The 46,170-nt window shown below is 61.5% G+C and carries 41 protein-coding genes; 19 read left to right on the top strand and 22 right to left on the bottom strand.

The window, feature by feature from the left end:
- From B7L09_RS20980 to B7L09_RS20960, 5 genes are all read left to right on the top strand, one after another.
- The coding region (locus B7L09_RS20980; RefSeq protein ID WP_141213490.1) for a GNAT family N-acetyltransferase at positions 1-270 on the top strand (270 nt) is incomplete at its 5' end.
- 238 nt (positions 271-508) lie between these two features.
- Entirely contained in the window at positions 509-1,165 is a 657-nt protein-coding gene (locus tag B7L09_RS20975; RefSeq protein ID WP_094470444.1) for a DedA family protein, read from the top strand.
- 6 nt (positions 1,166-1,171) lie between these two features.
- Entirely contained in the window at positions 1,172-1,984 is an 813-nt protein-coding gene (locus B7L09_RS20970; protein ID WP_094470443.1) for a M90 family metallopeptidase, read from the top strand.
- A 274-nt stretch (positions 1,985-2,258) separates the two neighbouring features.
- Positions 2,259-2,786 carry an inorganic diphosphatase gene (gene ppa / locus B7L09_RS20965; protein ID WP_094470442.1) on the top strand — a complete coding sequence of 176 codons (528 nt, stop codon included), beginning with the start codon at positions 2,259-2,261 and terminating at the stop codon, positions 2,784-2,786.
- 230 nt (positions 2,787-3,016) lie between these two features.
- On the top strand, positions 3,017-3,763 hold the full coding sequence (locus tag B7L09_RS20960) for a S24 family peptidase (protein ID WP_094470441.1): 747 nt from the start codon (positions 3,017-3,019) through the stop codon (positions 3,761-3,763).
- A gap of 399 nt (positions 3,764-4,162) precedes the next feature.
- Here B7L09_RS20960 and B7L09_RS20955 read toward each other — a convergent pair whose 3' ends face one another.
- From B7L09_RS20955 to B7L09_RS20930, 6 genes are read right to left on the bottom strand one after another with little or no spacing between them, the layout of a single operon-like run.
- Positions 4,163-4,978: a YfaP family protein gene (locus B7L09_RS20955; RefSeq protein ID WP_094470440.1), complete on the bottom strand. Its 816-nt coding sequence runs from the start codon at positions 4,976-4,978 to the stop codon at positions 4,163-4,165.
- A 3-nt stretch (positions 4,979-4,981) separates the two neighbouring features.
- Positions 4,982-6,601: a DUF2300 domain-containing protein gene (locus tag B7L09_RS20950; protein ID WP_094470439.1), complete on the bottom strand. Its 1,620-nt coding sequence runs from the start codon at positions 6,599-6,601 to the stop codon at positions 4,982-4,984.
- A gap of 1 nt (position 6,602) precedes the next feature.
- The gene (locus B7L09_RS20945) at positions 6,603-11,168 is read right to left on the bottom strand and encodes an alpha-2-macroglobulin family protein (protein WP_094470438.1); all 4,566 of its coding nucleotides are present in this window, start codon (positions 11,166-11,168) and stop codon (positions 6,603-6,605) included.
- Entirely contained in the window at positions 11,165-11,815 is a 651-nt protein-coding gene (locus B7L09_RS20940) for a DUF1175 domain-containing protein (protein WP_094470437.1), read from the bottom strand. The genes B7L09_RS20945 and B7L09_RS20940 overlap by 4 nt, the downstream gene beginning before the upstream one ends.
- Entirely contained in the window at positions 11,800-13,512 is a 1,713-nt protein-coding gene (locus B7L09_RS20935) for a DUF2138 domain-containing protein (protein ID WP_094470436.1), read from the bottom strand. Before B7L09_RS20935 ends, B7L09_RS20940 begins: the two co-directional genes overlap by 16 nt.
- 37 nt (positions 13,513-13,549) lie before the next feature.
- Entirely contained in the window at positions 13,550-14,341 is a 792-nt protein-coding gene (locus tag B7L09_RS20930) for a YfaP family protein (RefSeq protein ID WP_094470435.1), read from the bottom strand.
- A 504-nt stretch (positions 14,342-14,845) separates the two neighbouring features.
- Between B7L09_RS20930 and B7L09_RS20925 the strand changes: the two genes are divergently transcribed.
- The 4 genes from B7L09_RS20925 (at position 14,846) to B7L09_RS20910 (ending at position 20,014) form a co-directional block, all read left to right on the top strand.
- Positions 14,846-15,088, top strand: a complete 243-nt coding sequence (locus B7L09_RS20925; RefSeq protein WP_094470434.1) for an exodeoxyribonuclease VII small subunit — start codon at positions 14,846-14,848, stop codon at positions 15,086-15,088.
- Complete coding sequence (gene ispA, locus B7L09_RS20920; protein ID WP_094470433.1) at positions 15,085-15,987, top strand: (2E,6E)-farnesyl diphosphate synthase; 903 nt, start codon at positions 15,085-15,087, stop codon at positions 15,985-15,987. Before B7L09_RS20925 ends, ispA begins: the two co-directional genes overlap by 4 nt.
- A gap of 91 nt (positions 15,988-16,078) precedes the next feature.
- The gene (gene dxs, locus B7L09_RS20915; RefSeq protein WP_094470432.1) at positions 16,079-17,977 is read left to right on the top strand and encodes a 1-deoxy-D-xylulose-5-phosphate synthase; all 1,899 of its coding nucleotides are present in this window, start codon (positions 16,079-16,081) and stop codon (positions 17,975-17,977) included.
- A 153-nt stretch (positions 17,978-18,130) separates the two neighbouring features.
- Positions 18,131-20,014 carry a TonB-dependent receptor domain-containing protein gene (locus B7L09_RS20910; protein WP_094470431.1) on the top strand — a complete coding sequence of 628 codons (1,884 nt, stop codon included), beginning with the start codon at positions 18,131-18,133 and terminating at the stop codon, positions 20,012-20,014.
- A 108-nt stretch (positions 20,015-20,122) separates the two neighbouring features.
- Here B7L09_RS20910 and B7L09_RS20905 read toward each other — a convergent pair whose 3' ends face one another.
- The 12 genes from B7L09_RS20905 to nrdR form a co-directional block, all read right to left on the bottom strand.
- Positions 20,123-20,923: a cobalamin-binding protein gene (locus tag B7L09_RS20905; protein WP_094470430.1), complete on the bottom strand. Its 801-nt coding sequence runs from the start codon at positions 20,921-20,923 to the stop codon at positions 20,123-20,125.
- The gene (locus B7L09_RS20900) at positions 20,923-21,342 is read right to left on the bottom strand and encodes an MFS transporter (RefSeq protein WP_094470429.1); all 420 of its coding nucleotides are present in this window, start codon (positions 21,340-21,342) and stop codon (positions 20,923-20,925) included. The genes B7L09_RS20905 and B7L09_RS20900 overlap by 1 nt, the downstream gene beginning before the upstream one ends.
- On the bottom strand, positions 21,339-21,956 hold the full coding sequence (gene ribA / locus B7L09_RS20895) for a GTP cyclohydrolase II (protein WP_094470428.1): 618 nt from the start codon (positions 21,954-21,956) through the stop codon (positions 21,339-21,341). The genes B7L09_RS20900 and ribA overlap by 4 nt, the downstream gene beginning before the upstream one ends.
- A gap of 252 nt (positions 21,957-22,208) precedes the next feature.
- Complete coding sequence (locus B7L09_RS20890; protein ID WP_094470427.1) at positions 22,209-22,946, bottom strand: substrate-binding periplasmic protein; 738 nt, start codon at positions 22,944-22,946, stop codon at positions 22,209-22,211.
- A 22-nt stretch (positions 22,947-22,968) separates the two neighbouring features.
- Positions 22,969-23,472: a phosphatidylglycerophosphatase A family protein gene (locus tag B7L09_RS20885; protein WP_008033735.1), complete on the bottom strand. Its 504-nt coding sequence runs from the start codon at positions 23,470-23,472 to the stop codon at positions 22,969-22,971.
- Entirely contained in the window at positions 23,469-24,434 is a 966-nt protein-coding gene (thiL, locus tag B7L09_RS20880; RefSeq protein WP_094470426.1) for a thiamine-phosphate kinase, read from the bottom strand. Before thiL ends, B7L09_RS20885 begins: the two co-directional genes overlap by 4 nt.
- A gap of 21 nt (positions 24,435-24,455) precedes the next feature.
- The gene (nusB, locus tag B7L09_RS20875; RefSeq protein ID WP_094470425.1) at positions 24,456-24,956 is read right to left on the bottom strand and encodes a transcription antitermination factor NusB; all 501 of its coding nucleotides are present in this window, start codon (positions 24,954-24,956) and stop codon (positions 24,456-24,458) included.
- Positions 24,953-25,429, bottom strand: a complete 477-nt coding sequence (gene ribH / locus B7L09_RS20870; RefSeq protein WP_094470424.1) for a 6,7-dimethyl-8-ribityllumazine synthase — start codon at positions 25,427-25,429, stop codon at positions 24,953-24,955. The genes nusB and ribH overlap by 4 nt, the downstream gene beginning before the upstream one ends.
- Before the next feature lie 91 nt (positions 25,430-25,520).
- Complete coding sequence (ribBA, locus tag B7L09_RS20865; protein ID WP_094470423.1) at positions 25,521-26,612, bottom strand: bifunctional 3,4-dihydroxy-2-butanone-4-phosphate synthase/GTP cyclohydrolase II; 1,092 nt, start codon at positions 26,610-26,612, stop codon at positions 25,521-25,523.
- A 16-nt stretch (positions 26,613-26,628) separates the two neighbouring features.
- Positions 26,629-27,291, bottom strand: a complete 663-nt coding sequence (locus B7L09_RS20860) for a riboflavin synthase (RefSeq protein WP_094470422.1) — start codon at positions 27,289-27,291, stop codon at positions 26,629-26,631.
- Positions 27,292-27,337: 46 nt separating this feature from the next.
- The gene (gene ribD / locus B7L09_RS20855; protein WP_094470421.1) at positions 27,338-28,471 is read right to left on the bottom strand and encodes a bifunctional diaminohydroxyphosphoribosylaminopyrimidine deaminase/5-amino-6-(5-phosphoribosylamino)uracil reductase RibD; all 1,134 of its coding nucleotides are present in this window, start codon (positions 28,469-28,471) and stop codon (positions 27,338-27,340) included.
- Positions 28,468-28,932 (bottom strand): transcriptional regulator NrdR, encoded by a 465-nt coding sequence (nrdR, locus tag B7L09_RS20850; protein WP_057439031.1) that lies wholly within the window; start codon positions 28,930-28,932, stop codon positions 28,468-28,470. Before nrdR ends, ribD begins: the two co-directional genes overlap by 4 nt.
- Before the next feature lie 128 nt (positions 28,933-29,060).
- Between nrdR and B7L09_RS20845 the strand changes: the two genes are divergently transcribed.
- The 3 genes from B7L09_RS20845 (at position 29,061) to trxA (ending at position 31,229) form a co-directional block, all read left to right on the top strand.
- Entirely contained in the window at positions 29,061-29,525 is a 465-nt protein-coding gene (locus B7L09_RS20845; protein ID WP_094470446.1) for a YbaY family lipoprotein, read from the top strand.
- Complete coding sequence (locus tag B7L09_RS20840; protein ID WP_094470420.1) at positions 29,522-30,211, top strand: class I SAM-dependent methyltransferase; 690 nt, start codon at positions 29,522-29,524, stop codon at positions 30,209-30,211. The genes B7L09_RS20845 and B7L09_RS20840 overlap by 4 nt, the downstream gene beginning before the upstream one ends.
- 145 nt (positions 30,212-30,356) lie before the next feature.
- On the top strand, positions 30,357-31,229 hold the full coding sequence (gene trxA, locus B7L09_RS20835; protein WP_094470419.1) for a thioredoxin: 873 nt from the start codon (positions 30,357-30,359) through the stop codon (positions 31,227-31,229).
- A 14-nt stretch (positions 31,230-31,243) separates the two neighbouring features.
- On the opposite strand, the gene B7L09_RS20830 is transcribed toward trxA, so the two are convergent.
- Positions 31,244-31,585: a hypothetical protein gene (locus tag B7L09_RS20830; RefSeq protein ID WP_094470418.1), complete on the bottom strand. Its 342-nt coding sequence runs from the start codon at positions 31,583-31,585 to the stop codon at positions 31,244-31,246.
- A 134-nt stretch (positions 31,586-31,719) separates the two neighbouring features.
- Here B7L09_RS20830 and B7L09_RS20825 point away from each other — a divergent pair, with 134 nt between their 5' ends.
- From B7L09_RS20825 to B7L09_RS20805, 5 genes are all read left to right on the top strand, one after another.
- A complete protein-coding gene (locus B7L09_RS20825; protein WP_094470417.1) occupies positions 31,720-32,298 on the top strand; it encodes a DUF2796 domain-containing protein in 579 nt (192 codons plus the stop codon).
- Between the two features lie 166 nt (positions 32,299-32,464).
- Complete coding sequence (locus B7L09_RS20820; RefSeq protein ID WP_094470416.1) at positions 32,465-33,175, top strand: ABC transporter ATP-binding protein; 711 nt, start codon at positions 32,465-32,467, stop codon at positions 33,173-33,175.
- Between the two features lies 1 nt (position 33,176).
- Complete coding sequence (locus B7L09_RS20815; RefSeq protein ID WP_094470415.1) at positions 33,177-34,442, top strand: ABC transporter permease; 1,266 nt, start codon at positions 33,177-33,179, stop codon at positions 34,440-34,442.
- Between the two features lie 11 nt (positions 34,443-34,453).
- Complete coding sequence (locus B7L09_RS20810) at positions 34,454-34,966, top strand: DUF3299 domain-containing protein (protein ID WP_094470445.1); 513 nt, start codon at positions 34,454-34,456, stop codon at positions 34,964-34,966.
- Between the two features lie 222 nt (positions 34,967-35,188).
- A complete protein-coding gene (locus tag B7L09_RS20805; RefSeq protein ID WP_094470414.1) occupies positions 35,189-35,887 on the top strand; it encodes an OmpW/AlkL family protein in 699 nt (232 codons plus the stop codon).
- Between the two features lie 73 nt (positions 35,888-35,960).
- On the opposite strand, the gene B7L09_RS20800 is transcribed toward B7L09_RS20805, so the two are convergent.
- Complete coding sequence (locus B7L09_RS20800) at positions 35,961-36,890, bottom strand: UDP-N-acetylglucosamine epimerase PgnE (protein WP_094470413.1); 930 nt, start codon at positions 36,888-36,890, stop codon at positions 35,961-35,963.
- Positions 36,883-37,767 carry a sugar nucleotide-binding protein gene (locus tag B7L09_RS20795; protein WP_094470412.1) on the bottom strand — a complete coding sequence of 295 codons (885 nt, stop codon included), beginning with the start codon at positions 37,765-37,767 and terminating at the stop codon, positions 36,883-36,885. Before B7L09_RS20795 ends, B7L09_RS20800 begins: the two co-directional genes overlap by 8 nt.
- Before the next feature lie 307 nt (positions 37,768-38,074).
- Between B7L09_RS20795 and B7L09_RS20790 the strand changes: the two genes are divergently transcribed.
- On the top strand, positions 38,075-42,391 hold the full coding sequence (locus B7L09_RS20790; RefSeq protein WP_094470411.1) for a DEAD/DEAH box helicase: 4,317 nt from the start codon (positions 38,075-38,077) through the stop codon (positions 42,389-42,391).
- Between the two features lie 106 nt (positions 42,392-42,497).
- Here B7L09_RS20790 and B7L09_RS20785 read toward each other — a convergent pair whose 3' ends face one another.
- The gene (locus B7L09_RS20785) at positions 42,498-44,606 is read right to left on the bottom strand and encodes a mechanosensitive ion channel family protein (protein ID WP_094470410.1); all 2,109 of its coding nucleotides are present in this window, start codon (positions 44,604-44,606) and stop codon (positions 42,498-42,500) included.
- 359 nt (positions 44,607-44,965) lie between these two features.
- Between B7L09_RS20785 and B7L09_RS20780 the strand changes: the two genes are divergently transcribed.
- Positions 44,966-46,170, top strand: a 1,205-nt coding sequence (locus B7L09_RS20780; protein ID WP_141213489.1) for an MFS transporter, incomplete at its 3' end; no start/stop codon positions are given.

The raw sequence follows: 46,170 nt of genomic DNA, 5'->3' as shown, positions 1-46,170 counted from the left end.
TGCCAGCTGTACCCGAGCTTTTCGTCGCTGTCGCTGAAACGGGTATGGATCCTCAACGACATCTACGTGGCTGAAGACGCCCGCCGGCAGTTGGTGGCGGATAACTTGATGCGCACGGCGAAAAAAATGGCCAAGGAAACCCATGCGGTGCGGCTGCGGGTGTCGACCAGCAGTAACAATGAAGTGGCGCAGAAAACCTACGAATCCATCGGGTTCAAGGAAGACACCGAGTTCAAGAACTACGTGTTGCCGATCAGCGACGAGCTCTGATCCTGACGTCTGTGGGGAGGGAGCACGCTCCCTTCTCACTGAAAGGGTTATTTATTGTCACTCGACTTCCCGTCGCCTCATCGACATCCCCCGCTACAATCTCGACGCGCGCTTCACCAATCAGCCCGTATAATGCCGGCCTTTTCGGCTTGTAAGAAAAACTACACTCGTCTGTAGGCTTTCGCGAAGTCATCCGCACAGGCCTGCTGAGTCTGGCCGTCACCACAGGTGCCCCTCCATGGATTTCAACCCGATCGACCTTATCCTGCATCTCGANGTTTACCTCGATTTGCTGGTGAACAACTACGGGCCGTGGATCTACGCCATCCTGTTTCTGGTGATCTTCTGCGAAACCGGTCTGGTGGTGATGCCCTTCCTGCCGGGTGATTCCTTGCTGTTCATCGCCGGCGCTGTCGCAGCAGGCGGCGGCATGGACCCGATATTGCTGGGCGGCTTGCTGATGCTGGCGGCGATTCTCGGCGACAGCACCAACTACGTCATTGGTCGAACGGCCGGGGAACGCTTGTTCAGCAACCCGAACTCGAAAATCTTCCGCCGCGACTACCTGCAAAAAACCCACGACTTCTACGACAAGCACGGCGGCAAAACCGTGACCCTGGCGCGCTTCCTGCCGATCCTGCGCACCTTTGCGCCGTTCGTCGCCGGTATCGCCAAAATGCCCTACCCGCGCTTCTTCGGCTTCAGCGTGTTCGGCACCATCCTGTGGGTCGGCGGCCTGGTAACCCTGGGTTACTTCTTCGGCAACGTGCCGTTTATCAAGAAAAACCTCTCGCTGCTGGTGGTGTTCATCATCCTGCTGTCGCTGGTACCGATGATCATCGGCGTATTCCGCAGCCGCTTTGGCCGCGCCGCGTCCAAAACCCAATCGCACTGACTGGCGATGTGGTCCCTGAGCGCCTGGCGTCGCCGGCGCATCCTGGCCAGACACCCGATTGCCGACGACGTGTGGCAACGGGTGCGCCACCACCTGACCTTCCTCGACGGCATCAGCGCCGAGCAAGACCAGTGGCTGCGTGAAGCCTGCGTGGTGTTTCTCAGCGAAAAACACCTCACCGCCCTGCCCGGCGTCGACCTGCACCAGGAACAACGCCTGCTGCTCGCCGCCCAGGCGCAATTGCCGCTGATGAACCTCGGCGACCTCGATTGGTACCAGGGTTTCCACGAAATCGTGCTGTACCCCGACGACTTCCTCAGCCCGCAGCGCCATCGCGATGCCAGCGGCGTCGAGCACGAATGGGATGGCGAACACAGCGGCGAAGCCTGGCAACAGGGCCCGGTGATCCTCGCCTGGCCCGGCGTGTTGGCCAGCGGCCAGTGGGAAGGCTACAACCTGGTGATCCACGAGCTGGCGCACAAGCTCGATATGCTCAACGGCGACGCCAACGGCCTGCCACCGCTGCACCACGACATGCGGGTCAGCGAGTGGGCCAAGGTCATGCAGCACGCCTACGACGACCTCAATCGGCACCTTGACCGTAATCCAGACGCCGAAACAGCCATCGATCCGTATGCAGCAGAAAATCCCGCCGAATTCTTCGCCGTCACCAGCGAATACTTCTTCAGCGCCCCGGATTTGCTGCACGAGGCGTATCCACAGGTCTATGAGCAACTGAAGCTGTTTTACCGCCAGGACCCGCTGGCCCGGCTGCGGCAACTTCTGGCCGAGAACCCGGTCTATCAGGCACACGACTAAGGTCTCTACGACCCTTGGTCCGTAGCATCAACGGCGGAATATGCCTATAATCGCCGAAGGCGCCGCGACGAGTCATAGCTGGCTATGGCGAGGAGCGGCAACGCAGCATGACCGCAACGGACGCCGTCAAACGAGAACCCGGTCTATCAGGCACACGACTAAGGTCTCTACGACCCTTGGTCCGTAGCATCAACGGCGGAATATGCCTATAATCGCCGCCACTTTTTGGTCAATCCGGCCAAGTGTNCATGGCCAACTACGGGGGCAACGCCCAATGAGCTACAGCAAGATTCCGGCTGGCAAAGACCTGCCGAACGACATCTACGTCGCCATCGAAATTCCGGCCAACCACGCGCCGATCAAATACGAAATCGACAAAGACAGCGACTGCCTGTTCGTTGACCGTTTCATGGCCACCCCGATGTTCTACCCGGCCAACTACGGTTTCATCCCGAACACCCTGGCTGACGACGGTGATCCCCTCGACGTGCTGGTAGTAACCCCTTACCCGGTTACCCCAGGCTCGGTGATTCGCGCGCGCCCAGTCGGCATCCTGAACATGACCGACGACGGCGGCGGCGATGCCAAAGTTATCGCGGTACCCCACGACAAGCTGTCCCAGCTGTACGTGGACGTGAAGGAATACACTGACCTGCCACCCCTGCTGATTCAGCAGATCGAGCACTTCTTCGCGAACTACAAAGATCTCGAAAAAGGCAAATGGGTGAAGATCGAAGGCTGGGCCGGTGCAGATGCCGCTCGCGAAGCGATCACCAAGTCGGCTGCTGCCTACAAAGGCTGAGACGCCATTGGCCCCGCGCCTGTGACGACTTGAAAAAAACCCCGGTTGATCCGGGGTTTTTTGTGGGCGTCTATTAAGGGCCTTTTAAACGGGGCGTTTAGTTTCAGAACGCTACGTTTTTTCTTGTTTAATTTGTTCCAAATACGTCTTACATCCGGTCGTAAATTTCCCTCGAAATTTGAACGGTTCGTTTATTCAAAGCCCGGCCCAGCGGCCGTAGACTCGTGTTTATGAAAAAGAACACTAGCGGCCCACGGTTTAAAGCGCTCCTCGAAAAAGCGAAAATAACGACGACAGGATTTGCCGCTTTCTTCGACACGGAGCCGCAAAATATCCATAACTGGTACACCCGCGGTGTGCCCGCCTACCGCATGGAAGAGGTCTCCAGACTACTCTCGGTAAACAGCGACTGGCTCAAGACCGGCGAAGGCCCACAAGACTCCAAACATCTGCGCCTGCTCGACGAGTCCGGCAACACCTTCGACGCCCAGGCCATTCGCGGCGTCTACACGGTGGTCGAGCCGACCGATGTCGAACTGCCCCTCTACAAGGAAATCCCCATCACCCCGGGGTCCTGTAAAACCCACGTCGCCGAAGACCCCGGCCAATTCATCCGCCTGCCCAAAACCCACCTCGACTCCCTGGAAATCAAATACACGGATGTCTTCTGCGTGCACATGAGCGGCAACGGCATGGGCGAGCGCATTGAGGACGGCTCCACCCTCGCCATCGACCGAGGACTGACCAAGGTGATTGATGGGGAGATCTACGCCATCGAGCACGACGGGATGCTGCGAATCAAATACCTGCACCGGATGCCGGGCAATGCCCTGCGGCTGCGCAGTTACAACAAAGCAGAGCACCCGGATGAAATCTTCAATGCCGAGCAGATTGATAAGCAGAACATCAGGGTGCTGGGGTGGGTATTCTGGTGGTCGACCCTGAACAAACGGCGGCCGGCGGTGCCGTTTTTGTAACGCCCTGGCATTTTTACATCCCACAGGCATCCCACAATCCCTGTGGGAGCGGGCTTGCCCGCGAAAGCGATGGAACATTCACCCAAAAAATCGGATGGATTACCTGATCCCGAGCCCCCGATAGCTCTAAGGCGCACACCACACTGGGAATCCCCCAAGAAAATCAGTATGCTGCGCCCCACATTTGCGCATCACCCCGCCCCGCGGCTCTGATCGCACCGACACGGCAGATGATTTTCTCGCCGAGTCCCACAGCCGGACGCAAGATCCGGGTGTACGTTTTGAAGGCTGGCGAGGTTTACCAAAAATGAACCAAGCCAGTCCCCGAGAAGCCGGCCACAAGCCGGCTTTTTAATGCCTGGAAAAAGTAAATAGTGCAGCAACCTGCTGCACAATTCCTCACGGATAACTAAACCCCTTCACCAACGTCAACTCCCCCACCGCCCGCATCGGCACCAGAAAAGTCTCCATCTTCTCGTTAGGCGTCCCTTCCTCCGTAATCACCGTCACCTGCGCCGTCGTCAGCGCTTGAACCGCCTCCTCCTGCCCTTCCTCATCACTGCGATACCCGCCCCCGAAGTAATTCACATACACCAGATACTGCCCCTTGATCGGCGCCGGCATGGCAAAAATCTCCGGCCCATACCCCGTCGTCACGTCCACATCCAGCGCCGCACCATTCGGTGCAACCCGATCGCCATACCAAATGTGCGCACCGTCAGGCGTGATGAGGTGCAGATCCAGATCCGTGCCATCGCTGTCCCAGGCCAGCAGCACCCGCAACTTGGCCGGCGTAGCCCCACCACTGACATTAAGAAACTGCGTCCGAGACCGTTGCTGTCCATCAGGGCTACGAACTTCAACGCTGTTGCTGCCATTGGGAAACGAGAACGGTCGATCAAAACGCCCGGCCGGATCAATCTTCAGCGGCATGCTGACGCCGTTGACGATCAACCGCCCAGGTTCGCCGGACTTGGGCGCGGCTTTGATCTGCCCGGTGATGCGCGCAGTGTTGGCCTGCCCCAGCGGGGTATTCACCGAGGAGGCTGGATAGTTGACCGTCTGACGGAAGTTTTCACCCTCCCCCTCGGCCGCGCCGGTGCGCCAGCCGCCAACGGGCGTATCGAGTTTCACGCCGCTCTCAGCCGCAAAAACCGTCGGCAGTACACAAAAAGAACAAAGGAACAGGAAGACCTGTGGATAACGGAGTTTCATGGCCTATTCCAGCAAGAGATGTCGGGCGAGCCCTTCGATGTAGGTTTCATCCTGGCCGTTGGGGTGTGCTTCGAAGGCCAGGTGCAGGTATTCATGGGTCAGGTCGAGGCGGTCTTGCAGTGACAGCACGCCGCGCACATAGAGGCGTTGACGTTCGCGGTCGACGTAGGGGCGCCCGAAGGCCAGGCGGCAGACGGCGAAGGTGCTGACGTCGTTGTAGCCGACTTCGCTTTCCAACCGCGTGCGCCAGCCGCGGCGTTGCTTTTGAAGCCAGTCTTGCGCGGCGGGCAGTGCTTCGCAGGAGGCGACGGGGCTGTCCCAGCGGCTGAGGCTGGCGCGCGGGTAGGCGTGCAACAGGATGGCGTCGTAGCGCTGGCCGGCGTTGGCTTGTTCGACGGCGTGCTGCCAGGAGAGTTTGTCCGGGCCGGGTTGGTCGGAGTGGTAGGTGACGGTGCTGCCGGCGAGGACGAGGTCGCTGGTCCAGGCGGCAATGTGGCGTGATTCAGCGGTGGCCGGGCGTGGGGCGACGCGTTGGCGACTGCTGCTGTCGTCGATGCTCAGGCAGTCGCCGTGGCGGGTGGCGTTTTGCAGCAGGTAGGTTCTTATCGCGATGGCCAGGGCTTTGGCGGCTTCAACGGGTTCGGGTTTGGCTTCCCTTTGCAGGACGCGGGCGACGTATTCTTCACGGTCGAGTCGAGCGACGAGTTTGTCCTTAAGCAGAAACAGTTCGCCATCGCTGTGGATATCCAGCTGATTGCCATTGGCGAATTCGACGCGATAGTCGCCCTGCAGAGGCCCGGAAGAAACAACCCGATCCCCCGCAAGAACACGCCCGATCGGATAACGGGAAAACAGACCGACTTCGACGCAACGTCCCGCATCCAAAGGCCAATCCGCCGGCAACACCGAAGCCAACGCAGCACCGTAATGACGAAGCACCATCTGACTGGTCCCGCGCCCACCCGCCCAGATCGGCGTGCCGTCCGCCATCCAACCCGCAAACCCACCCTGACGCGACGAAGGGTCCTGATCGCCCAACCAGCTCCAGGTTTTCACCCGCAATCGGCCACCGAGTTCGCCGACGACATTGCCGTCAGAGGCGCTTAGCACCACATCGAGCAACACCCGCCGCGCCTGATCCTGCGCCGGCATCACGGCCAGCACTTTCAGCAATTCAGCCACGGAAACTCGCGTAGAAGGCTGTAACGAAGGCAGGTTCAGCAACCATTCCGGCGCCTGCCGAGCCTGCCAATATTCCCGCCAGCCTGCATCAGAAATACCCAATCGTGCAGGCTCGAAGTACAAGCCACACGATTTCACCAACGCCTGATCGCGCTCAATCTTGCCGCCCGCGGTGCAGCAATAAACTTCCTCTTTCGATTGCCCGCGACACTCATACGCTGGCTCACGGGCGCCGGTATCCACCAACCAGCCGTACACAAACAACTTCCACAAACTGCCCAACGGCGCCTGCAAATCACTGGGCAATGGCTCGCGTGAAATCACCTGAGTCCGGCTCAACGAAATCAATTCACCCTTGAAGCCCAGACGCAGCGGCTCCTCCTGCGCTGTCGCCAGCGCAGGGATCAAACACAGCAGCCACCAGAGCAGCGCTCGGGGCATGTCAGTTGACCGTGACCTGGCCGAGGGCCGGTTTCTGTTCCTGGGCTTGATGCTGCGGCGCGTAGACCTGAGTGAAACGCACCGGCGGCAGGTTGAATTGGCCTTTCTGTGAGAAGCGCACCAAATGACGCAGGCGCAGTTCGCCGCTCAAGGCATCGACCGGAATCGCGTAAGCCATCTGGCCCGGTTCGAAACGCGCTTTCTCCAGTGCGGTCGGCTCGGTGCCGGCCTTGCCCATCAACTTGATGCCCCACGTGGTGCGCTCGACATCCGCGCCCGGCGGCAGCGGCACTTCGAGCATGCCGTAGCGCAGCGGTTTGGCGGCTTTGCTGGTGATGATCACTTCGTCCAGGTACAGGCTGTCGCTGGACAAAGGCTTGCTGCCTATCGCTTCCAGCTTGAAGGTGAAGGCTTCGTCGCCCGGCACCAGACGCGACAGGCGACGGGTGATGGTCACCGCCATCGGCTCAACCGGCGGTTGCATGGTCTGGAAGCTCAACGCGGCGCGCAACGGACGTTCTTGCGTCCCGGTCAGCGACAACACGGCCGGTACCGGCGAAGCACCCTGCCACGTCCAGTACATCTCACCGGTATCACCGTGTTGTTTTTTCCAGCCTTCACCCGGGGCCAGTGCGATGGTGGGTGATGCCTGCTCGATGCTGCGTTGCAACCAGGTCAGCGCCAGAGCGCGTTCCAGGGTCGATTGCTGCGGCAGTAAACGTTGCAACAACGCTTGCGCGTGAGCCTGATCGAAGGGTTGCAGCGACAGGTTCAAGGCTTCGGCAAACGGTTGAGAACTGACCGCCAGCCGTTGTTGCGCATCCGGCAGTTGACGACTGAATGCGTCCGGCAGAGTCACCTTCGATTGCTTCGCCAACGAGGCAGTCAGCGCACGAGCAGCCGCCAAGCCAAGCGCCGAATCAGGATCGCTCATGACAAGGCTGTCCTCGCCATCTTCCATCAGGTTCGCAGCATTGCCCTCGCCTGCTTTTGCCAGGTCATCCATCAAGCCACTGAGCAACGTGTTGACCGGCAATTGCATCTGCTTGGCGAACGACAGAATCAGCGCCCGCTGCAACAGCGGCGTGTTTTTCGCCTGCTTGGAATACACCTCCAGCACCCGCTGCCAATGCTCCGGCGGCAGGCTCAGTTCAAGTGCTTTGCTGGCGTGCCAGTCGGCGTAATAGGCGTAGGCAGTGAGGAACGCATCCGGCTCACCGTCCATGCCCCACCAGGTGAAGCTCGCGGAAGGCCCGGCCATTTGCACCAGGCGCAGACGGCTGTTTTGCATGATCAGGCGCAAGCGATCGCGGATCTGCGGGTTCGACGACAAGGTCGGGTACGCAATGCTCAATGGCAGCAAACGACTTGCTGTCTGCTCGACACCGCCATACGGATAGCTCAGCAGATCATCGAGCGCCGAACGGAACAGCGCTTGCGGACTGTCATCCAGACGCAGGCGAATATCCGTCGCGTCCGCCGGCAAGGTCAGCGGTGTGTCGCCGCTGACCACGTCCAGGCTTTGGCTTTGCGTGACCTGCCAGCCTTCGCCGGTTGCAGTCAGGCGCACGGCCAGGGCGTCGGCGGTTTTGCCGTCCTGCACCAGTTCGGCGCTCCACTCGCCGGAGGTCAACGCAAACGCCGGCAGCGCGATGTAGTTGATGCCATTGTTCAGGGTCACCGGCACGCGCTGTTCGGCGCCGCCGTAATGGATCACCAACTCGGCCTTGACCGGTTTTTCTGCCTGACTGAAGGCGAACACACCGAGCTCCGGTTTGTCGCCATTGCGGAAGTGAGTCGGGCCGCTCCATTTCAGGTACAGCGGTTTCTCCGAGCGCAGGAATTGCTTCTTCTGCCCGACCTGGCCGTCATCGGCGATGGCGCGGGCAGTGATGCGCCAGCGGGTCAGCGAGTCCGGCATCTTGAAGGTGAAGCGGGTTTTGCCGTTGGCGTCGGTGATCAACTCCGGTTCCCACGCGGCGGTGTCGACGTCTTCACGACGGGGCCGCTCCAGCACTTTCACGCCCCGCTCGCTGCGATTGGCTTTGCCCGGTGCACCGGGGCTGCCTGGCAACGCAACGTCGTAGCTGATGAACGACAGACTGGCGCTGGTGCGCACATTGTTACGGCGCGGGTGGTAGAAGAATTGGTCGATGGTTGGCGCGACTTCCGGTTGCAGCGCGTAGACCATTTCATCGACCACGCTGACCGTCAGGTGTGCCGGAATCGGCTTGCCGGCGAACTGGGTGGTCAGGTCCACCGACACGGTATCGCCCGGCTGATACGCCTCTTTGTCCGTGACGATGGCCACGTCGATTTGCGGCGCAATCACCTTGATGCCAGCGTTCTGGAAACTGTATTGACCGCCCTTGGTGTACAGCACCGAGAACGTCAGGTTCGGCGCGAAGGTGTCCTTCACCGGGATGCGCGCGCGGTATTGGGTGTCGCTGAGTTTTTCCATCTTCAGCCAGTCGCCGCCCTTGGACAGCAACGCCGTGGCCTCGACTTTGTCCCGCTCAAGGGACAGCAGCGCATCGCTGACCGGCTCAGGGAAAGTGATCAACGCCAGGGCTTCGTCGCCCGCCTTGTACTCGGGTTTGTCGAGGACGATTTCCACGGTGCCGGGCACGGCTTTGACGCCATCGCCAGTCACCGAATGGCCGGTGGCGCCGACGACGCGGCCATGGTCATCCTTCAACGTCAGGTTGTAGGTGCCTGGACGGTCGAAGGCCAAGGTGAAGCTTTTATCCGTCGCGGCGAGTTTGCCTTCGCCAGTGCTCTGGTCTTCAAGGCGCACCCAACTGTAGCTGCCCGGCATGACGGCTTTGGCCTGCTCGCTGCCACCCTCATTCAAATAGCTGAACGCAACCTTGTCGCCCACGGCACTGAAGCGCTGCGGCGCGCTCAAGCGGAAACTCGCGGCACCACGGTCGATGAGGATTTCCTTGGTGGTCTTGACCCGATACGCCGCGCCATCGCTGGCAAACACGGTGAGCATGTAACGGCTCGGTTTTTCGGCGGCCGGCAGGTCGAGGGTCGCGTTGCCTTTGCTGTCGGTGGTCAGTTCGGTACTGGTCAGCTCCACCGGGAACTGACCGAGGTATTGCAGCTCGTTATCGACCATCGACAATTGCTGGGCGCGCAGGCTCAGGGTCAGCTTGGCATCGGCCACCGGTTTGCCGTCCGGGTACAGCAGCACCAGGTTGCCCTTGACCGGTTCGCCGGTGCGGTAATCCTGCTTGGCCAGGTTCAGCGAGATTTCGAAGTGCGGCTTGATGTATTCGGCAACGCGGAAGGCGCTGCTGTAGGCCTGGTCCTTGTAGCTAAAACGCAGCTCATAACCGCCGGCCACGGCGTTGTCCGGCAACTGGAATCGGCCTTGGGTGCCGGCCTTGGAATCCAGCTTCAGCGCCAGCGATTGCAGCGCTGTGCCGGTGGCATCGAGTACCGTCACGTTGACGTCGGCAGCGGTCGGCGCCACGGAATCCCGGGCGTTCTTGAACTCGCGACCGACGATTTTCAGCGACACCCAATCCCCCGGCCGATACAGCGGCCGGTCGGTGAAGGCGTAGAGTTTGGTGTCGTAGATTTCGCTGTCGTAATAGAAGTTTTCGGAGACAAACACCCCGCCCTCTTCGTCCTCGCCAATCACGAACGAACGCTCCGGGCTGACGTGTTTCAGGCGCAACAAACCATCGGCATCGGTGGCGCCGCTGCTCATTACACCCAGGCCATCGGTCCACAGCACATTGACCTTCGGCACCGAACTGCCTTCGTGCTTGCGCGCAGCCCAGACCACCAACTCATCACCGGCAATCTTGCTCACGGCCACAGTGTTGGAAACGAAGACCATGGTGGTGGCGCGGTACTTGCCGATCAGCGCTTCCACCAGATACAGGCCCGGTTTCAGGTTGCCCAACGGGATGTACACGTTACCCGGTGCGACGCTGACGAACTCGCTCGACGAACCGGCCAGATTCACACCGGTAGGCGGCTGGATCGGTTTGGCTTGCCACAGCGGATAACGGAACTGGCTGACCACCGGCAGGCCCGGAATCAGCGCGAATTGCGGCTGAGCGTCGTAAGGCGTTGGTGCAGCAATCGCGCTGCCCATCTTCAGTTCCGGCACTTCCTCGGTGACTTGTTTGCGGGACTCGTAGGAAAACGCCCGCTGCATCACCCGACGGGATTTGCGGTACCAGTTGTCCCACAGGTACGCGAGCGTATTCGACAAGCCTTCGCCCTTGAACTGGCCGTCGCTGACCACCCGGTGCAGGTTCTTCTGGCGCTTGAGGAAATCCAGTGGTTTGTCGATGCGGTACACGCGAATGTCGGCGCCGCCGTAAGGCTCCATGCGGAACCGACGGTAATCGCGGCCCGGCGCTTCGAGGCGGACCATCGCCTGTTCGTCGGCGGCGAAACTGCTGTCGGCCAGCAGGAAAAAGCTTTCACCGGCCACCGGCGTGTAGCCGCTCGGCTCGACGGTGTCTTCGGCGTTGACCGCCGAAAACGGCAGCACCAAAACCAACAGCAGAGGCAGGAAACGCGACATGCGGGCACCGATCATTGGGAGAGAAAGTTCAGTCGATAGACGCCGATGAAGTTGGGGTTGGCTGCGTCGGGTATCCATCGGGTGTCCTTCCATGTCATGAGTTGCTGCAGGCTTGCGGAGCGCATGCCGTTGTCAGTCGGGGTGGTGGTGCCGGTGTGATAGGCGATGTAGCGGCCCATCCAGATCATCAGGTGCTGGTCGTCGCCCTGATCGAAAAACATCAGGTCGCCGGGCCGGGCTTGCGCCAGATCGCGGCCGACCAGATGGCTGTTGAACTGAATCAGTTTGATTGCGTTGACGTACGGCCCGACTTTGCCGCCGCCCTGCTGCCATTGCTGGGCGAGGCCGCGTTGGGCCTCGCTCAGTTGCAGCTCTGGCGGCAGATATCGGTTGGACAGGCCATTGCTGCGCAGCCATTTGTCGTCGTGGACTTTCAGCGCTTCGTTGGCGGCGAAACGGACCAGGCCGGCGCAGTCCTGCTGATACCAGCGCGGGCTCGGGCCTTGGGACAGTTGTTCCTGGGCGATGCGCACGAACCAGGCGCGGAATACCTGGGATTGCTGCACGTCCAGCGGCGGCGCCTCAGTGGCAAAGGCTCGGGTGCCCAGTAGCAACGCCAGCAGGCCGAGGCCTCGGATAAGTGCTGTCACAGGGCTTTCCATTCCAGCGGCAGCCACTGCCAGTGGCCGTTGGGTTCGCTGCCTTCCGGCAAGGTCAGGGCGTATTTGCCATAACCGCCGAGCTTGCGCAGTTTCGGGATCAGGTAGGTTTGCGCGGCGTTGTAGAACACCGGCTCCATGTCCTGTGGCAGGCTGTCGAGGGTTTCCTGTTGCATCAGTTGCGCCATGGATTCCGGGCCGAAGTAGACCGGCATCAGCAGGTCTTTCGGCACCACGTCGGCCATCGGCGGGAAGCGTTTGTCGAGAGTGCCGAGGGCCTTGTCCACGAGCTTGTCGTCGAGGGAGAACAGCAACGTCGAACCGTGACGCGCCAAGCTGACTTTCATGAACGCCTTGCCGGTGATTGCGTCCGGGTTCTCGGCGTCCTTGGCTTTGTAGGGACCGAAGTTGGAGCTGACCTGGCGCTGCCACTGATGGCTTTGGCCTTCCTGTTTCTCGACCACCGGGAACGCGTGTTCTTCGACGTTGCCTTCATAGGCGCCGACCATCGAGCTGAACAGGTTGCCCAGGTCACCGTCGAGTTTGGCGCTGTCATCATCATTCAGGCTGGCCACCAGCAACGGCGTGTACAACCGCGAATCGGCGTACCAGCACAGCCCGGCGGCGCCGGCCATGTGTTCGGTCAGCGCCTGGGCCACGGATTCTTCGGCGCCGAGTTTCACCAGCAGCGGTTTCTGCTGTTCGGCGGCGAGCGGCAAGGCCACGCAGGCGCTGGCGCCCATCGGCATGGCTTGCCAGATCGGTTTGAAATCGAAGTCCGGCTGGTTGTCCAGTTCGTCCATGGCGAGGAAGCTATGCCAGCCCTTGTCGTCCATGTCGAAGCGCAGGCCGGCGAAATTCGGGATGAAACGCTGGTAACCCATGGCCAGGACGCTGGCGTTGACCGACAGGCGTTGTTTCACCTCGGGCGCGCGCGGTGGCAGGCCGAAGGCTTCGGGGAACAGTTTGTCGCCGTTGAGCAACGCGGCGATGGACTGGGTCGAAACGCTGCCCGGTTCTTCCGAAGCTCCGCCTTCTGGATCGTAGAGTTTGGTCGGGTTGGACAGCACCACCAGTTTGTCGCCATGGGAAGCGAACAGCAGCGCCTTGCTGTTGTTATAGGTCAGTTGATAGAGAGTCACGTCATCGGCGCCGACTTTCACTGTGGCGACGGCGGACAGCTGCGAATCATCCAGCGCCACTTTCGTCAGCGGCTCCAGCACCTTGGCCAGCCCCCCGCGATCCATCACCAACAAGAAGTCTTTGAGACGACCGTCCGCCCCACGCCACAACGCCACATCCGCCGGTTGATCGAAGAGCTGCTCGATCAAACTGTCCTGCAACTTCAGATCATGCTCATAAATGATTCGCCGCAGACTGCCGATCAAGCCGAGGCGATCGGCATGGGCTTCGTAATAGAAGACGAAATCTTCAGTCAGGGTTTCCTTGAGGAACGGCACCGCCAGCAAGTCCTTGGGCAATTGGCTCAGGGAATGGGTTTCGAGCAGACCGTCCGGGCGGCTCATGCCCAGTTTGTCGCTGGCCAACGCTGCCGGTGGCGTCTTGGGTTTGTGCATGAACCAGCCCAATCCGGCCGCGACGCCGGCCACCAGGACCAGCCCGACCAGCAGCGTCGGCCAGCGGCGAGGAGTTTTGGCAGCTGGCGTTTCGGCGGCCGGAGAAACAGTGTTATCGCTCATGTTCACAAAACCCGATGTCATCCGTGGAGCGGGATGCTTAATAGTTGAAAGTCTTGACCAGCAGCAGGTCACCGATGGCCCGCAGGGGCACGATGAAGGTCTCGCGTTTTTCGTCGACAGTGTTTTCGTTGAGCACCAGGTTGATCTGCGAGGTGATCACCTCGTTCTGGTTGCTGGTCTCATCGAAGTTATAGCCGCCGCTGCCGAAGTTGCCCCAATAGTTCACGTAAACCAGATAGGTGCCATGCATCGGCGCGGTCATGGTGAACATTTCCGGGCCGGGGCCATCGACGCCGTCCGGATCCAGCCCGCCGCCATTGCTCATCGCCGGGCGCGCCCAGAACGCGTGCTGGCCGTCGGGGGTCACGATGTGCAGATCGAGTTCGGCTTTCGGGTCATCCCAGCCCAACACCACACGAATCCGCGCCGGGGTGCGCAGGTTGTTGGCTTCATAGAATTGAACGCGCTTGAGTGATTTGCCTTCGGCGCTACGCACTTCAACGCTGTTGGAGCCGGCACCGAACGCATACGGCCGGGCGAAACGCCCCTGGTCATCGGTGTACAGATTCAGAGGGTTACCGTTGACGGCCAGCGTATGAGGCCCGCGTTGCGTGCCAATGGCCTTGAGCTGGCCCTGGATCATCGTGCGATTGCGCTGCACACCCCGGTCGATGGGCGGCGTCGGATAGGCGACTTGCGGGTATTCACTGCGATCGAGCAGGCCGTTGAAGCGCCAGCCGCCGACCGGCTCCGACAACTCAGCCGTCGGCTCGGCCCAGGCAGCGGTCGCGCAGACCAGCCCCATCAGCACCAGAAGAAATGAACGCATGTGACGCCTCCTGCCATGCATAACGAAACCTTGCACCCGATCCTCGGCGCGTTACAGATCCAAAAACTGTGTTTCGTCAGATAGACCCGTGACTATTGGGTCGTAGAAGGCGCGAAGGTTAGCTATTTGGCGGTTTTTTAACAATCGGATACATCTATATTTGCGGCAGGAATCACGGTGTTTTTTGGACGTGAGCCGAATAGAGAGGCTATTCGGCTCACGAAATGAGCCGAATAGACTATTATTCGGCTCATTGACCTCGGAGCACCTGAATTCATGGCACCTCACTGGATCTGGCAACAGCCCGACTGGCCGAATTTCAACTGGCNNGATCTACCGCTATCGCGGGCAAGCCCGCTCCCACAGGGATTGTGCAAATCCTGGACTGATTGGAATCAGGACAGCCCCCTCGTCACAGAACAGGCCTCAGACACCCGCTCATTTGCCCATAACCCCCATGTCTGCTAGTGTCGCGCCGGTTTACCGTCTACCGGAATAGCCGCCATGGCCCGCAAAAAAGTTGCACTCGATTTCGAACAATCCCTCGCCGACCTGCAAACGCTGGTGGAGCGACTGGAGAACGGCGAATTGTCGCTGGAAGACTCGCTGACGGCTTTCGAGCAGGGCATCGGTCTGACCCGCGATTGCCAGGCGGCGCTGGCCCAGGCCGAGCAAAAGGTTCAAGTGCTGCTCGAGCGTGATGGCGAGCTGGCCGAGGAACCCTTCGACGCGGATCAGCCAGAATGATTGCAGCGTATTCGGCGACCAGCCAGGCCCGCGTCAACGCTGCACTGGAAACCCTGTTCACCGCGCCGAGCCCTGAGCTCGCGCGGTTGTACGAAGCCATGCGCTACAGCGTGATGAATGGCGGCAAACGGGTCCGCCCGCTGCTGGCCTACGCGGCGTGCGAAGCGCTTGGCGGCAAAGCTGAGCAAGCCAACGGCGCGGCATGCGCGGTGGAGCTGATTCACGCTTATTCCCTGGTACACGACGACCTGCCGGCCATGGACGACGATGATTTGCGTCGCGGCCAGCCGACCACTCACAAAGCCTTTGACGAAGCCTATGCGATTCTGGCTGGTGACGGCTTGCAGAGCCTGGCCTTCAGCGCCCTGCTCGACCCGCGCCTGAGCTCGTCGGACGCTGCTCTCACCTCCGATCACCTCCGCTTGCAGATGGTCAGCGCCCTGGCGTTGGCGGCAGGCCCGGCCGGCATGGTCGGCGGCCAAGCCATCGACCTCGGCTCGGTCGGTCTNAAGCTGGATCAAAAAGCCCTCGAAACCATGCACCGGCACAAGACCGGCGCGCTGATCGAAGTCAGCGTCAAACTCGGCGCTCTGGCCAGCGGCCGTGCCGAGAAGGACGAACTGAAGTCGCTGCAGACTTATGCACAGGCCATCGGCCTGGCATTCCAGGTGCAGGACGACATTCTCGACGTTGAAAGTGACACCGCGACCCTCGGCAAGCGCCAGGGTGCGGATGCCGCACGCGATAAACCGACGTATCCGGCCCTGCTCGGCCTCGAAGCAGCCAAGGCATATGCCCTGGAACTGCGTGACCAGGCCCTNGACGCGCTGCGACCGTTTGACGCGGCAGCCGAGCCGTTGCGTGATCTGGCCCGCTATATCGTCGAACGCCGCAGCTGACAGCGTATCCGCCAAAAAAGAGCAACGCGTGGGCAGGGGGCGATGCATCAGGTAAACTGCCGCATCTTCTATACCTATAACGATTCGCCTGATGCCCACGACGTTCCAAGAGATTCCCCGCAAGCGCCCGTCCACGCCCCTGCTCGACCGTGCTGCCACGCCGGACGGCCTGCGTCGACTGGGTGAAGCCGAGCTGGAAACCCTGGCCGATGAGTTGCGCCTGGAATTGCTCTACACGGTCGGTCAGACCGGTGGGCATTTCGGTGCAGGGCTGGGCGTTATCGAGCTGACCATCGCCTTGCATTACGTGTTCGACACCCCGGACGACAGGCTGGTGTGGGACGTGGGCCATCAGGCGTATCCGCATAAAATCCTCACTGGCCGTCGCGAGCGCATGGGCACCCTGCGCCAGAAGGACGGCCTGGCCGCCTTCCCGCGCCGCGCCGAAAGCGAGTACGACACCTTTGGCGTCGGCCACTCCAGCACCTCCATCAGTGCAGCGCTGGGCATGGCGATTGCCGCCCGCCTGCAAGGCAGCGACCGCAAGGCGATTGCCGTGATTGGTGATGGCGCGCTGACCGCCGGCATGGCCTTCGAAGCGCTGAACCATGCGCCGGAAGTGAACGCCAACATGCTGGTGATCCTTAACGACAACGACATGTCGATCTCGCGCAACGTCGGTGGCCTGTCCAACTACCTGGCAAANATCCTGTCCAGCCGCACTTACGCGAGCATGCGTGAAGGCAGCAAAAAGGTCCTGTCGCGCCTGCCCGGCGCCTGGGAAATCGCCCGTCGCACCGAAGAATACGCAAAAGGTATGCTGGTCCCCGGCACGCTGTTTGAAGAGCTGGGCTGGAACTACATCGGCCCGATCGACGGTCATGACCTGCCGACCCTGATCGCCACACTGCGCAACATGCGTGACCTCAAGGGCCCGCAGTTCCTGCACATCGTCACCAAAAAAGGCAAAGGCTTCGCCCCGGCGGAAGTCGACCCAATTGGTTACCACGCCATCACCAAGCTCGAACCTCTGGACGCTCCCGCCGCCGCGCCGAAAAAGGCCAGCGGGCCGAAGTATTCCGGCGTATTTGGCGAATGGCTGTGCGACATGGCCGCTGCCGACCCGCGCCTGGTGGGCATTACCCCGGCGATGAAGGAAGGCTCCGACCTGGTGGCGTTCAGCGAGCGTTTCCCGCTGCGCTATTTCGACGTGGCGATTGCCGAGCAGCACGCCGTTACNNTCGCCGCCGGNATGGCCTGCGAAGGCGCGAAACCTGTTGTGGCGATTTATTCGACCTTCCTGCAACGCGGTTATGACCAGCTGGTTCATGACGTGGCGGTGCAGAACCTCGACGTGCTGTTCGCCATCGACCGCGCAGGTTTAGTCGGCGAAGACGGCCCCACCCACGCCGGCAGTTTTGACTTGTCCTACTTGCGCTGCATTCCCGGCATGCTGGTGATGACGCCGAGCAACGAGAACGAACTGCGCAAGATGCTCACCACCGGGCACCTGTTCAACGGCCCGGCGGCGGTGCGTTATCCGCGCGGCACCGGCCCGAATGCAACGATCGAGAAAGACCTGNAGCCGATTGAAATCGGTAAAGGCATTGTTCGCCGCCAGGGCAGCAAAGCCGCGTTCCTGGTGTTTGGCGTGCAACTGGCCGAAGCCCTCAAAGTCGCCGAGAAGATCGACGCCACCGTGGTCGACATGCGCTTCGTCAAACCGCTGGATGAAGCCCTCGTCCGCGAAATCGCCGNCAGCCATGAGTTGCTGGTGACGATCGAAGAGAACGCGATCATGGGCGGTGCCGGTGGCGCGGTCAGNGAGTTCCTGGCGCGGGAAAATATCCTCAAGTCGGTGCTGCACCTGGGCTTGCCGGACGTGTATGTCGAACATGCCAAGCCGGCGCAGATGCTGGCCGAGTGTGGGCTGGATGAGGCAGGGATCGAGGCTTCGGTGCGTGAGCGCCTGACCCTGCTCAACATCTAAACGCAAAACCTGTGGGAGCGGGCTTGCCCGCGATTACGGTGGATCAGNCATCAATTTTGACTGACACACCGAAATCGCGGGCAAGCCCGCTCCCACAGTGTTCTGTGTGCCTTTCAAAATTTGTGTTCGCTTTAAAGCGTCAACGGATTACCGATGAAACTCTCCCCCCTCGCCCTCACGCTGACGCTGCTGCCAGCCGGTCAACTCCTGGCTGACACCTTCGAACGCGATCAAGCCCTGAAACTCCCTGAGGTGCTGATCAGCGCCAACCGTCAGGTCCAGGCACGCAACGACAGCAGCGCCGCCAACACCGTGTTCACCCGCGATGACATCGACCGCCTGCAACCGGGTAGCGTCACGGACTTGCTGAGTCGGGTACCCGGCGTGCAGGTCGTGCAGACCGGCGGGCGCGGCAGTCTGCCGGGGATCTACATTCGCGGGACCCAGTCGGCGCAGAGCCTGGTGCTGGTGGACGGTCAACGCATCGGCAACTCGACTTCCGGCGACAGCAACCTGCAACACATCAACATCGAGCAGGTCGAGCGCGTGGAAGTGCTGCGCGGCTCCCGTTCGGTGATTTATGGCAGTGATGCGATTGGCGGCGTGGTCCAGATTTTCACTCGCCGTGGTGGCGAACAAGGCCTGCATCCACGTATGCACGTGGGGCTTGGCAGCAATCAGACGTGGGAACGCAGCCTCGGATTATCCGGCGGCGATGAGAAAACCCGCTTCAACCTCGGCGCCAGCCTCGATGAAACGGCCGGGATCAACCGCACCCACGAGTCCTATCCCAGCGACGGCGATCATGACGAATACCGCAATAAATCGGTCAGTCTGAGCCTGAGCCATGCCCTCACCGACGACATCGAAATCGGCGCCAACCTGCTGGATAACCGCGGCAAAAGCGAGTTCGACAATCCATTCGGGCGCTTCGACCCAACGACCTTCGAATCGCTCCAGCAGCAGCCCTACAGCGACTTTGTCGTGAGCAGCATCAGCAGTTATGTCGATGCCCGGGTCAACGATATCTGGAAAACCCGCGTCGAATTCGGTCACAGCGAAAATCGCGAGAAGACCCTGGACAAACTCAGCGATGAGCGCAGCGTGTTCAACACGTACCGTGATTCGGTGAACTGGCAGAACGACCTGACGCTCAATGAGCGCAACAGCCTGATTCTCGGCGGCGACTGGTACGAAGACCGGATCAACAGTAGCACCCCGTTCGACGAGGACAGCCGCTGGAACCGCGCGGCGTTTATCCAGCATCGCTACCAGGCGGACAGGTTCTCCACAGAACTGGGTGTGCGCCGGGACCAGAACCAGCAGTTCGGTGGCCAGAACAGCTGGAGCGGCACCTTCACCCTGCCGCTGAACCCGGACAACGACGTATTGCTGACCTACAGCGAAGGTTTCCGCGCGCCGACCTTCAATGACTTGTACTACCCCGATTTCAGCAACCCGGACCTGAAGCCTGAAACCTCGAAAAGCTATGAGCTGCAATGGCGCAGTCAGTTGACCGAGACCAGTCGTCTCGAAACTTCGCTGTACCGCACGGACCTTGAAGACGCGATTATTTTTGGCAGCAACTCACGGCCAAAGAACGTGGCTTCGGCGCGGATCAACGGGTTCGAGGCGGCTCTGAAACAGGAACTGTTCGGCTGGCAGAGCAACCTCGGCGTGGCGATCATCGACCCGAGGGATCGCGACAGTGGCCATACCCTGGCCCGTCGTGCGCGGCGCACCTTGAGCCTGGACCTGGATCGCCAATTCGATCAGTTCGGCGTCGGCGCCAGCTGGCAAGCGGTAAGCAGCAGCTATGACGACTTGAACAATCAACAGCCGTTGGGTGGATATGCCCTGTTGGGGTTGCGCAGCAGCTGGGAATTGAATCGCGAGATCAAGCTTGAGCTGAAGGTCGATAACCTCCTGGACAAAGGCTATAGCCGGGCGTTGTACACCCATGATGGCAGTCAGTATGGGTATCGCGAGGAAGGTCGGGCGTGGATGTTTGGGGTGACCTGGACGCCTGAAATCTGATCTGAAATGTCTGTGTTTACACTGGCCTCATCGCGGGCAAGCCCGCTCCCACAGGTTCAGTGTGATCTCTGTGGGAGCGGGCTTGCCCGCGATGAATGCACCTCGGTCTTAACGGTCCGGTGCGATGATATGGCACAACTTGGCCGTCGCTTCGATCATCTGCCCACTCGGTCTCTCCAGCCCCTTGTCCGCCACCAACAGCAACCGCCCCTGTGCCACCGCCGTCATCTGCGGCCAGGCTTTCCAGGCGTCCAGTTGCGGCTGATCCCCGGCCACAATTACCTCGGGATTACGCTGCAACACAGACTCAATACTGACCTGCGGCGCGGGCAGNNTCAGATCGGCAAACACATTGCGCGCCCCGCACACTTCAAGTGCATCACTGATGATCTGCCCGCCGCCAACGGTGTACAGCGGTCGATCCCAGACCTGATAAAACACCCGCAACGGTTTATCCCGACGATAACGCTGGCGCAATACATCCAGGCGCTGGCGTAATTGCGCAGCCAATGAAACGCCACGCTCAGGACGACCGAGCTGGGTGGCAATCGCTTCAATCTGCGCGGTCAGTTGTTCGAGGTTGTGGGGTTCGGCGACATACGTGGGGATGTTCAGTCGCTTGAGCTGCTCGCGCTGGGCCGGACCAACGCTGCCGGGCCAGAGCAGCAGCAAATCGGGTTTGAGGCTTAGCAATCGCTCCATGTCCAACTGGCCGTAGCGGCCAACCGATGGAAGCCCATTGAGTTCGGCAGGACGCTCTCCGGCGTCCAGCACGCCGACCAGAAGGTCCGCGGAGCCCAGTTCGACAACGATTTCAGACAGAGACGGCGCGAGACTGACAACGCGCTCGACAGCAGAGGCCATGCCGCTGCCGGCCAGCAGCATCAGCGCCAGCCAGAAGCGAAACATCAGCCGAGCTGACGCGGGATACGGTAGAGATAAAACAGCACCGTGGTCGACAGCGCCAGCAGCACCAACGGCACCGCTTCGAGGCCGACGAACACCGCCAACGCGCCGATCCAGGCCGGCAGGCTCGCGACCAGCAACGCCGTGCGGCGCTTGGCGGCCAGGGTAATCCAGGCGGCGGGTTCTTCAGGAGTGTCGAGGGCTTTCTGGGTGGCGATCAGTGCGTGCTTGTAGCTGCCGAAAAACTTCAGGCTGACAAACATCGACGCGACCCCGGCAATGAACAATGGCATCGCCAGCACCGGCAGGATGGCTTCACCCTGGCCGAACACGCCATTGATCACAAACAGCGGCACCAGGGCCATGGCCAGGTATTGCCACCAGTTGAAGGACANTCGGCGTTTTACCTGGCCACGGGTCACGCGCGGTCGACCTCGCCTTGATGCTCGTTGCCCATCATGTGGTCGAGCTTGCTGGCTTTGGTGGCCAGGTAGAGTTTGTTATGCGGGTTTTGCCCAGTGTGCAGCGGCACACGCTCGGCCACGGTGATGCCCATCTCGGTCAAGGCGTTGACCTTGCGCGGGTTGTTGGTCATCAGGCGCAGGGATTTCACCCCCAGATGTTCCAGCATCGGCAGGCAGATGCCGTAGTCACGCTGGTCGGCGGCGAAGCCCAGGCGCTCGTTGGCTTCNACGGTGTCGGCACCGCCATCCTGCAACTCATAGGCGCGGATTTTGTTCAAAAGGCCAATGCCACGACCTTCCTGGCGCAAGTACAGCAATACGCCACGGCCTTCACGGGCAATGGCCCGCATGGCCGCTTCNAGCTGCGAGCCGCAGTCGCAACGCTGGCTGAACAAGGCATCGCCGGTCAGGCATTCGGAGTGCAACCGGCCGAGTACCGGGGCACCGTCGGCGAACTCACCCAGGCTCAGCACCACGTGCTCGCGCCCGTTCTCTTCATCGAGAAAGCCGTGCATGGTGAATTGCGCAAAGGGTGTTGGCAGCTTGGAAGCGGCGACAAAAACGACAGGCACCGGTGTGCTCCTGATTAATAAGTACTGGAGATTCGCAGAGGCGGCATTGTAACAGCAGGTTCCTACAGACGCTTAGGCTGAATTATGGGGCATAACGATCTAAAAGTTAGATCCCCGAATGCGCAACAACGCCTGTAGGAGCCGGCTTGCTGGCGATAGCTGTGGGTCAACCGACATGATTATCGACTGAACGGACGCTATCGCCAGCAAGCCGGCTCCTACAAAGTTCGCCGTGTACCGCGAAATCTGCGCTCAATTCGGGGCAAACGGATACGGCTGCTTCCAGCGTTCGAAGATCGGTTTCAACCGGCCGCTTTTCACCAGCAACTCCATGCGCTCATCGAACAGCGCCATCAACGTGCGAGCCTTTGGCGTATCGGCGAAGCACAGGTACAGCGGCAATTCCGCGATGTGGGTGCGCCGAAACTGCGAAGGATCCTTGGCCCACTTGAGGACGTAGTCGACTTCGGTCAGCGCATCGATGTAATAGTCGGCGCGGTTGTGGGTCAGCATCGACAAAATGCCGGTGCGCCGGATGACTTCGTTATAGCGCCGCACGTTGGGCAGGTAATCCTGGAAGTCATAGCCGCGAACCCAGGCCAGTCGATAGTTGCCCAGCGTCTCCGGGGTCGGTGCCGGATTGCTCGCCAGGCCCAGGGCATAGATGTGATCGGTATCGAAATTCCAGCGCGGATAAAGCAGATCGCTGTTCTCGTTGCGGTAGGAGCCAACACAGGCATCCACTTCGCGGAGTTGGGCCAGGCCTACGGAGCGGGTGTAAGGCTCGGTGCGAATGTCCAGTTTGACACCGGCCGGCTCGAACACCTCCCGCAGCACGTCCCAACCCAGGCCATGACCGTCAGCGGCGGTGTAGTCTTCCCAGTCTTCGCTGGCCAGGTGAATCACGGACGGCGTCGTCGCAGCATCGCCCGCGTGGGCGATCGAGCAAAACATGGTCAACATCATCGCAGCCAACCAGCGCCGAGCCATCCTTAGTCCCCTGTCTCGCCCATCAGGCGAAAATCCATACCAGCCCTTGCATCGCCAACCACGCAAACACGCCTGCCAATACGTCATCGAGCATGATCCCGACGCCACCGTGCACATGCCGGTCGATCCAGTGAATCGGCCAGGGCTTGAGAATGTCGAAGAAGCGGAACACCAAGAACCCCGCCAGCAACCAGTACCAGCCTTCCGGCACCAGCCACAGGGTGATCCACATCCCGACCATTTCGTCCCAGACGATGCCTTCGTGGTCGTGTACCCGCAAATCGTCGGCAACCTTGCCGCACAGCCAGAAGCCAAACAGCATGGTGATGCCGAGCATCAGCCAGTAACCCCAGTCGGGCAGCATCTGCCACAACGGGATAAAGGGTAGCGCAACTAACGAACCCCAGGTGCCCGGTGCCTTTGGCAAGGTACCCGAACCGAAGCCGAACGCCAGGAAATGCCAGGGATTGCGCCAGACCGAAGGCGGTACGAATTCCGCCGGGACCTGTTTGGGATGATCTGTCACGGTGTCTCCCGAAAATGTTGATAACCCCGGGTTTGCGGGGTGATGTCCTGTCCATCGGCGTCCAGCAGTACCACGCCCTGCCCGGCCTCTACCCTGCCGACCACATGGATCGGCCAGCCGGCGACCAGCAACGCGGGCAACTCGACGGACGGTAGGGTGAAGGCCAACACGTAATCGTCCCCGCCGCTCAACGCTGCCGCTTCGGCGCCCGATTGGCCGAGGAAGGCCACTAAAGCGTTCGACAGCGGCAATCGGTCCCGTTCAACCTGAATGCCGACCTTCGACGCCAGGGCAATATGCCCGCAGTCAGCGAGCAGGCCGTCGGAGATATCCAGCGCCGACGTGGCTTTGCCGCGNAGCGCCAGGCCCAGCGCCAACTGCGGTTGCGGCGACCAGTAATGGGCGAGCAAGGGCTCAGCGATGGCGGCGTCAGCCGTGCGTTGCCCCAACACCAACGGCAATGCGCCGGCGGCATTGCCNAGCTCACCGCCCACGCAGAGCAAGTCACCAGGCTGCGCACCGCNGCGCGTCAATGCCTGCCCGGCCGGTACTCGGCCAAACACCGTCAGGGTCAGGCTCAGCGGCCCGCGCGTGGTATCGCCGCCCACCAGGCCCACACCGCAGCTTTGCGCCATGGCATTCAAACCCCGGGCGTAGGCGTCCAGCCAATCGGCGGCCACCGTCGGCAAGGTCAGGGCAAGGGTAAAGGCAACGGGGGTGGCGCCCATGGCGGCCAGATCACTGACGGCTACAGCCAGCGAACGCTGACCGAGCAGAAACGGGTCGCAAGGCTCTGCGAAATGCACGCCGGCAACCAGCGTGTCGGTGGAAATCGCCAACTGCTCCCCGGGGGGAACAGCGAGCAAGGCGCAGTCATCGCCGATCCCCAGGGCAATGCCTTCGCCGCCTTGCGCACACGGCGCGGCGGCGAAGTAGTTGCGGATCAGCTCGAACTCACCCATGTGGCAGCTATCAAGCGCCGATTAGCGCTTGAACGCCTTCACTTCAGCTTCACGCAGACGCGGGGCCAGCTTGTCGAGCACGCCGTTGACGAACTTGTGGCCGTCGGTCGAACCGTAGACTTTCGCCAGTTCGATACCTTCGTTGATCACCACGCGGTATGGCACGTCGACGCGCTTGAGCAGTTCCCAGGTGGACAGGCGCAGTACGGCGAGTTCAACCGGGTCCAGCTCTTCGAGGGTCAGGTCCAGGCAAGGCNNNAGNGCCNNGTCGATCTTGTCCTTCTGCGCTGGAACCCCGTGCAGGATTTCACGGAAGTAGGCGCCGTCGACATCGCTGAAATCGTTATCGACCCGGAACTGCGCTTCGATCTCGTTCAGCGACTGCTTGGCCATGTGCCATTGGTACAGCGCCTGGGTCGCGAGCTGACGAGCTTCGCGACGCTTGACGCTTTTCGATGGCTTGCCGGCATCCGCAGGCTTTGGATCGCGCGGGTTGAAACGATCGCTCTCGTCAGAAATCACTTGGCCTCCAACTGCGACAGCAGGCTGACCATTTCCAGCGCGGACAGGGCTGCTTCAGCGCCTTTGTTACCGGCCTTGGTGCCGGAACGCTCGATGGCTTGCTCGATGGAATCTACGGTCAGTACGCCGAAAGCGACTGGCACTCCGAACTCCATGGACACCTGGGCCAGGCCCTTGGTGCATTCGCCAGCCACGTATTCGAAATGCGGGGTACCGCCACGAATGACCGCGCCCAGGGCGATGATCGCCGCGTACTCGCCCTTCTGAGCGACTTTCTGCGCAACCAGCGGGATTTCGAAGGCGCCAGGCGCGCGGATGATGGTGATGTCGCTTTCGCTCACGCCGTGGCGAACCAGGGCATCAACTGCACCGCTGACCAGGCTTTCAACCACGAAGCTGTTGAAGCGGCCAACCACCAGGGCATAGCGGCCTTTGGGGGCGATGAAGGTACCTTCGATGGTCTTCAGGGTCATTCGTTAGATCTCTTAAAGAGCCGGGACGCGTTTTCTACGCATCCCTCGGTGATGTGTTAGCCGCGAATCAAGGACTGGAAACAACCGGTCATTATTCGGAGGGCACGTATTCTACAACTTCCAGGTCGAAACCGGATATCGCATTAAATTTCATCGGTGCACTCATCAAGCGCATTTTGCGTACACCCAGGTCGCGCAGGATCTGCGAACCGGCACCGACGATGCTGTAGGTGGTCGGCGTTTTGACCTGAGTGTTCTCGGCGGTTTCGCGAATGTGCGCCAGCAACACGTCGCCATCAAGCGGGTGACCGAGCAGCAGCACCACGCCGCTGCCCGCCNCGGAAACCGCGGCCATGGCAGCGCGCAGGCTCCAGCGGCCGGGCTGCTTGACCATTAGCAGGTCGCGCAGCGGGTCCATATTGTGCACGCGCACCAGGGTCGGTTCGTCGGCGCAAATGGTGCCCAGGGTCAGGGCCATGTGCACGTCGCCTTCCACTGAATCACGGTAGGTCACCAAATTGAATTGGCCCAGTTCGCTGTCCAGCGGCTGCTCGGCAATCCGCTGAACGGTACGTTCGTGGATCATGCGGTAGTGAATCAGGTCGGCAATGGTGCCGATCTTGAGGTTGTGTTCGGCGGCAAAGGCTTCGAGTTCAGTGCGACGGGCCATGGTGCCGTCGTCGTTCATCACTTCGCAGATCACGCCGCTCGGCTCGAAACCGGCCATGCGCGCCAAATCGCAGGCGGCTTCGGTGTGGCCGGCGCGAGCGAGGGTGCCGCCCGGCTGGGCCATCAGCGGGAAGATGTGGCCCGGGCTGACGATGTCTTCGGCCTTGGCGTCTTTCGCGGCGGCGGCTTGCACCGTGCGTGCACGGTCGGCGGCAGAAATACCGGTGGTAACGCCGGTGGTCGCTTCAATGGACACGGTGAACTTGGTGCCGAAACCCGACCCGTTGCGCGGCGCCATCAATGGCAGCTTGAGCAACTCGCAGCGCTCGCGGCTCATGGGCATGCAGATCAGCCCACGGGCGTGCTTGGCCATGAAGTTGATGTGCTCAGCCTTGCAGGCCTCGGCGGCCATGATGATGTCGCCTTCGTTTTCGCGATCTTCGTCATCCATCAGGATGACCATCTTGCCTTGGCGGATGTCTTCAACCAGTTCTTCGATGCTATTGAGCGCCACGCGGCACCCCCTTGGGTCAGGATTTCAGGTAGCCGTTGGCGGCCAGAAAGCTTTCGGTGATGTTTCCAGAAGTTGGCTCTGCGGCCTTATCGCCCAGCAACAGGCGCTCCAGATAACGGGCAAGCAAGTCAACTTCCAGGTTCACCCGGCGACCTGGCTGGTACGACGCCATGATGGTTTCGCTCAGGGTGTGGGGAATGATGGTCAGCTCAAATTCGGCGCCATTGACGGCGTTCACGGTCAGGCTGGTGCCGTCGACGGTGATCGAGCCTTTGTGGGCGATGTACTTGGCCAGNTCCTTCGGCGCACGGATGCGGAATTCCACGGCGCGAGCATTCTCGGTACGGGAAACCACTTCACCCACACCATCGACGTGACCGCTGACCAGGTGNCCACCCAGGCGGGTGGTCGGGGTCAGGGCTTTTTCCAGGTTGACCGGGCTGCCGCTTTTCAGGTCATTCATGGCGGTGCAGTCGAGGGTTTCGCGACTGACGTCCGCCGCAAAGCCGTTGCCTGGCAATTCAACCGCGGTCAGGCACACGCCGTTGACCGCGATGCTGTCGCCCAGTTTGACGTCGCTCAAATCGAGCTTGCCGGTTTCTACGTGGACCCGCACATCTCCGCCTTTTGGGGTCAATGCACGAATACTGCCGATGGATTCGATGATGCCGGTAAACATGGAGTCCTCCTCGAGAACAGGGCCGTCGCGTGGCGCAGGCCGGGAATTATACGCTCGCCGCTGGCGCAGGAATGGCGATGACTCGCCAGTCATCGCCAACCGCGCGGATTTCGGTGATTTTGAGCTCGGGCGCGTCCTTCATTTGCGCCAGCGGCCAGTCCAGCAACGGCCGGGCCGAGGAGCCAAGGAACTTGCCGGCGATGAAAATCTGGAATTCGTCCACCAGCCCTTGCTGGGCAAAAGCCCCGGCCAGACGCGGACCTGCTTCGACCAACACTTCGTTGACCCCGCGATTGGCCAGTTCGACCAGCAACTTGCGCAGGTCAACCAAACCATCGTCGCCCGCCACGATCAGGCATTCCGGACCGTTGGCATATTGCTCTTCAATCGCCATGCAGGTGGCGACCAATGCCGGGCCGGCCTTGAAGAACGGTGCATCCAGTGGCACTCGCAGACGGCCGTCGATCAGCACGCGCAGCGGTGGACGGCTCATGGCCAGGGCCGTTTGCTCGGCGTCCAGGCCCAGCTCATCGGCACGCACGGTCAAGCGGGCGTTGTCCGCCAGCACCGTGTCGGCGCCGGTCAGCACCACGCTGGCCTCGGCGCGCAGGCGCTGTACGGCGGCGCGGGCGGCAGGGCCGGTGATCCATTGGCTTTCGCCACTGGCCATCGCGGTGCGGCCGTCCAAACTCATCGCCAGCTTGACCCGCACGAACGGCAGGCCGTGTTCCATGCGCTTGAGGAAGCCTTGATTGAGCTTGCGCGCCTCGCCTTCCAGCACGCCACTTTCGATGGCGATCCCGGCCTGGGCCAAGCGTTGCATGCCGCGACCGGCCACCGACGGATTCGGGTCCTGCATCGCCGCGACGACCCGCGCAAGGCCGGCATTCACCAGCGCATCGGCGCAAGGCGGCGTGTGGCCGTGGTGGCTGCACGGTTCGAGGGTTACGTAAGCGGTGGCGCCTCGGGCCTTATCGCCTGCGGCACGCAGGGCGTGGACTTCAGCGTGGGGCTCGCCGGTGCGCACATGCCAGCCTTCGCCGACAATCTGCCCATCCCGCACAATCACACAGCCCACACGCGGGTTGGGATGGGTGGTGTACACGCCTTTGCGCGCCAATTCNAGGGCGCGGGCCATGTAATGGGCGTCGAGGATGGCTTGTTCTGGGGACGNGGTCATTCTTTCACCGGCTCACGGGCCAGGCGGTCGATCTCTTCGCGGAACTCATTGAGGTCCTGGAAGCGTCGATACACCGAAGCGAAACGGATATAGGCGACTTCGTCGAGCTTTTGCAGCTCGCCCATCACCAGTTCTCCAACCACCAGGCTCTTGACCTCGCGCTCACCGGTCGCACGCAGCTTGTGCTTGATATGCGCCAGCGCCGCCTCCAGCCGCTCGACACTCACCGGGCGTTTTTCCAGGGCGCGCTGCATACCGGCGCGCAGTTTGTCTTCGTCGAAAGGCTGGCGGCTGCCGTCGGACTTGATCAGACGTGGCAACACCAGTTCGGCGGTTTCGAAGGTGGTGAAACGTTCGCCGCAGGCCAGGCATTCGCGCCGGCGACGTACTTGATCGCCCTCGGCGACCAGACGTGAGTCAATGACCTTGGTGTCGTTGGCACCGCAGAAGGGACAGTGCATGGTGGCAGGCAACAAAAAAAGGGAGGGCCATGGTAGCGCATCCCCATGGCAAGACAAGCCATAGGGTTTGCGGTATACAGACGGACTATAGAGCTTGATCCATGGATTTCACCTTGCTGGAGCCGCAAATGTCCCTAAGACCACTCGTATTGCTCAGTGTTTTCAGCCTGCTGGTGGCCTGCAGCAGCGATGCGCCCAAACCCCAGCCGCCGACACCAGGGCCAGCCCCACAAGCCGCGCAGAAAAAAGCCAAGGAGTCCGCCAACCTCGGCCCGCTGCCCGCGTATCAGCGTGAATTGAGCGGCACCCTGCAAGGCATACCGGCCGGTGCCGAAGTCGAACTGGCGCTGCTGGTGATCGATGCCCAGGACCGCCCGCAACAATTGCTCGCCAGTTCGAGCCTGATCGGCACCAATCAGGTTCTGCCGTTTCACCTGCGCTTCAACCCGGAATCGTTCCCGGCCGGCGTTCGCGTTGAATTGCGCGGTCGTGCCAGCCAGTCTGGCCAGTTGATTTTGCACCTGCCCTCGCAGGTCATTACCCAGCCGACAACCCAGGCCTTGGGTCAGCTGCAATTCGTCAAAGCGCCATGATTGCACCGCTCGACCTGCAACAAGCGTTGGGTGAATTGCTCGGTGATGCGCAGCTTGTGCCGGTCGCATTGCCCGATACCGAGCTGAAACTCTGGCTGATCGACGGCGATAATATGGACCGCGCCTTCAGCCCCGAAGAAACCCGGCGCATCCTGCATGAACCGCCCTACTGGAGTTTTTGCTGGGCCAGCGGCCTGGCACTGGCGCGCTATCTCGCCGCATTCCCTGAATGGGTCGAAGGCAAGCGGGTGCTGGATTTTGGTGCTGGTTCCGGGGTGGCGGGGATCGCGGCCGTCAAGGCCGGGGCACTGGAAGTGGTAGCCTGTGACCTCGACCCGCTGGCGATTGCCGCCTGTCGGGCGAATGCTGAACTCAATCAAGTGGAGCTGAGCTACTCAACGGACTTTTTCGCCGAGGCGGATCGGTTTGATCTGATTCTGGTGGCCGACGTGCTCTACGACCGCGCCAACCTGCCGTTGCTCGATGAGTTTTTGAGCCGTGGCAAGGAGGCGCTGGTGGCGGATTCGCGGGTGAGGGATTTCAGGCATCCGCTGTATCAACGCATCGAAATGCTGGAGGCGATGACCTTGCCGGATCTGGCCGAGCCGGAAGAGTTTCGGCATGTGAGCCTGTACCACGCGCGGCGCAGCCAAGAGCATCGCGAGCAAGCTCGCTCCCACAGGTGATCTACGTCATCCCAAAGATCTCTGTGGGAGCGAGCTTGCTCGCGATGACAATACGCCAGACACTCGATGACTAACTGCCATTCGCTTCCGGCCGCCCCCCATCAAGCCTTATAGTTGCCCCATTCACGCTTTTACGAGATCCCCCATGAGTCAGGAAACGCCGTACATCTTCGACGTCACNACCGCCGATTTCGACCAGTCGGTGATCGAGAATTCTTTCCACAAACCGGTGCTGGTGGATTTCTGGGCCGAATGGTGTGCGCCGTGCAAAGTGCTGATGCCGATGCTGCAAACCATCGCCGAGAGCTACCAGGGTGAGTTGCTGCTGGCCAAGGTCAATTGCGATCTCGAACAAGACATCGTCGCCCGCTTCGGTATTCGCAGCCTGCCGACGGTGGTGTTGTTCAAAGACGGTCAGCCGGTGGACGGTTTTGCCGGTGCACAGCCGGAATCCGCCGTGCGGGCGATGCTTGAGCCTCACGTGCAAATGCCGCCACCCGCAGCGGCCGATCCATTCGAGCAAGCCCAGGCCCTGTTCGACGACAGCCGTTTCGCCGATGCCGAAGCCGCGCTCAAAGTGCTGCTGGGCGAAGACAACACCAACGCTGGCGCCTTGATCCTCTACGCNCGTTGCCTGGCNGAACGCGGTGAGTTGGGCGAAGCGCAAACCGTGCTCGACGCAGTGAAAAGCGACGAGCACAAAGCAGCGCTGGCCGGCGCCAAGGCGCAGATCCAGTTCCTTGGCCAGGCCAAGGATTTGCCGGATGCCGCAGACCTGAAAGCGCGCCTGGCGCAAAACCCGCAGGACGATGAAGCGGCCTATCAGTTGGCCATTCAGCAACTCGCTCGCCAGCAATACGACGCAGCGCTGGAAGGCCTTCTCAAGCTGTTTATCCGCAATCGCAGCTACAGCGAAGGCTTGCCGCACAAGACCTTGCTGCAAGTATTCGAATTGCTCGGCAATGACCACCCGCTGGTGACCACCTACCGCCGCAAGTTGTTTGCCGCGCTTTATTGAAAGATCTTTGCGATTTACTCGATCCAGCTGTAGAGCGGCGTATCCCCGCCGCTCGTCACCTTCACATCCGCGCAATGGCGCAGGCGCACCAACAGGCGTTTGCCTGATCCCGCGCTGCCGGTCAGTCCTTCCAGCTGCTCCAGCAGATCCGGCCCGCTCAAATGCCCGGCCTTGCGCAGCAAGTCTTTGGCGACCTGCCACAGCGCATCATCCTGATTCACCGGTTTGGCCGGGGCGACACTGGCCTCAGGCTTGACCACCTGCAACTGCGCACCCAGCCGCGCCCAATCACCGTCGTCCATCTCCAGCGTCAAATCCACCGGCCAGTCGCCGATGCTTCCGCGAATTCGCAACATAAGTCTGCTCCTGCACATTTCTGACGTGCATGCTCCCATGTGACTTGCGCAACGCCAAGCAGACGGTCAAACTTCCCGCACTTTCGTTATAAGATTACATAACAAACTCTTCATTTTACTTTCGGAGACCCGCCATGCGCCGTCTGCTGCTCGCTCTGCCGTTCGCCCTGTTGCCGCTGGCCGTCGCCCACGCGGCTGAAGAACATGATCATGACCATGAACACGGCAGCCTCAGCGCCCACGAACATGGCGTCGGTCGCCTGAATGCAGCGCTGGACGGTCAGACCCTGGAGCTGGAACTGGAAAGCCCGGCGATGAACCTGGTGGGCTTCGAACACGTTGCCTCCACGGACGCCGACAAGGCCAAGGTCGCCGCCGCTCGTGCGCAGCTTGAGAAACCGTTGGCACTGTTCAACCTGGCGAAAGCCGCCGGTTGCGTGGTGGCGACCCAGGAACTGGAAAGCCCGTTGTTTGGTGACAAGCCGGATGCTGATGACGATCACGATGCCAAAGACGAGCATCACCACGACCACAGCGAAATCCACGCCCACTACCAATTCACCTGCTCAGCCCCCGGCGCGCTGAAAACCCTGGACCTGGCAAATATCTTCAACACTTTCCCGGCCACCCAGAAGATTCAGGTACAGCTGATCAGCCCGAGCGGGCAGCAAGGGGTTGAAGTGACGGCCAAGGCTGCCGCCCTGAAATTCTGAATTCACCGAAGATCCCCTGTGGGAGCGAGCCTGCTCGCGATAGCGGCCGAACAGTCGACATCTATGTTGAAGGTGATGGCCTCATCGCGAGCAGGCTCGCTCCCACAGGGGGTTTGTGTTGAAGGTGAAATTGAGACAAGTATCTAAACCCCATGAAACCGGCGCCATGACCCAAGCACTCATCGAACTGTCTGACCTGGGCTTCAGCTGGCCCGGTCACCCGCCGCTGCTGGACATCCCGGCGTTTCGCCTGGAACCCGGCGAAACCCTGTTCCTCAAAGGCCCCAGCGGCAGTGGCAAGACCACCCTGCTGGGCCTGCTCGGCGGTGTGCAAAAGCCCGATCGCGGCAGCATTCGCCTGCTGGGCCAGGAACTGACCGAACTCGGTGCCGGCGCGCGTGACCGCTTNCGCGTCGACCACACCGGCTACATTTTCCAGCAGTTCAACCTGCTGCCGTTCCTGTCGGTGCGCGAGAACGTCGAGTTGCCTTGCCACTTTTCCAAGCTGCGCGCGCAACGGGCGATTCAGCGCCACGGCAGCGTCGATCAGGCCGCAGCCACGTTGCTCGCGCATCTGGGTTTGAACGACAAAAGCCTGCTGGAGCGCCGCGCCGACTCGCTGTCCATCGGCCAGCAACAACGGGTGGCCGCCGCGCGTGCGTTGATTGGTCAGCCGGAACTGGTGATCGCCGACGAACCGACCTCGGCCCTGGACTACGACGCTCGCGAAGCATTCATCCGGCTGCTGTTCGCCGAATGCCGCGACGCGGGCGCCAGCCTGTTGTTTGTCAGCCATGACCAGAGCCTGGCGCCGTTGTTCGACCGCAACCTGTCGCTGGCCGAACTCAATCGCGCCGCCACGCCGNCAGAGGTTTGAGATGTATTTGTTTCGTCTAGCCATGGCCAGCCTGGCTAACCGCCGCTTTACCGCGATCCTCACCGCTTTCGCCATCGCCCTGTCGGTGTGTCTGTTGCTGGCGGTGGAGCGCGTGCGCGTTGAGGCGCGCAACAGCTTCGCCAGCACCATCAGCGGCACCGACCTGATCGTCGGCGCCCGCTCCGGCTCGGTCAACCTGCTGCTGTACTCGGTGTTCCGCATCGGCAACGCCACCAACAACATCCGTTGGGACAGCTACGAGCACTTCGCCAACAACCCGAAAGTGAAGTGGGCAATCCCGATGTCCCTCGGCGATTCCCATCGCGGTTACCGCGTGATGGGCACCACCGAGGCGTACTTCGAGCACTACCAATACGGCCATCAACAGCACCTCGAAGTGGCCGATGGCCGCGCCTTCGCCAGCGATCCGTTCGAAGTGGTGCTCGGCGCCGAAGTGGCCGACGCGCTGCANTACAAGCTCGGCGATAAGCTGGTACTGGCCCACGGCGTGGCAGTGGTCAGCCTGGTCAAACACGATGACAAACCGTTCACCGTGGTCGGCATTCTCAAGCGCACCGGCACGCCGGTAGACCGCACGCTGCACATCAGCCTCGGCGGTATGGAAGCGATTCATATCGACTGGCACAACGGCGTACCCGCCCAGGGCAAAGGCCGCATCAGCGCCGATCAGGCGCGCAATATGGACCTGACCCCGCAGGCGATCACCGCGTTCATGCTCGGTTTGAACAACAAGATTTCGACCTTCGCCGTGCAGCGTGAGATCAATGAATTCCGTGGCGAGCCGATGTTGGCAATCCTGCCTGGCGTAGCGCTGCAAGAGCTGTGGAGTTTGATGAGCACGGCGGAAAAAGCCTTGTTCGTGATCTCGCTGTTCGTGGTGCTGACCGGCCTGATCGGCATGCTCACGGCGATCCTCACCAGCCTCAACGAGCGCCGCCGCGAGATGGCGATTCTGCGTTCGGTCGGCGCCCGGCCCTGGCACATTGCGACGTTATTGGTACTGGAGGCGTTTGCCCTGGCGCTGTCCGGCGTGATCGCCGGGCTAGGTCTTTTGTACGTGGGCATCGCCCTGGCCCAGGGGTATGTGCAAGCCAATTACGGCTTGTACCTGCCACTCGCCTGGCCCAGTGAATATGAATGGACGCTGCTCGGTGGCATCCTGATCGCCGCGTTGCTGATGGGCAGCGTGCCGGCCTGGCGCGCGTATCGCCAATCTCTGGCCGATGGCCTGTCGATCCGNCTATGAGGACGTTAATGATGCCCCGCGCTCTGCTTGCGCTGTTGATGCTGGTCGCCCTGCCGCTGTGGGCGGCCGAGCCGAAAGAGCTGACCTGGTCGGAAATGATCCCGCCCGACGCTGCACCGGAAGTGCCGAACATGACACCGCTGCACGACCTGTCGCAGATGAGCAGCGCGCTGGAATCGGCACCCGCCGCCAAGCAGGACATGCCTAACGCGCCCGTGGTGAAAAACCTCGACGGGCAAAACATTCGCTTGCCGGGCTACATCGTGCCGCTGGAAGTGAGCGAAGAAGGTCGCACCACGGAGTTNTTGTTGGTGCCGTATTTCGGCGCGTGCATCCACGTACCGCCGCCGCCGTCGAACCAGATCGTGCATGTGAAAAGCGAAGTCGGGGTGAAGCTTGATGAGCTGTACCAGCCGTACTGGATCGAGGGGGCGTTGCAGGTCAAAGCATCGACCAGTGAGCTGGCGGATGCGGGGTATCAGATGGAGGCGGACAAGATTTATGTGTATGAATTGCCGGAGTGAATCCGGCGATTCTGTACCGTTTGATCGATAGCTATCGCGAGCAGGCTCACTCCCACAGGGGATCACCTAATCCCCGGGGGAGCGAGCCTGCTCGCGATGAGGTCATCAGCCGCACCACAAAAACCAAGGCCATCACTGTTTCATTGAGCTGAATCAAAAGACCGTATCAGACGCCTCCGTACCATTGGACATCGAATATTTTTAACGTCCTCTGGAGCCCCCATGCACAAGTCCTTGCTCAGCGCTTCGCTGTTTGCCCTCGCGCTTGCAGCCCCGCTCGCCTACGCCCACGAAGCCGGCGACATCCTCGTTCGTGCCGGTGCAATCACCGTCAACCCGAAAGCCGACAGCTCCAGCGTCAAGGTCGACCAAGGCCCGCTGGCCGGCGCCGACCTGGGTGGCAAGGCCACCATGAGCAGCGACACGCAGCTGGGTCTGAACTTCGCTTACATGATCGACAGCCACTGGGGGATCGAGCTGCTGGCGGCCACACCGTTCGAGCATGACGTGAAGCTCAAGAACACCGCGCTCGGCGCCGCCAACGGCAAGCTCGGCACCCTGAAACACCTGCCGCCGACCCTGAGCGTCGTGTACTACCCGCTGGACAGCAAGTCGGCATTCCAACCGTACGTGGGCGCCGGCATCAACTACACCTGGATCTACGACGAACACGTCGGCAGCGAAGCACAGGCCAACGGCTTCAGCAATTTCAAGGCGGATAACTCTTGGGGCATGGCGTTTCAGGTCGGTGCTGACTACATGATCACCGACAACATCATGCTCAACGCCCAAGTGCGCTACATCGACATCGACACCACGGCGACCGTGGAAAACAACGCCGTGGCTCCGGGCACTCGGGCCAAGGTCGATGTGGATGTCGACCCGTTCATCTACATGGTTGGCCTGGGTTACAAGTTCTAAACCCACACACACAAAAGGCGCCTCGAAAGGCGCCTTTTTCATGATCGTTCCCACGCTCCGTGGTGGGAACGATCTATCGTCCCAACAACCGCGCCAAGCCAACATTCATCGGCGTCTGCTCAGGGTAGGTAAACCGCTCCAGCAACCGCCGATTGTTCGCTCGCGAGTGGCGGATGTCACCGGAACGTGCCGGGCCATAACTCACCGGGGGCAATTGACCGACCACCACCTCCAGCGCCTCAAGCATTTGCTTGAGAGAAGTTGCCTGGTTCCAGCCGACATTGACCGCGCCGACTTCGACCTGCGGTTGCTCGATGGCTTGCACCAACAAATCCACCAAATCTTCAACGTAGACGAAATCGCGGGTTTGCTCGCCATCGCCAAACACGCTGATCGGCACACCCTGTTGCACGCGCTCGCTGAAAATACTGATCACACCCGAGTACGGCGACGAAGGGTCCTGGCGTGGCCCGAAGATATTGAAGAAGCGGAAAATCACCGGTTCCAGACCATGCTGGCGACGGTAGAAATCGAAGTAATACTCGCTGGCCAGTTTGTCCGCCGCATACGGCGTCAACGGCGCCTTGGGCGTGTCTTCATCGATCGACTCGCCTTCGCCATTGTTGCCGTAGACCGCCGCGCTGGAGGCGTACAGCACTCGCTTGACGCCAGCCTGACGCATGGCTTCGCAGACATTCAGCGAGCCGATGAAATTGCTGCGGTGAGTCTTCACCGGATCGTCCACCGAGGCCTGCACTGACGCTACCGCTGCCAGATGCGCCACGGCCCTGCAACCGATCACGGCCTGGGCCACCAGCGCAGCATCGGCGACGTCACCCACAATGAGTTCGACCTTGGGATTGTCCAGCGGCAGGTTGCTGCGTTTGCCGGTGGACAAGTCATCAAGAATTCGCACCGAATGGCCCTTGGCAAGCAAGGCATCGGTCAGGTGCGAGCCGATGAAACCGGCGCCGCCGGTGATTAAAACAGGGCCGTCAGCCATGGCGATAGAACCTATCCAGTAAGCCCGGGAGTGCCGCGCGCCAGGCGCGGGGCTTGATCCCGAAGGTGTGGAGGATTTTCTTGCAGGCCAGCACCGCGTGTTGCGGTTCATCGGCCGCATCCGGCCGTGCCGCGTGGGCCTGGGCGGTAGGGGATTCGATCGCCAGCGGATGGTAGTTGCGCGCTTCGGTGAGAATCGCCTGGCCCAGCGCCAACGGCGTGGTCGCCTCATGGCCGGCGTAGTGATACGTGCCCCACAGCGGCGCCGCGCAATCGAGTTGCTTGAGCACTGAGATGATCACCCGTGCGGCATCATCCACCGGCGTCGGGTTGCCGCGTCGGTCGTCGGCCATCAGCAATTCATCCGGTTGTTCGGCNCGNCCGAGGAAACGCCCGAGGGTGCCGTCGACGCTGTCATCCAGCAGCCAGCCAAAACGCAGCATCACGTGTTGCGGGCAGGTGGCGCGCACGCTTTGCTCAATGCGCCACAACGCCTGACCGCGCAAGCCCAGCGGCACCGGCTCGTCTTTTTCGCTGTAGGCGGTCGCCCGGGAGCCGTCGAACACCCGATAGCTCGACGGTTGCAGCAGCACAATGTTGTGGTGCTGGCACAGTTCGGCCAGACGCTCGACCGCCCGCTCCTGCCCGGCCAGACGCTGTTCGCTGACCGTCTCCGCCTGAAACCAGTCGAAGTAGTAGGCGAGNTTAATCAACGCATCGGGACGGGTGTCGTCGAGCAATTGGGTGAGGCTCGCGGCATCCCAGCCGTCTTGGGGCGGTTTGGGTGCGAGGAAACCGATGTCTTCCTCTGCACCGAGGCGAATCAGCGCCTGCCCGAGGGCATTCCCGCCGCCCAGTAACATAAGGCGCATTCGCATAGAGTGTGCAGGCCCGGTCTGTTTGGAACGATGGTTTTATCGACAGCGCCCATGGGCGATGTCGTTGATAGTTGCCGGAATCGTTGCATTTTGCGGGTTTAGTGCGCAACCGTCATCCGTAAAGTGTAGATCCCCGGGATTTGGGGTGCTGCTACTGGCCTCATCGCGGGCAAGCCCGCTCCCACAGGGTTATCGGATGGCCACAGAATATTGGCGGGAGCGGGCTTGCCCGCGATAGAGCCCTGAAGTACAGCGCAGATCCCGAGCGGTACTTGCATCTTCAGTCACCCACCCGCATAAATCACCCATGAATCTGCCCATCCCCACGGACGCGGCCCTGGCAGGCTTCCACCCCGCCGTCAGCGCCTGGTTCAGCAATACCTTCCCGNCGGTGACCCGCGCCCAGGCCCAGGCTTGGCCGCTGATCCGCCAGCGCCGCTCGACACTGATCGCCGCGCCCACCGGCTCCGGCAAAACCCTCACGGCCTTCCTCGCGGTCATCGACGACCTGGTCCATCGCGGCCTGGACAACGGCGGCCACCTGCCCGATGAAACCCTGGTGGTCTGCGTNTCGCCGCTCAAGGCGCTGTCCAACGATATCCAGATCAACCTGCAAAACCCGCTAACCGGTATCACCGAGCAGTTGCAGGCCATGGGCTTGCCNCAATTGCAGATCAACACCGCCGTGCGCACCGGCGATACGCCGCAAAAAGAGCGCTCGGCCATGCGCCGAAGTGCACCGCACATTCTGGTGACCACCCCGGAATCCCTTTATGTGCTGCTCGGTTCAGACTCTGGCCGACAGATGCTCGGCACCACGCGCACGGTAATCATCGACGAAATCCACGCCATCGCCGCCGGCAAACGCGGCAGCCACCTGGCCCTGAGCCTGGAACGCCTGCAAGCACTGTGCCCGGAACCGCTGATGCGCATCGGCCTGTCCGCCACGCAAAAACCCATCGGGGCGGTCTCGCGCTTTCTCGTGGGTCGCGACCGCGAGTGCGAAATCATCGACATCGGCCACGCCCGCCCACGGGATCTGGACATCGAAGTGCCGCCAGTGCCGCTCTCGGCAGTGATGGCCAACGATGTGTGGGAATTGGTCTACGATCGCCTCGCCGCGTTGGCCCGCGAACACCGCACCACGCTGGTCTTCGTCAACACCCGGCGCCTGGCCGAACGCCTGGCCCGGCACTTGAGCGAGCGCCTGGGCAAGACCTCCGTCGCCGCCCACCATGGCAGCCTGGCCAAGGAAATGCGCCTGGACGCCGAGCAACGGCTCAAGGCCGGCGAGCTGCAAGTGCTGATCGCCACGGCCTCGCTGGAACTGGGGATCGACATCGGCGACGTCGACCTCGTCTGCCAGATCGGCTCGCCCGGCTCGATCAACGGTTTTTTGCAACGCGTCGGCCGCTCCGGCCACCAGGTCGGCGGCACGCCCAAAGGGCGCCTGTTCGCCACCACCCGCGATGACCTGATCGAATGCGCCGCCCTGCTCGACTGCGTGCGCCGGGGCGAGCTGGANACCNTGCACATCCCGAAGGCGCCGCTGGACGTGTTGGCGCAGCAGATCATCGCCGAGGTTAGCTGCCGGGAATGGCAGGAGCAGGCGCTGCTGGAGATGTTCCGCAAAGCCTCGCCCTACGCCGACCTCGACGAAAAACATTACCAGGCGCTGCTGAACATGCTCGCCGACGGCTATAACGGCCGCCAGGGCATCCGCAGCGCCTACCTGCACCGCGACGCCGTGACCCACACCCTGCGCGGCCGCCGTGGTGCCAGGCTGACCGCCGTGACCAGCGGCGGCACCATCCCGGACAACGCTGACTACAGCGTGTTGCTTGAACCTCAGAGCCTGAATATCGGCAGCGTCAACGAAGACTTCGCGGTGGAAAGCATCGCCGGGGATATCTTCCAGCTCGGCAATACGTCCTACCGGATCNTGCGCGTCGACACCGGCAAGGTCCGGGTCGAAGACGCTCAGGGCCAGCCGCCGACCATTCCGTTCTGGCTTGGAGAAGCACCGGGACGCAGCGCTGAATTGTCATTCGCCGTCGCGCGCCTGCAAGCGCAGCTCGACGAACTGCTCAGTGCCACACCGGGCAATTTGCAGCCCGCCATCGACTGGCTGACCGACACCCTCGGCCTGAACCTCGCCAGCGCCGAACAATTGGTCGATTACCTGGCCCGGGCACGCCTGACATTGGGCGCCCTGCCCTCGCAAGACACGCTGCTGATGGAGCGGTTTTTCGACGAATCCGGCGGCACCCAATTGATCATCCATACGCCCTTCGGCAGCCGCCTCAACCGCGCCTGGGGCCTGGCCCTGCGCAAGCGTTTTTGCCGCACCTTCAATTTCGAATTGCAGGCGGCGGCCAGTGAGAATGCGATCGTGCTGTCGCTGTCCACCAGCCACAGTTTCGAGCTGGATGANGTCTGGCACTACGTGCACAGCAACACCGCCGAACACCTGCTGATCCAGGCCATACTCGATGCGCCGCTGTTTGGNGTGCGCTGGCGCTGGAATGCCAGTGTGGCCCTGGCATTGCCGCGCTATACCGGCGGGCGCAAGGTCGCGCCGCAGATCCAGCGCATGAAGAGCGAAGACCTGATTGCCAGCGTGTTTCCCGACCAGATCGCCTGCCTGGAAAACCTCGCCGGCGAGCGTGAGATACCCGAACACCCTCTGGTGGAACAAACCCTCGACGACTGCCTGCACGAAGCCATGGACAGCGAAGGCTGGCTGGCGTTGTTACGGCGTATGGAAAGCGGCGATGTCCGGCTGATCAGCCGCGATTTGCCGGCGCCCTCACCCCTGGCAGCAGAAATCCTCAGCGCGCGTCCCTACACCTTTCTCGACGACGCACCGCTGGAAGAACGCCGCACCCAGGCGGTGCTCAACCGGCGCTGGAGCGACCCGCAAAGCACCGACGACCTCGGCGCGCTGGACGCCGAAGCGATTCAAGCGGTGCGCGACGAAGCCTGGCCCGCCCCCACCAGCGTCGATGAAATGCACGAGGCCTTGATGAGTCTGGCGTGCATCTCCGATGTCGAGGCGCAGACCAATGCGCATTGGCTGGATTGGCTGAACGCACTTGCCGACAGCGGCCGCGCCAGCCGTTTGCAGCTCAACGCCAAGCAATCGCTGTGGTTGGCGCTGGAGCGTCTGACTTGCCTGCGGGCGATTTATCCACAGGCGAATTTGCTGCCACCGATGGAGGCGCTGCCAGGTTTCGATGAAGTCTGGGAGCCGGACGAAGCCGTGCTGGAAGTGATTCGCGCGCGGCTCAGCGCGTTTGGTCCATTGCCGCTGCAAGCGATTGCCGAACCCTTGGGATTGCCGGCCATTGAAGTCACCCAAGCGCTGGCGCAACTGGAGCGCGAAGGTTATGTGCTGCGCGGTCAATTCACCCCTGGCGCCAGTGAGGACGAATGGTGTGAGCGGCATCTGCTCGCACGTATTCATCGCTACACGGTCAAGCGCCTGCGCCGGGAAATCGAGCCGGTGGCATTGCAGGACTTCATGCGTTTTCTGTTCGATTGGCAGCATCTGTCGGCCGCGACGCAAGGCCAGGGCAACGCGGTGTTGCCCGCCATCGTCGCGCAGTTCGAAGGCTATCCCGCTGCCGCTTCCGCTTGGGACAGCGACATTCTGCCGATGCGGATCAAAGGCTATTCGGCGAGTTGGCTGGACGACCTGTGCCGCAGCGGCAAACTGGTCTGGACGCGCCTGACTGCGCGCAACAAGACGGCCGGCACGGCGTTGCGCAGCACACCGATTCTGCTGCTGCCGCGCAGTCAGGTCGGGTTGTGGAGCAGCCTGACCGAGCAGACCCAGGCCAGCGAACTGTCGCCCAAGACGCAAAAGGTCTACGAAGCACTCAGCCAACATGGCGCGCTGTTCTTCGATGAGTTGATTCACGAGGCGCACCTGCTGCGCAGCGAACTGGAGATCGCACTACAAGAACTGGTGGGCGCGGGGCTGGTGAATGCCGACAGCTTCGCCGGCCTGCGCGCCCTGACCACCCCCGCCAGCAAGCGCCTGGCGCGCAGCAGTCGNCGNGGGCGTGGGGCGTTTGTCGGCGGGATGGACGATGCCGGGCGCTGGGCTTTGCTGCGACGCGGTCCTGCCGTGCCGGTTGTGGATAACAAGCGCCCGGCGCCGACGCCGAGCGACACCCTGGAACATATCGCCATGACCTTGCTTCGGCGCTACGGCGTGGTGTTCTGGCGTTTGCTGGAACGGGAAGCGGATTGGTTGCCGAGCTGGCGCGAATTGCTGCGCACGTTCCATCGGCTGGAGGCGCGGGGGGAGATTCGCGGTGGACGGTTTGTCAGTGGTTTGGCTGGAGAGCAATTTGCGTTGCCCGAGGCAATTCCGTTGCTGCGCGAAGTCCGGCGCCGGCCGCATGACGGGAGTTTGATTGCGGTGTGCGGGGTTGATCCGCTGAACCTTGCCGGGACTTTATTGCCCGGGGCGAAGGTGCCGGCGTTGGCGAGTAATCGGTTGGTGTATCGGGATGGTCTTCCGGCTGCCGCCGAAATCGCTGGGAAGCAGGTTTTCTGGGTGGAACTGGATCAGCAATCGACTGCTGAACTACACAGCAAGCTGATCCGGCATTGATGGTGTCCGGGCGGGCCTCATCGCGGGCAAGCCCGCTCCCACAGTTAATCNNTNNCNCTTGTGGGAGCGGGCTTGCCCGCGATGAGGCCAGTAGCACCAACGCAATCTATTGGGTACGAGGCTGATCCGGCAACAACACCGGCGAATTTTCGGCCACCGGCCCATCCTCTGCCATCGCCTGTTTCGGCATCAAAACCTGCTGTGGATAAGTCTGCGCGAAATGCACCCATGGGCTGTTATCCACAAGCTTCTTCAACCGCTGGTTAAACGCCCGGCTTACTGCATATTGCCCACCCGACACCGTGCGGAATTGCGCCGTCAGCACCACGCCGTTGAGGTCCATTTTGTCGACGCCAAACACGTCCAGCGGCCCTTGCAGGTTGTACTTGAGGAACACGTCATCGCTAATCGATTGCCCGGTCTCGCGGATCAGTTCCACGGCTTTGTCCACATCGGTGTCATAGGTGAACTGCACCGAGAAGAACGCATAGGCAAATTGCCGCGACTGGTTGGTGACGGCCTTGATCTGCCCGAACGGCACCGAATGCACGAACCCCTTGCCGTCGCGCAGGCGCAGGGTGCGGATGGTCAGGCCTTCGACGGTGCCGGCGTGGCCGGAGTCGAGCACCACCCAGTCGCCGATGGACAACGTATCTTCGATGATGATGAACAGGCCGGTGATGACGTCCTGCACCAGTTGCTGGGAGCCGAAGCCGATGGCCAGGCCGACCACGCCGGCACCGGCCAGCAACGGCGCGACGTTGATCCCCAGATTGGCCATGGTGGTGATCGCGCAGATCACCACCAGGATGATTTTGATCGCGTTGCGCAGTAGCGGCAGGATCGTTTTCACCCGCGTACTCGGCTGCGACGTGCGCTTGTTGACCGGCGGTTTCAGCGCTTCCTGGATCGCCGTATCGAGCACCACCCACAGCAACCAGGTCACCAGAAAGATCAGCCCCATGCTGCTCAACGACTCACTGATCGCCCGCCCTACCGAGTTTTGCTCTGCAAATTCGAACAGCGACACGCCCCAGATCCGCCCAAGAATTTCGATGAAGGCCACGGCCATGATGATTCGCAGCAACGCATGCAGCAGACTGAGAAAACGCTCTTTGTAGGCGCTGCTGTGCTGGATCGCCGCGACCTGACGCGACTTGAACATGTGCTGGAAAATCGTGCTGAGAAACACCGTGGCGATCAGCAGAATGGTGGTGAACAACGCACAGCGCAGCGCCTTCTGATTGTCATCGCCGACGCCGAGCAGGTTGATCGCCGAGACCATCACCATCAGCAGGATCGGCCAGTACCAGAGCCCGGAAAAGATCCGCAGGGATTCTTGCAGCGACGGNTGTTTGAGGCGCTGGGCCAGCGGTCGGTTACGGATCAGATGTGCCACCGGGCGCCGCAAACGGATCACCAGTAATCCGAAGATGATCGAGACGAAAAAACCGGTGAGCACGGCAGCGCTGCTGGTGATGTTGCCGCCCAGTTGCCGGGCGATCTGCGGGCTGGTCAGCGCATCGCTGAGTGCGGCGAGGAAGCCGATCAGGAACAGCGGTCGCGGGCAGAAATCGCGGATGATCTGCACCGCCCTGCGCTTGTGGCCGGTATTGAACATGACAATCACGCAGAGCAGCATCGAGGTNGAAAAGATGCCGCTGCTGGTGGCGTAGGCGAAACACAGCGCCAGCGCACGGCCCACCGAGGCCGGCAGGAAATGGCTGACGTAAAGGGTCAACGGCAGGCAGATCAGGGCCGGTAGCGTGTAAGGCAACACATAATTGAGCAGATCCTGACTGCGCTGGCGGGTTCGCAGATAGCGGCCCTGGTTCAAGCGTTTGGCGAGGATCCCGCCGAGTACGGTGAGCAAGGCAAAGCTGCCGAGCCAGACGCCAGACAACATCAGGAAGTCGCCAATCACGCTCCAGCCTGAACGGTTGGAGGGTCGATTGACCAGTTTGTCCACCTCATTCGCCGCCCGGTCGGCCCGCAGGCGCCAGGCATCGACCAGGTTTTCGTTGAGGTCGAGCTTGTCCTGAACGTCGTCGATGCTGGAGCTGATGGCCCCGAGCAGGCCGCCCTGGACCAACGGTTCAGGCGTAGCAGGCTCCTCGGCAGTGGCGGGAACACCCGGCAGCGTGACGGCTTCCAACTCGTTGCTGCCCAGAAACAGCAACGCCCCCAGCAGTATCGCGGTCTTGAACTTGAGCAAAACGGGAAGCTCCTTGGGAAGGGTCTGTAAGGAACTGATCGGGAAATGGCGGGCAAGTTCGGTTTTGCCCGCGAGATAACTAACACCGCAGTTCCCCTGTGGGAGCGAGCTTGCTCGCGATGGCGGTCTGCCTGTCACATATATGTTGAATGTGCCGCNGCTCGCGATGGCGGTCTGCCTGTCACATATATGTTGAATGTGCCGCCGCTATCGCGAGCAGGCTCACTCCCACAGGGTTTTGTAGTGTTCTGTCGATATTTGACCTGCACGCAAATATCAAATGCCCACCCCTCTATTTTTCCGCACAACCCAAACCCCGACACTGCGCTCCATCAATCAAACCCACCGGAGTTGCAGTCATGCCCATTGCCTTGCTCGCGCTGACCCTCAGCGCTTTTGCCATCGGGACGACCGAGTTCGTCATCGTTGGCCTGTTACCCACAATCGGCGCTGACCTCGGCGTTGACCTGCCGTCCGCCGGCCTGCTGGTCAGCCTTTACGCCCTGGGCGTTGCCATTGGCGCCCCGGTGCTGACCGCCCTCACCGGCAAAGTCCCGCGCAAATGGCTGCTGCTGTCGNTGATGGTGCTGTTCACCCTCGGCAACCTGCTGGCCTGGCAGGCACCCAGCTATGAATCGCTGGTACTGGCGCGGATCGTCACCGGCCTGGCACACGGGGTGTTTTTCTCGATCGGCTCGACCATCGCCACCAGCCTGGTGCCGAAGGAAAAAGCCGCCAGTGCGATCGCGATCATGTTTACCGGCTTGACCGTCGCGCTGGTCACCGGCGTGCCGCTGGGCACGTTTATCGGNCAGCATTTCGGCTGGCGTGAAACCTTCCTCGCCGTCTCCGCGCTGGGTGTGATCGCGTTTATCGGCAGCCTGATCTACGTGCCGAACACCATCGCCCACAGCAAACCGGCTTCGCTGTTGCAGCAATTGCAGGTGCTCAAGCAGCCACGCCTGCTGCTGGTGTACGCCATGACCGCAGTGGGTTACGGCGGTTCGTTCATCGCTTTCACCTTCCTGGCGCCGATTCTCCAGGACATTTCCGGCTTCAGCGCCAGCACGGTCAGCCTGGTGTTGCTGGTCTACGGCATCTCGGTGGCGGNGGGGAATATCTGGGGCGGCAAACTGGCGGATAAACGCGGCCCCATCAGCGCGTTGAAAATCATCTTTGCGCTGCTCGCGGCGGTGTTGCTCATCCTGACCCTGACCGCCAGCAACCCATGGCTGGCGCTGGCCACCGTATTGGTGTGGGGCGCGGTTGCNTTCGGTAACGTGCCGGGGCTGCAAGTGTATGTGGTGCGTCAAGCCGAACATCACACCCCGCATGCGGTGGACGTGGCGTCGGGGCTGAACATCGCCGCGTTCAACCTTGGCATCGCCGGTGGCGCGTGGGGTGGTGGGTTGATCGTTGCGCACATGGGCTTGATCCATACCGCGTGGATTGGCGGGCTGGTGGTGTTGGTGGCGTTGGCGCTGACGGCGTGGAGCGGTCGACTTGATCGACTCGCCCCGTTCTATGCCAAGCCAGTTGAAGGTTCAACCCGCGTCGTCACGGG

The organism is Pseudomonas mandelii (assembly GCF_002251635.1).
Taxonomy (GTDB): Bacteria; Pseudomonadota; Gammaproteobacteria; order Pseudomonadales; family Pseudomonadaceae; genus Aquipseudomonas; species Aquipseudomonas mandelii_B.
The sequence above is the reverse complement of the archived record's forward strand: the minus strand, read 5'-3'. Positions and strand labels throughout refer to the sequence as shown.

Bases quoted from the DNA above. Each gene is read 5' to 3' on its own strand.
- B7L09_RS20970 (WP_094470443.1), top strand. From the start codon at position 1,172: ATGTGGTCCCTGAGCGCCTGGCGTCGCCGGCGCATCCTGGCCAGACAC.
- B7L09_RS20800 (WP_094470413.1), bottom strand. From the start codon at position 36,890: ATGGCTGACGGCCCTGTTTTAATCACCGGCGGCGCCGGTTTCATCGGC.
- B7L09_RS20960 (WP_094470441.1), top strand. From the start codon at position 3,017: ATGAAAAAGAACACTAGCGGCCCACGGTTTAAAGCGCTCCTCGAAAAA.
- B7L09_RS20930 (WP_094470435.1), bottom strand. From the start codon at position 14,341: ATGCGTTCATTTCTTCTGGTGCTGATGGGGCTGGTCTGCGCGACCGCT.
- B7L09_RS20945 (WP_094470438.1), bottom strand. From the start codon at position 11,168: ATGATCGGTGCCCGCATGTCGCGTTTCCTGCCTCTGCTGTTGGTTTTG.
- ribH (WP_094470424.1), bottom strand. From the start codon at position 25,429: ATGACCCTGAAGACCATCGAAGGTACCTTCATCGCCCCCAAAGGCCGC.
- B7L09_RS20940 (WP_094470437.1), bottom strand. From the start codon at position 11,815: ATGGAAAGCCCTGTGACAGCACTTATCCGAGGCCTCGGCCTGCTGGCG.
- B7L09_RS20825 (WP_094470417.1), top strand. From the start codon at position 31,720: ATGCGCCGTCTGCTGCTCGCTCTGCCGTTCGCCCTGTTGCCGCTGGCC.
- B7L09_RS20925 (WP_094470434.1), top strand. From the start codon at position 14,846: ATGGCCCGCAAAAAAGTTGCACTCGATTTCGAACAATCCCTCGCCGAC.
- B7L09_RS20890 (WP_094470427.1), bottom strand. From the start codon at position 22,946: ATGGCTCGGCGCTGGTTGGCTGCGATGATGTTGACCATGTTTTGCTCG.
- B7L09_RS20955 (WP_094470440.1), bottom strand. From the start codon at position 4,978: ATGAAACTCCGTTATCCACAGGTCTTCCTGTTCCTTTGTTCTTTTTGT.
- ppa (WP_094470442.1), top strand. From the start codon at position 2,259: ATGAGCTACAGCAAGATTCCGGCTGGCAAAGACCTGCCGAACGACATC.
- nrdR (WP_057439031.1), bottom strand. From the start codon at position 28,932: ATGCACTGTCCCTTCTGCGGTGCCAACGACACCAAGGTCATTGACTCA.
- B7L09_RS20910 (WP_094470431.1), top strand. From the start codon at position 18,131: ATGAAACTCTCCCCCCTCGCCCTCACGCTGACGCTGCTGCCAGCCGGT.
- B7L09_RS20950 (WP_094470439.1), bottom strand. From the start codon at position 6,601: ATGCCCCGAGCGCTGCTCTGGTGGCTGCTGTGTTTGATCCCTGCGCTG.
- B7L09_RS20805 (WP_094470414.1), top strand. From the start codon at position 35,189: ATGCACAAGTCCTTGCTCAGCGCTTCGCTGTTTGCCCTCGCGCTTGCA.
- B7L09_RS20935 (WP_094470436.1), bottom strand. From the start codon at position 13,512: ATGAGCGATAACACTGTTTCTCCGGCCGCCGAAACGCCAGCTGCCAAA.
- B7L09_RS20845 (WP_094470446.1), top strand. From the start codon at position 29,061: ATGTCCCTAAGACCACTCGTATTGCTCAGTGTTTTCAGCCTGCTGGTG.
- B7L09_RS20840 (WP_094470420.1), top strand. From the start codon at position 29,522: ATGATTGCACCGCTCGACCTGCAACAAGCGTTGGGTGAATTGCTCGGT.
- B7L09_RS20830 (WP_094470418.1), bottom strand. From the start codon at position 31,585: ATGTTGCGAATTCGCGGAAGCATCGGCGACTGGCCGGTGGATTTGACG.